Source organism: Novosphingobium jiangmenense (assembly GCF_015694345.1).
In the GTDB taxonomy this organism is placed as follows: domain Bacteria; phylum Pseudomonadota; class Alphaproteobacteria; order Sphingomonadales; family Sphingomonadaceae; genus Novosphingobium; species Novosphingobium jiangmenense.
Map to the genome: position 1 here is coordinate 1 of NZ_JADQDC010000020.1, position 45,080 is coordinate 45,080.

32 protein-coding genes, 4 pseudogenes and 1 other annotated feature are annotated in these 45,080 nt (G+C 59.7%); of the genes and pseudogenes, 17 read left to right on the forward strand and 19 right to left on the reverse strand.

Features of this window, described 5'->3' with window-relative positions:
- Positions 1-390: 390 nt before the first annotated feature.
- The 9 genes from I2488_RS18755 to rfbB all read right to left on the reverse strand — a co-directional run bounded on the left by I2488_RS18755 (position 391) and on the right by rfbB (position 10,138).
- Positions 391-2,208: a glycosyltransferase family 2 protein gene (locus I2488_RS18755; protein WP_196277320.1), complete on the reverse strand. Its 1,818-nt coding sequence runs from the start codon at positions 2,206-2,208 to the stop codon at positions 391-393.
- 123 nt (positions 2,209-2,331) lie between these two features.
- Positions 2,332-3,192 (reverse strand): glycosyltransferase, encoded by an 861-nt coding sequence (locus tag I2488_RS18760; protein ID WP_196277321.1) that lies wholly within the window; start codon positions 3,190-3,192, stop codon positions 2,332-2,334.
- A 141-nt stretch (positions 3,193-3,333) separates the two neighbouring features.
- Positions 3,334-4,827, reverse strand: coding sequence for an oligosaccharide flippase family protein (locus tag I2488_RS18765; RefSeq protein ID WP_196277322.1), 1,494 nt, complete (start codon positions 4,825-4,827; stop codon positions 3,334-3,336).
- Complete coding sequence (locus I2488_RS18770; RefSeq protein WP_196277323.1) at positions 4,824-5,921, reverse strand: DegT/DnrJ/EryC1/StrS family aminotransferase; 1,098 nt, start codon at positions 5,919-5,921, stop codon at positions 4,824-4,826. Before I2488_RS18770 ends, I2488_RS18765 begins: the two co-directional genes overlap by 4 nt.
- Positions 5,921-6,346, reverse strand: a complete 426-nt coding sequence (locus tag I2488_RS18775) for a sugar 3,4-ketoisomerase (protein WP_196277324.1) — start codon at positions 6,344-6,346, stop codon at positions 5,921-5,923. Before I2488_RS18775 ends, I2488_RS18770 begins: the two co-directional genes overlap by 1 nt.
- Positions 6,346-6,900 (reverse strand): GNAT family N-acetyltransferase, encoded by a 555-nt coding sequence (locus I2488_RS18780; RefSeq protein ID WP_196277325.1) that lies wholly within the window; start codon positions 6,898-6,900, stop codon positions 6,346-6,348. Before I2488_RS18780 ends, I2488_RS18775 begins: the two co-directional genes overlap by 1 nt.
- 378 nt (positions 6,901-7,278) lie before the next feature.
- Complete coding sequence (gene rfbA, locus I2488_RS18785) at positions 7,279-8,145, reverse strand: glucose-1-phosphate thymidylyltransferase RfbA (RefSeq protein ID WP_196277326.1); 867 nt, start codon at positions 8,143-8,145, stop codon at positions 7,279-7,281.
- Positions 8,142-9,068 carry a dTDP-4-dehydrorhamnose reductase gene (rfbD, locus tag I2488_RS18790; protein WP_196277327.1) on the reverse strand — a complete coding sequence of 309 codons (927 nt, stop codon included), beginning with the start codon at positions 9,066-9,068 and terminating at the stop codon, positions 8,142-8,144. The genes rfbA and rfbD overlap by 4 nt, the downstream gene beginning before the upstream one ends.
- Positions 9,065-10,138: a dTDP-glucose 4,6-dehydratase gene (gene rfbB, locus I2488_RS18795; RefSeq protein WP_196277328.1), complete on the reverse strand. Its 1,074-nt coding sequence runs from the start codon at positions 10,136-10,138 to the stop codon at positions 9,065-9,067. Before rfbB ends, rfbD begins: the two co-directional genes overlap by 4 nt.
- A 2,087-nt stretch (positions 10,139-12,225) precedes the next feature.
- On the opposite strand from rfbB, the gene I2488_RS19830 reads away from it, so the two are divergent.
- Positions 12,226-13,164 (forward strand): ATP-binding protein, encoded by a 939-nt coding sequence (locus tag I2488_RS19830; RefSeq protein WP_196277329.1) that lies wholly within the window; start codon positions 12,226-12,228, stop codon positions 13,162-13,164.
- 12 nt (positions 13,165-13,176) lie between these two features.
- Here I2488_RS19830 and I2488_RS18805 read toward each other — a convergent pair whose 3' ends face one another.
- Entirely contained in the window at positions 13,177-13,884 is a 708-nt protein-coding gene (locus tag I2488_RS18805) for a response regulator transcription factor (RefSeq protein ID WP_196277330.1), read from the reverse strand.
- Between the two features lie 485 nt (positions 13,885-14,369).
- Here I2488_RS18805 and I2488_RS18810 point away from each other — a divergent pair.
- Positions 14,370-15,549: pseudogene (locus I2488_RS18810) on the forward strand (IS3 family transposase).
- Positions 14,591-14,717: a sequence feature (AL1L pseudoknot), on the forward strand. (Overlaps the previous pseudogene by 127 nt.)
- 1,033 nt (positions 15,550-16,582) lie before the next feature.
- Here the strand turns inward: I2488_RS18810 and I2488_RS18815 are convergent.
- From I2488_RS18815 to I2488_RS19910, 4 genes are all read right to left on the reverse strand, one after another.
- A complete protein-coding gene (locus tag I2488_RS18815; protein ID WP_196277331.1) occupies positions 16,583-18,526 on the reverse strand; it encodes an acyltransferase family protein in 1,944 nt (647 codons plus the stop codon).
- Positions 18,527-19,637: 1,111 nt separating this feature from the next.
- Entirely contained in the window at positions 19,638-20,144 is a 507-nt protein-coding gene (locus tag I2488_RS18820; protein ID WP_343071118.1) for a Ros/MucR family transcriptional regulator, read from the reverse strand.
- A gap of 721 nt (positions 20,145-20,865) precedes the next feature.
- A protein-coding gene (locus I2488_RS18825) for an IS5 family transposase (protein WP_196277332.1) occupies positions 20,866-21,623 on the reverse strand; the annotation gives its coding sequence in 2 pieces (ribosomal slippage) (positions 20,866-21,290 and positions 21,290-21,623; 759 coding nt in all).
- A 60-nt stretch (positions 21,624-21,683) separates the two neighbouring features.
- Complete coding sequence (locus I2488_RS19910) at positions 21,684-22,061, reverse strand: LuxR C-terminal-related transcriptional regulator (RefSeq protein WP_196277333.1); 378 nt, start codon at positions 22,059-22,061, stop codon at positions 21,684-21,686.
- 345 nt (positions 22,062-22,406) lie between these two features.
- Here I2488_RS19910 and I2488_RS18835 point away from each other — a divergent pair, with 345 nt between their 5' ends.
- From I2488_RS18835 to I2488_RS18845, 3 genes are all read left to right on the forward strand, one after another.
- Positions 22,407-22,616, forward strand: coding sequence for a hypothetical protein (locus I2488_RS18835; protein ID WP_196277334.1), 210 nt, complete (start codon positions 22,407-22,409; stop codon positions 22,614-22,616).
- A gap of 394 nt (positions 22,617-23,010) precedes the next feature.
- Positions 23,011-23,568 carry a dTDP-4-dehydrorhamnose 3,5-epimerase gene (gene rfbC / locus I2488_RS18840; RefSeq protein WP_196277335.1) on the forward strand — a complete coding sequence of 186 codons (558 nt, stop codon included), beginning with the start codon at positions 23,011-23,013 and terminating at the stop codon, positions 23,566-23,568.
- Positions 23,569-23,688: 120 nt separating this feature from the next.
- A complete protein-coding gene (locus I2488_RS18845) occupies positions 23,689-24,990 on the forward strand; it encodes an IS701 family transposase (protein WP_196277336.1) in 1,302 nt (433 codons plus the stop codon).
- 186 nt (positions 24,991-25,176) lie between these two features.
- Here the strand turns inward: I2488_RS18845 and I2488_RS18850 are convergent, their stop codons facing one another.
- Positions 25,177-25,884, reverse strand: a complete 708-nt coding sequence (locus I2488_RS18850) for a transposase (RefSeq protein ID WP_196277337.1) — start codon at positions 25,882-25,884, stop codon at positions 25,177-25,179.
- 867 nt (positions 25,885-26,751) lie between these two features.
- On the opposite strand from I2488_RS18850, the pseudogene I2488_RS18855 reads away from it, so the two are divergent.
- Both I2488_RS18855 and I2488_RS18860 read left to right on the forward strand, forming a co-directional pair.
- Positions 26,752-27,361 (forward strand): annotated as a pseudogene (locus I2488_RS18855) (IS3 family transposase); the annotation flags it as partial.
- A gap of 140 nt (positions 27,362-27,501) precedes the next feature.
- Entirely contained in the window at positions 27,502-28,146 is a 645-nt protein-coding gene (locus tag I2488_RS18860; protein WP_196277338.1) for an HAD hydrolase-like protein, read from the forward strand.
- Here I2488_RS18860 and I2488_RS18865 read toward each other — a convergent pair.
- Positions 28,136-28,846 carry a M23 family metallopeptidase gene (locus I2488_RS18865; protein ID WP_196277339.1) on the reverse strand — a complete coding sequence of 237 codons (711 nt, stop codon included), beginning with the start codon at positions 28,844-28,846 and terminating at the stop codon, positions 28,136-28,138. The two genes, I2488_RS18860 and I2488_RS18865, sit on opposite strands and share 11 nt — an antisense overlap.
- A gap of 493 nt (positions 28,847-29,339) precedes the next feature.
- On the opposite strand from I2488_RS18865, the pseudogene I2488_RS19680 reads away from it, so the two are divergent.
- Positions 29,340-29,786 (forward strand): annotated as a pseudogene (locus I2488_RS19680) (phospholipid carrier-dependent glycosyltransferase); the annotation flags it as partial.
- A gap of 758 nt (positions 29,787-30,544) precedes the next feature.
- Here I2488_RS19680 and rfbG read toward each other — a convergent pair.
- Positions 30,545-31,762 carry a CDP-glucose 4,6-dehydratase gene (gene rfbG / locus I2488_RS18870; protein WP_196277340.1) on the reverse strand — a complete coding sequence of 406 codons (1,218 nt, stop codon included), beginning with the start codon at positions 31,760-31,762 and terminating at the stop codon, positions 30,545-30,547.
- Entirely contained in the window at positions 31,747-32,517 is a 771-nt protein-coding gene (gene rfbF / locus I2488_RS18875) for a glucose-1-phosphate cytidylyltransferase (protein WP_214652466.1), read from the reverse strand. Before rfbF ends, rfbG begins: the two co-directional genes overlap by 16 nt.
- A 510-nt stretch (positions 32,518-33,027) precedes the next feature.
- Between rfbF and I2488_RS18880 the strand changes: the two genes are divergently transcribed.
- The 9 genes from I2488_RS18880 (at position 33,028) to I2488_RS18920 (ending at position 43,616) form a co-directional block, all read left to right on the forward strand.
- Positions 33,028-33,837 carry an aldolase/citrate lyase family protein gene (locus tag I2488_RS18880; protein WP_343071119.1) on the forward strand — a complete coding sequence of 270 codons (810 nt, stop codon included), beginning with the start codon at positions 33,028-33,030 and terminating at the stop codon, positions 33,835-33,837.
- A 244-nt stretch (positions 33,838-34,081) separates the two neighbouring features.
- Entirely contained in the window at positions 34,082-35,938 is a 1,857-nt protein-coding gene (locus tag I2488_RS18885; protein ID WP_246465769.1) for an SLBB domain-containing protein, read from the forward strand.
- Positions 35,935-37,065, forward strand: coding sequence for a capsule biosynthesis protein (locus I2488_RS18890; RefSeq protein ID WP_196277342.1), 1,131 nt, complete (start codon positions 35,935-35,937; stop codon positions 37,063-37,065). The genes I2488_RS18885 and I2488_RS18890 overlap by 4 nt, the downstream gene beginning before the upstream one ends.
- Positions 37,066-37,082: 17 nt before the next feature.
- Positions 37,083-38,063 (forward strand): glycosyltransferase family 2 protein, encoded by a 981-nt coding sequence (locus tag I2488_RS18895; RefSeq protein ID WP_196277343.1) that lies wholly within the window; start codon positions 37,083-37,085, stop codon positions 38,061-38,063.
- Positions 38,056-39,402: a hypothetical protein gene (locus I2488_RS18900; RefSeq protein ID WP_196277344.1), complete on the forward strand. Its 1,347-nt coding sequence runs from the start codon at positions 38,056-38,058 to the stop codon at positions 39,400-39,402. Before I2488_RS18895 ends, I2488_RS18900 begins: the two co-directional genes overlap by 8 nt.
- Positions 39,399-40,442: an NAD-dependent epimerase/dehydratase family protein gene (locus I2488_RS18905; RefSeq protein WP_196277345.1), complete on the forward strand. Its 1,044-nt coding sequence runs from the start codon at positions 39,399-39,401 to the stop codon at positions 40,440-40,442. Before I2488_RS18900 ends, I2488_RS18905 begins: the two co-directional genes overlap by 4 nt.
- The gene (locus I2488_RS18910; protein ID WP_246465765.1) at positions 40,439-42,253 is read left to right on the forward strand and encodes a thiamine pyrophosphate-binding protein; all 1,815 of its coding nucleotides are present in this window, start codon (positions 40,439-40,441) and stop codon (positions 42,251-42,253) included. The genes I2488_RS18905 and I2488_RS18910 overlap by 4 nt, the downstream gene beginning before the upstream one ends.
- A gap of 4 nt (positions 42,254-42,257) precedes the next feature.
- Entirely contained in the window at positions 42,258-42,686 is a 429-nt protein-coding gene (locus tag I2488_RS18915) for a GtrA family protein (protein ID WP_196277346.1), read from the forward strand.
- 66 nt (positions 42,687-42,752) lie between these two features.
- Entirely contained in the window at positions 42,753-43,616 is an 864-nt protein-coding gene (locus I2488_RS18920; protein ID WP_246465766.1) for a class I SAM-dependent methyltransferase, read from the forward strand.
- Between the two features lie 801 nt (positions 43,617-44,417).
- Here the strand turns inward: I2488_RS18920 and I2488_RS18925 are convergent.
- A pseudogene (locus I2488_RS18925) lies at positions 44,418-44,957 on the reverse strand (IS5 family transposase); the annotation flags it as partial.
- Positions 44,958-45,080: the final 123 nt, after the last annotated feature.

Sequence of the window (45,080 nt, forward strand, 5' to 3'; positions counted from 1 at the left end):
ATAAGCAATGGCCCGCTTCGCTACGCCCTACGGGCTCCGCTACGCAGCCCATTGCTTCAACTGCGCCGATGCGCAAAACAACCGCCCGGCCCTAATCCCAGCTGGCGGAAAGCTGGGGGTCACGTCACATGCCACCAACCAAGCGGTCACGCCGCCGAATACCCCATCTCTTCCGTGAACCTTGTTCGCTTCATCTGTCCGTCCTTTTGATGGGCCGGATTCTAACCAAGCTTGGAGGAGAATCAGGGGGGCACGTCAGCGCGACCGCCGGGGCTTTGATCAGAGCCGGATGAATGTTCGTGGCAGGTCAACCGTCCCCGACGTCCTCTTCCCGGTGTGGATACATCTGGTCGAAGCAGCTTGGAACGCCCAGAGAATACCGGCGCCGCTTCAGATCGAGCGTATCGAAACGAACTCGCTCTGACGATCGAGGTTCGGGGAGTGATAAGGGTCCCTCGCGAGATAGGACGGCCACCGTGCAGCGAAAAAGTCAGCTTCGATATCAAACTCGGCACGCTTTGCAGCGCTCACCATATAGCCTCGTGAGCGGCTTTCATGATGGTACAATTCGGCGTGGGGCGTCCAAACATTATCATAACCGGCCTCACGCACGCGCAAGCACAAGTCTACATCGTTCAGCGAAATCTTCAGGTGTCGTTCGTCGAACCCGCCCACCTGCTCAAACACTGACTTGCGGACAGCAAGGCAGGCGGCAGTCACTGCGCTCAGGTTTTGGGTAACCTGAAGTCGATCCCTGAAACCGCGTTCCGTCCGGGATGCGCCCCGATAAGGGTGACAGGCAACTCCTCCCACTCCCACAAATACGCCAGCGTGCTGAACCGTGTCATCGTCGTAGTACAGCTTCGCACCGACACAACCCACATGATCTTGCATCGCGTAGGAGACCAGAATCTCAAGCCAGTCCGGACCAATCACCTCCGTGTCGTTGTTGAGAAACACAAGGACGTCCGATGCGCAGCTTTTCACAGCAAGATTGTTCATCGCGGAAAAGTTAAAGGGTTGATCATACTGCAATAACGTTCCTCCGCGCTCGACAAGCTTTCCGTAAATCTCGGACAAGCCCGGGTGGTCGGAGCCGTTATCAACGACGACAACATGATAGCTGGGATAATCTGTCTTGTCATGGATGGATTCAAGGCATCTGTCCAGAACGTCCGGCATGTTTCTGTTGGGGATGATGATGCTGACGCGCGGTGGCGGAACGGGAAGGTTGTACCTTATCCTGAAAAGGCCCAGGCCCATCTCTGGCGTCACGATCGCGGATCTACCCGTTCTGGCGAGGTGACCGCTCAACGCTCTCATCGCATCCGTCGTACGCTCCGCAACGTCTCTTCCATGCAATGCAGAGCGTCTGACATTCCGATGATAAAGAACATTTGGCACGTGGTGAATCTCGTGATGCCCCAACTTCTCGCTGATGCGCAAGTAGAGGTCATAACTCTCAACTTTCTCAAAACCTGGCTGCCAACCACCAACAAGAAGTACGTCTTCACGCTTCAGGGCAACACAATCTCCAAGGTAATTGCATGATCGCAGAAGATCGGGAGACCAATCTGGCTTGAAATTGGGGTTTTCTCTCCTGAGGGTAATTGCGTTGATCTCATCTTCATCGGCATAGATCATTCGCAATTCCGACCGGCCAACAATCGCAAACGCAAGTTCTAGAAGCGCGGTGGGCTCCAGCAAGTCTCCCCCGGGCAAAACCATGATCCAATCCCCACTTGCCTGCTGGAGTGCCAGATTCATGGATTCCGACCAAGGGCGGGCGAAAGGAGCCGATACTCGCTGCACTCTCAAGTCGGATGTCGCAAGCCGATCCAACTCCTCCAGATAGAAATCTTCGATGTCTGAGCAAACGCAAATGAGTTCCCAGTTCGGCCAGACCTGATCCAAAACGGTTGCAACTGCGAGCAATGCATCCCTCGCGTTGCTACGGTCAATCGCGTGAATGATGGTGAATTTGGGTCCTGGTTGCGAAGCGTAATCCAGAATGTCCAGCATGCGCCGGGCATCCTTGCCCGGTTGCTCGAATCTTCTAATCCATCGTTGATAGCCGGGGTCTACGTGGAACAGTCTCAATGCTCCGCGATAGACGCCGCCAGGCCCCTGGGATGAAAGCGTGCTGATGGCGCGCCTGACCACTTCCCGCAGCCCACCACGGCGTTGTATCTCCTTGATGAAATTCATGTCCGTTGTCCTATTCACACCCAAGCCGTTGCCGCAGCGCTACGTGGGTCAACGCGGGTCAGGTGCGGATTGAGTTCGAGCTCACTCCAAGGTTCGGCCTGACGATTAATCGCACATGCAATGTCAAATCCTCCTGGTCCGGGCCCGTCTCAAAAGAAGCCGTCCGTAAAGTTCGGCGTTTCCTGGGCTGACCGTGCGCAGCAAGCGGCGCATCGACCTGTCACTGCCGGCCCGAACAAACTCCTGAAACGAATTCATCCGAGGATGCTTGGCGAACATGGCTTCAAGCCCATCCAGCATCACTGGCATATTGTTATGAAGATTATCACCGTGTAGCCTGTATTCAAAAAGCTCTTGGCCAACAAAATGAATCTTGTATCGACGCGAAAGCCTTAGGAGAAGATCCCAATCTTCAAACTTCAGATTCTCGTCAAATCCACCAAGAGAATGGAGCGCGGCAGCCTTGTATAATAATCCCATTGCCGGTATCCAGTTGGATACAAGAAGTTCGCGATAATTATTTTTACTGATTGGCCTGGGGTAGATGTCGGAGAACTTTCCAATCCTGCGTCCATTCTGATCAATTACCAGTCCATCACAATATGTTGCCGCGAAAGCTTCATCCAGTCCTCCAAAACCCCGTAAGCAATGACTTGTTTTCTCCGGGAGATACATGTCATCGCTTGCCAGGAACTGGATGAATTCACCTGAGGACAGCTGTAGGCCACGGTTGAGGGTTGCGCAGACCCCGGCGTTGTCCTGCGTCTCGAAAATGATCCGATGGTGCGAAGGAGTGGCGGAAAGCTTTCGCTCGATGGCGGTTCGTGTCCCGTCGGACGACCCATCGTCGATTATCACGATCTCCATATTCGGATGGCTTTGCGCGATCACGCTGCCAATAGCATCGGCCACATAGGTTTCGTGATTGTAGGCCGGGATGATGGTAGTGACTAACGGAGGCGGCAAAGCTGATAGTCTCGACATCTTCGGTGGCCTCGGCTTTTACCCACCCAAAAAGGGTGAGCGTGTTGGAAAATGCACGGTTGGCCGCTCCTGCATGTTCGGTTTGCGGCGATGCGAAACGCTGGCGTTGGGCTACGAAACGCGTGGATCTCTCCTGACGCCTTATCCTTCTCGCCTGTCGACACTTCCGCCTGCCTCTTCAGGGGATGCACTCAAGAGCTTGGTTCTCAAGCGCTTGAGTGCAATCAGACCAAGCGAACCTGCAGATACAATGGATGCGACCAGCCCGTAGACAGGATTTACCCAGGACAAACAAAGAGTGCTTGCTGCTGCGACTGTCAGGATTATCGCAAGCGCAACCACGTAGCGCGACCAAGGGCGTTGAACGTGCCTTGCTGCGAGATACCTGATGAGCGGCAGGTACAGCATATAAAGCATCAGATAGGCTATGCCGGGCGCTGCAATGCCTGTAACCGGAAGAAGCAGAAAAGTTCCGACAACATAGATGCCCATTGCTGTAACTTCTGCGAAAAGGAATTTTCGGGCTTCGCCCGCCGACAGCAATACGTATCCGAGCGGCCAACTCACCAGTTTAAGCAGATCACCAAGGAGCTGCCAGCGCAGGATTACGACCGCTGTGCCAAAGCTCTTCGCATACAGAACTTCAATGAGCCATGGTGCGATCCCAAGCATTCCAATCAGGATCGGACCACATAGCAGCAGGGCCACTTCGGTCTGTTGCGAGACAATGTCCGATGCACTTTTCTGATCGCTTATTGCTCCCGTCAGGCGTGGAAAATAATCTGTCGCCATGGCGGTCAGCACAAAGCTGAGATAAGTTGCACCTATTGCCCAGGCTGCCTGGAATGTACCGGCGGAATCAACGCCCAGGTCGTTGATAATCAGACTTCTGACGACCAAGGGCCCCGCCGTGGCCGCCAGACTGGCGCCGACTACCTGAACGCCACTCAAAATCATTCCAAGACCGACGCGGTCGTTGCGGGATCTCGACTCTGGTTTCGGTAGTGACTGCATCGCGCGCCCTGCGAGGAACCTGGCAACGACTAACGAGAACAGCGGAGCTGTTAAAATTGCCGCGAGCAACGCCGCCGATGGGGCCTGTAAAGCTGCAATTGCCACTGTAACCGTGCTCAACAGACCGGCGAGCACCTGAACTCGCGCAAGCGCTGCGATTTCCCGCAGTCCCGCTAGTATTGCAGTTGGTGCTGCCGCTGCAACCGAAAGTGCAATTGCTGGAGCGAGCCACGCAATCTGTGCAGCGCTTACGCGCTCCCCCGCAAACACGTTGGCAATCCAGCGACTTGCAACCCAGACTGCCGCAGCGCTTGTCATCGCCAAGAAGGTGGTCATGACCAGAAGCCAGCGGCGCAAAAGCCAAACGTCTCCGGGCCTCTCCTGTGCTGCACACCTCGCGATTTCCCGTGTGCCGGCTGTATCAAGACCGAGGCTGGCAACTGTCGTGCACGATTGAACCAGGCTTTGAAAAAGGCCGAACAGCCCGACGCCGGACGGTCCTAACGTAACGGCGAGTATCTTGGCTTTTGCAATGCCGGAAACGATGTTGACAAGCGAAGCCAGGCCAGTGGTCGATGTCGAACGCAGGATGGTCCGGTAGTTGTTACGCGTTGCTGTCATTTGAATCGATTAACCGCATCTATGACCTGCGAGACTTGCTGTTCAGACAGGTGGGGCCCGATTGGTAGGCTCAGCAGTTGGTCAGCCTGGCCGGCGGCAATGGGAAATCGGTTCGGGGACATCCCAAGTCTTGCATAGGCTGGTTGCATGTGGGGCGGAGTGGGATAATGAACGAGTGTCTCGACTTCACAATGGCGAAGATGAGCCTGGAGCGCGTCGCGCCGTTCCGAGCGCACTACAAAAAGGTGCCACGCCGGATCGACTCCATTTGCTACGGCCGGCACCGTGACGATCTGAGAGTCAAGCTCTTGGAGGTAACGGCTTGCAATGGCGCGGCGCCGCTGGACCCACTCATCGAGGTACCTGAGCTTCACTTGCAGAATGGCCGCCTGTATCGGATCGAGCCGGGAGTTCACACCAGGGATTTCGTGGCGATACTTTACGGTACTCCCATAATTCGACAGTTTGCGCACTTCGTCGGCAAGGTCCCGCACGTCCGTTGTGATAGCGCCGCCGTCGCCCATCGCTCCAAGATTTTTCCCAGGATAGAAACTCCAGCAGACGATGTCGCCATGTGCTCCTATTGGCCGACCCTTGTATAAAGCCCCATGTGCCTGGGCGGCATCCTCAATCAAGGGAAGACCAAGCTCGTCAGCGCACGCCCGGAGACCATCAAGGTCAGCCGGCTGCCCGTAAAGATGCACGACGATTATCGCTCGGGTCCGCTTGGTCACAGCTCTTCGCACTGCACAGGCATCGATATTATACGTTGTCGGGTCGGGCTCGACGGGAACCGGCTGAGCACCAATTATGGAGACGGCTAGCCAAGTCGCGATGAAGGTGTTTGAGGGGACGATTACCTCGTCGCCGGAACCGATGCCAAGGCACCTGAGCGCAAGCGTAATCGCATCCAGGCCATTGCCAAGGCCTACACAGTGGTTCGCGTGACAATAGGCGGCAAAGTCGTTCTCGAAAGCTTCAACTTCGTTACCGTTTATATAGCGTCCGGAATCCAATACGCGCAATGCTGCTGCATCGATCGCCGGCTTCAACTCTCGGTAGGCCGCCTTTAGATCGAGAAAAGGGACCGTCATCAAAGCTTCTCCCGAACTGCATTCTGAAAAGTTGAATAATCTCTGTAGTAATCTTGTTCATCGTATGGCTTAGAGGCAAGTACCATGCAGACAGCTCCCTGACTGAAGCAGTCCATTTCACGCCAGATCAAACGGTTTACATAGAGACCTTGTCGCGGATTACGCAACCAATACGTTGCGGTCGTCGAACCATCATCGACTTTTACCCGAAAGCTTCCAGATAATGCGAAAATGACCTGTTCGAGGTCCTTATGTGCGTGCCCTCCGCGCTCTGCATCGACCGGCACGTTATAAAGGTAGTATACTCGCCGGATGTGAAATGGCGTGTGCCGATCGCCTTCGATAAAGGTCAAATCTCCCCTGGGGTCCGAGATGACGGGTAGGTCGACCAACCGAACGACAGCAGGGTCGAGTTGTCGAGGCATCAGCCAGCCTCCAGTTTGAGAACTTCGCGCAGCCGTGGTGCTGACGCCCGGTAGTCGCTTGCTGAGTACTCGAAATAGTAATTCTCCTTGTCGGCACCGGTCTCCTTCATGCCAAACCTTCGGTAAAAGCGGATCGCAGTTTGGTTACCCCGCCGGACGTTCAAGACGCACAGATCCCTTCCGAGCGTCTCAAATGCAAAGCCGAAGCTCAAAATCGCACTTTCGAGAGCCGCCAACCGCGGTCTGTCTTGGTGCAGTATCCAACTCCCCCATATCAGCTGGGTGCGTTCCAACTCATACAGTCTCACCAGCCCGCATGGTTTTCGGCTACCAACCTCCTCGATCAGGAAATAAAATTCTTCCGACCGGGCTTCCCGCTCCTTGTATGCTTCGATCCAAGCCCGCTGATCGTCGACCCCACCTGAGACCGGGCTGATGAACCGATTGAGTGCAGGGTCCGTGCGAAGCAGATAGACGAAAGGAGCATCTTCGGGATTAACCAAACGCAAGGAAACAATGTGCCCATCTATGCGAAACATCGTTGTAGCATCCATATGAATGTGCTCAGCTAGAGGTTTGAATCAAAAGGTTTATGGCTTGGACATTAGGCCAGAACTAATGATTCTCGTCGACACATTAGACCTGTTCGACTCTGTGTTGAACTGATTTTCAGATCAATGGGCGGAGTCCGTCATTCATTCGATCGTTAGAGGCTGTCCGTGACAGGCCGACCGTCAACGGGTGCGTCTGCAAAAGGAATGCCGCCGGATACTAACCGTGGGACACCGACGCTGACCTCTGGCGGCATCAGGGCTTCGCAGTGCTTGAACGATGTCCCGCAGGACGATCTATACAGGCTCTAGGGGGGGCGAAGGACCTTGACTACCGTTCGCAATAGGAAGGCGCCTGCCGCATGGAACACGGTGGCTGTTTCAGGTTTCCAGCAGGCGTGAAAGATACGCGGAATACGGACTCTTGCCGTGCTTCGCGACAGCAACTTCGACGCCCCGCTCGTCGATGAAACCCTGGCGATAGGCGATCTCTTCTGGGCATGCGATCTTCATGCCCTGCCGCTGCTCGATAGTTGCGACAAAATCCGTAGCCTCTCGCAGGCTGTCTGGCGTACCGGTATCCAGCCATGCAAAACCCCGCCCCATCACCTCGACATTCAATTTGCCTCGCTTCAGGTACTCACGGTTCACATCTGTTATCTCCAGCTCTCCCCTTGGCGAGGGCTTGAGATTGGCCGCTATGTCGACGACCTGGGAGTCATAGAAGTATAACCCTGTAACTGCCCAGGATGAGCGAGGGATGTGTGGTTTTTCCTCGATGGACACTGCCCGCTGCGAGTCGTCGAATTCGACCACACCATAACGCTGAGGATCGTTCACGTGATACGCAAAGACGGTTGCACCTTCCTCCCGGGCGGTGGCGGCTTTCATCAGTTCCGGCAGACCATGTCCAAAGAAGATGTTGTCGCCCAGCACCAGGCAGCTCGGGCGACCCGACACGAAATCGGCGCCGATCGTATACGCCTGAGCAAGTCCACCAGGATTGGGTTGCGTGGCGAAGGATATCTCCATTCCCCATTGGCTTCCGTCGCCAAGAAGGTGTCGAAATGCCGTGGCATCCTGCGGCGTGGTGATGACCAGAACCTCCTTTATCCCTGCGAGCATTAAGGTGCACAGAGGGTAATAGATCATCGGCTTGTCATACACCGGCATCAGTTGCTTCGAGGCCGCCATCGTCATGGGAAACAGGCGCGTGCCACTGCCGCCAGCAAGGATAATACCCCTCATCGTCTAGTTACCTCAGCTGAAACAGATAGAGAACGGGACTCGGCAAGGATTCTCGCGAGGACCCCTGGTAGCGAATGTCGCCAGCCCGGGAGCGCATGATTATGGACGCTCGCCAGGCGTGAGCAGTCCAACCTGGAATTCGCCGGGCGAGAAGCCCGGGTTGGGTAGTCGGCCGTCGCTATTTCGATAACCTCTGCATGGGGGCCACCTTGAGAGCGGGATAGATCGAAGATGCCCTTGGCAAAATCGGCCCAGCTTGCTTCTTGCATTCCTGCGGCGTGGAAAACTCCTCGTAGGGCAGGATCTCGTGAGCGAACCATGTTTGATCCGACTGCGATCACAGCTGCGGCAAGGTCATGTGCCGAAGTAGGGTTGCCGACCTGGTCACCGACAACGGATACAGCTTCGCTACGCTGCGCAAGGCGTAACATGGTCTTGACAAAATTGGTTCCAAACGGGCTGTAAACCCAGGCCGTCCGCAAAATTGCGTGATCTGAGCATGCGTTTGCCACTGCACGTTCGCCCAGCAACTTCGAATAGCCGTAAACACTCCTAGGGGCTGGCTCGTCATGTTCTCTCCAAGGACACCCGTTCTCTCCCGAGAAAACATAGTCGGTGGAAAGATGGATCAATGGTATGCGCAACTCGTCCGCACAGATGGCGATCTGCTCCGCTCCGCCCACATTGGCCGCCAAGGCACGTTTCTCATCCGTCTCAGCCTGGTCTACAGCTGTGTAGGCAGCTGCCGATACGACCAGATCGGGCGCCGCTGCGGACATCAGACGGCGAACCGTCGAGACGTCGCTGGTCGCTAGGTCGAATTGGGGGCGGGCAAGAACAATCGCTTTATGACCCTGGGCCTTGGAGCACTCCATAATGGCACGAGTGACCTGGCCGTTCCTCCCGGTAACAAGAATCTTCATGTTTCGAACCTGGATGCGACCAAGTCCTCGCGCAGGCCGAGCCTGTCTCCGGCATAGCGGCTCGACAATGGCTTCCACCACCAGTCGTTCTCCAGATACCAAGCAACCGTCTTGGCTAACCCCGTCTCGAAGGTTTCCATCGCGCGCCAGCCCAACTCGTTCTCCAGCCGCGAAGCATCGATGGCATAGCGGGCATCGTGGCCCGGCCGGTCCTGAACGAACTCAATCAGCGTCTCGCGGGGGCGAGAGCTTGGCTGCAGCTTGTCGAGAATCTCGCAGATCGAGCGCACCACGTCGATGTTGCGCCGCTCGTTTCTGCCGCCCACATTGTACGTCTCACCAGGCTGTCCCTTAGTCGCAATGAGATCAAGAGCGCGGACGTGATCCTCGACGTAGAGCCAATCCCGGATGTTTTCCCCGGTCCCATATACAGGCAGCGAACGCATCGAAATGGCGCTGAGAATTGTTAAAGGAATCAGCTTCTCGGGGAAATGGTACGGACCATAGTTGTTGGAGCAGTTTGTCGTGATGATCGGCATTCCGTAGGTCCGGTGCCAAGCCTTGGCCAGATGGTCCGATGCGGCCTTCGAAGCGGAATACGGGGACGATGGATCGTATGGGGTGGTCTCGGTAAACAGTCCAGAAGGTCCCAGCGAGCCATAGACTTCGTCGGTCGAAACATGAATGAACCTGAACGCGGCCCGCTCGGTATCGCCGAGCTTTTCCCAATAGGCCCTTGCAGCGTCGAGTAGCGTGAACGTTCCGACAACGTTCGTCTGTATGAAGGCCGATGCGCCCGTTATCGAACGATCGACGTGGCTTTCGGCTGCCAGGTGCATTATCCGATCTGGAGCGAATGTCTCGATCGCCTTGCCCATCGCTTCCGCATCGCAGATGTCGGCATGCAAAAACTGATAGAGAGGGTTCGATCTAACCGACAACAACGACTGTGTGTTGCCGGCATAAGTCAGCTTGTCGATGTTGAGGACCTGATATCCCATTTCCCCTATCAGGTACCTAACGAGAGCTGAACCAATGAACCCCGCTCCGCCGGTAACTATTACGCGCACAATACTAATTCCTCTACGATACGCGGCGAGACAGCCCGCAGTTAAAGAACGCGGAGCCAGCGGTGTACGGCACACTCCCGGCTTCGTCTCTCAAAGGACTGTCCATGGTAAGCTACTCTGGCGGAGGATTCATGATACTTGTGGGTGGTTGGCTTACTCCTTGGGGTAGAAGGGGCTGACCAGATAGCGACCAAATGTCACGACAGGCTAGGCGATCGGCCACTATGCTTGACGTGTCATCATGTCATACGTCACCGGCGCCAGAGCGTTTCCAACAGCCCCAGAATCGCGAGGGGTTCCGCCGGTATTGCGTCTCTGATTGATCCTTTTCGCTGGATAGAAGGCCAGCATGATGAGATCTGCCTCTGTCCAAGAATTTTGCACGACGGGGTCGTTTCCGCGACTGAGGGTAGCATGAGTTCCCGGACTCCAGCCGCTCGTTTGGGGTTGGCACAGCGGTTCGCTGGCGGCTGTCGGCTGGTGAGTTTGGCAGTGCGGTTGGGGTAAGCCGGGTGGTGATAGGCGCTCTTCAAAAGCCGATACTCATGGGGAGCATCTCTCGGTACTGCTGGCGGGCAACGGGGACATGGCTCTGGCAGAAATCCAGTCGAGCCTGCCTGGGCAAGGCGTTCACATCGGGCTCGACATACTTTAATGGTCTTTTGATGGCCGGGTGGCACCCGCAAAAGAAGACCGGGCCCGATCAAGCAAGACCGTCCGGACATTCTGTGCCCAGGCCGGTCTTGTTACCCCAGTTTGATCTGGAACCCGAGCGGCTCGTATCATCGACGAGACCTGGACCGCCAACAACACGGTCCGCAATCGTGGGCGGGCGCGAAGGGCGAGCCTCCAAGAATGGGCTGCCCCGCGGCTCTCGCGAGGCGAACACACTTGTCGCTGATTGAGCAAGACTGGCAAGGTTGCCCCAATGAGGCTCGGCGGCTCCATCAATGGCGACCGGTTGCAGGCCCGAGGGGCGCAGGTCCTTTTCTCAGAGCTACGGCCAAGTGAGGTGGTTACCATTGGAGATCTGTGGAGACATAAGCGCGTATCGTGATCGGATGGAGGCAACCGGCGCTCACCCTGCGGTTCTCTCGGAGCTAAACGCCAATCCTCATTCCGATCGACAAGGCTGTATCGCGGGTCAAGGCCAAGCTCCGCAAGTCGGGTGAGCGAAGCGTCTTCGGGCTTTATGACCACCTCGGAATACTGGATGATTTCGTCAAACCCGCGAATGCGCCAACTACTCCCGCTCGTCGGATCTGCATCAGCATGATCGAGGAACGCTCGAGGCAATGGTTCCCTGACACAGACCCTAAAACCTGTCATGCTGGCCAGATTATGCGGCTCAAGACAGGGTATCGATTAAGCTTTCTCTGTCATCTAACCAGACGGCGTGAGAACGCGTCCGGCCAACCGGGTAACAATCGATTGCAAGCGGTGTGATATCAAGCCCATTCCACAAAATGCGCAGGTAGTTGGCTTATACGATCTGAAGCCTTTCCATCGACTTTCAAGATTGCGGAATACAAAGCCATGCTACGACTGCGATGGCAATCCAAAGCAAAAGCGATAACCCACTGATCACTGAAACCGCGCACAGTGGTGACAGGCGAGCCTCCCGGCGACGCAATGCTTCATCCTGCGCGATCTCTTCGGGGGACATCTCAACGCTGACTGATCTTCTCAGTCGACTCATAAAGTTGCTCATTTGCGCACCCCGAACAGATGCGAGGAAGCTTGGGCCCCCTCAAGTGGTCAGCTATCCCTGATACCTCACTCCGCAGGGGCAGGGCACTAGTCCGCTTGGATAAAAAGTCTTAAGCTGTACTATGTTTTCTGCCGAATCGATTAGCCATGTCGCACAACTAACCGGAGATGAGCTTTGGTCGGCGGTGGACAGTGTTATCGCACGGCAGATTTCAGTCCGGGTACACCCGCTGGCAGGGCCATGAGGGGTACAATGTGAAGGCCGCACTTTCAAAGCAGATGCCTCAACCTCTCCATGGGTCGCGAATGTACAGGGTAGATTTCCTGGGGGTGACCTCTCTGGTCCGGAGTAGACTCAGTTTTAGGAGTAAGGTTTGGTGAGAGCTGTTGAAGATGAGCTTTGCTGTGTATACACCGCCTTTGCGCCCGAGGCGTTTTCTATCGGAGGAAATGGAATTTTTGTTGGTACTGATCTTGCTGCTTGTCCCAAAGGTTTGGTTTCGAAAAGACTGCCTCAAATTGCTTCGGCCGTGAACGGAATGTGCCGGTGCGAGCATAAGGCTGGTAATCCTCGGCCGGGGAGGGGCACTAAGTATTCTCTCGATGTCGAGAGGTTAGAACGAATTTCTGTTGTGGAAAGGCTGGCAAGTTCAATCACACACGAGATAAATCAGCCCCTCGGGGCCGCCACGACATTCATAAATGCCGCCATGCGCTGGCTTTCGCATCCAACTCCAAATCTCGGTGAAGCTCGTTCAGCGCTCAATCGCGCTGCCGAGCAAGTCAGTCGGATTACATGCGTTGTCAATCCCGTTCAGGCGCTGACCCAAGTTTCTCCGTCAGGGAAATCCAGATGTGATGTGGTCAAAACCATTCGCAGCCTTCTGCCGTTATTGCAGGGCCAACTTTCAGAGCACGAAATTGAGATCAGTCTCTTCGATTCCACCCGACCTGATACTTCGGAAGTGGCTCTCCATTGCACCGAGGTCAGTCAGATATTGCTTAACCTCATCACCAACAGCATCGATGCTGTCTCACAGAACATCGGCCAGCGTTTGATCTTGATCCGGCTATCCCGCTGTGCGAACACGATGCTTCGTATTGAGGTCGAAGACAATGGCCCCGGTATAGTTCTCGCTGATATACCGGCGGTCTTCGAGCCGTTCTATTCCACGAAATCCAGTGGAACCGGACTTGGTTTGCCAATTACCTCGGCCATCGTAGAGCGCTGCAAAGGTTCCATCGAACTTGAGAGCGAACAAGGGAAGGGTACGTTGATCACCGTCTTGTTGCCACTTCTTGAGGCGGGATGCTGAGAAAACTCCATCTCATCGTTCCCCCATTGCGATTTCGAGCCCCTCAGCGCCAATCAACGTCCTTGTCGATGGCGTGAAGCGATCTGAAAGCGAATCCACTACGCGGGCATCGGCCAGGTGTCCGAATGTTAGAATCATTTGGCTTATGCTCGACACTCCTAGCTTGATCATCAAATTGCGGCGATGCACCTTGACGGTTGCCTCTGACAATTCGAGTAGGTGGGCGATCTGCTTCCCGAGATAGCCCTGGCATAACAAGCTGAAGACATCGAATTCGCGCGAGGAAAGGTTCTTGACCAGAAGGATGGACGCCTTTTGCGCTTCGGAAACTCTGCGTTGCTCCCGGCTAAGATCGAGTGCTCGACTGATACCATCGAGCAAGTCCTGTTCCCGAAACGGTTTTGTCAGAAACTCTACCGCCTTTGCCTTCATCGCCTGCACTGCCATGGCGATGTCACCATGACCGGTAATGAAAATCAAAGGGACATCGATCCCGTTCTCATTTAGACGTTTCTGGACTTCCAGACCGCTTGGTCCTGGAAGCCGTACATCGAGGACAACGCAGCCCTCAATTCCAGGCGTAATGCGCTCTAGGAGCTCTTCCCCTGAACTCAATGTCTCGACGCTGTACCCCACGGAACGGAGAATCGAGTCAATCGACGCACGGGTGGGTTCATCGTCATCGACAACGTAGACCTTTTCACCGCTGCGTATGCTCATAGGGCCCGAGCTCCTCCTTCAATTGATCAAAACAGGCAAGTGGGTTCGGCGAAATGGAGGGCGCCTAGCATTAATATTGTCCGATACCTAATAAAAGTTACCTTTTAGGTTAGATGCAATCAGCAGAGGACCGCGATTTTGTCGAGATTCAGACAGGACATGGTTTCCTTGACAGCCATCTGGGCGAAATGCGGATAGCATTCTACTCATTAGGACTAATTCATTGCATAGTCCTGATCAGTGACGCAATCAAGTCGGTTTTTTAGGAGTGTGTGAAGCAGACGCGCGGGACAGTTGATTCTGTCGATGGCTCGTGCTGACTGTCCAAGTAGCGCCACACAAACCTTGAGGCCCCGGAAGCTTTGCGTTGTTTGAGCCGGTAGCATCCGCGCCCCCGGTGGCACTGCCAGCGAAAGGTGAGCGACGGGCCCGGACTGAAGCGTCCCGGGTTTTCCGGAGGCTCCTATCTGTGAGAAGGAGCTACAATGAGCGCTACAAGGAACGAGTTTTCGCCTGAGTTTCGCGACCGCGCGGTACGGATGGTTGATGAGCATCGAGCGGACTACCCGTCGGAGTGGGCGGCGCTGACCTCGATCGCCAGGAAGGTTGGCTGCACGCAGGCGGCCAATGACCGGGAACGCCTCAAGTTGCTGGAGCAGGAAGTCAAGGAGCTGCGGCGGGCCAACGAGATCCTGCGCAAGGCGTCCGCGTATTTTGCGATGGCGGAGCGAGCCAGAGAGCTTGGGCGCCACGGCAGATGATAATTGCGTTCATAGACGCCCATCGCGAGGACCTGGGTATCGAGCCGATCTGCCGTGAACTGGCGATCGCCCCATCCTCCTATCACGAGCATGCTGCCCGCCTTGCTGATCCTGGCAAGCGTCCTGACCGTGCTCGGCGGGATGACGAGATGCGGGCACAGATCAAGCGCGTCCATGAAGCCAGCTTTGGGCTCTACGGCACGCGCAAGGTCTGGCACCAGTTGCGGCGCGAAGGTGTGGTGATCGCCAAGTGCACGGTGGAACGGCTGATGGCAGCCATGGGCTTGGCAGGTGTGCGGCGGGGCAAGAAGACCATCACCACGCTCAGCGATCCGAAGGCGCCATGCCCGCTGGACAAGGTCAACCGCGAGTTCCGCGTCAGCCGACCCAATGCTCTGTGGGTGGTCGACTTCACTTACGTCCACACCTGGGCGGGGTTTGTCTACGTGGCCTTCATGATCGATGCCTATGCCCGGCGTATCGTGGGCTGGAAGGTCAGCACGTCGGCTACCGCCGGCTTCGTGCTCGACGCTCTGGAACAGGCGATCCATGCCGCAGGCCCGGTCCCGATGACCGGCTGATCCAACATAGCGACAGGGGCGTTCAATACCCGGCCATGAACTACACCCAGCGCCTCGCCGAAGCCAATCTCGTGCCGTCCGTCGGCAGCGTTGGCGACAGCTACGACAACGCCTTGGCCGAAACGATCAATGGTCTCTACAAGGCCGAGGTCATCTGGCCGCAGCGATCATGGCCGAGCGCGTCGGCTGTGGAAATGGCAACCCTGCGCTGGGTCGATTGGTTTAACCACCATCGCCTATTCGGACCCATCGGGCACATCCCGCCTGCCGAGGCCGAAGCCAACTACTATGCAGCCAACGAGACCCTCGATATGGTGGCATGACCCAATTGAAACTGCCTCCGGGGAACCCGGGGCGCTTCAGACTCCACCACCTGCAAGTTGTCGGCGCAACTCACGAAATTGGTTGGATCCGTCATTTACAGAGGATGTCAGGAGCTATAGCCATCTTCTTGCTTGTGTGCCTGCGCCTGTGCTTGGGGCCGGTACCTTGCTCCCGCGCGGCGCAGTCTCTTTCGACTCGCCGACGTTGCCAGCACTGCTCGCAGGAGGAGCCGCAGAGTGCATGCCGGCGTGATATATTCGATCGCCCTCGCGGCGGTGCAGCGGATCGATGTCTCGTTCGATGTCGCGCGTGCGATCAATGGCACGGACGCGGCCGGACGGCCGACTGCGCTCACGTGAGCTGAGTGCGCCTTTGATTGCCAAGCTGCACGCCTGGCCCACCTCCCGGCTCGCCGCGCTGTTGCGCAACCGCGGTCTCCCCAAGGCGACCAACTGCATGCTGCGCCGCTAGAATGCCTTCACCCGTCTCCTCGACGACCGCCAGGTCTGACAGACCAAAAACGTGACAGAACGAGTTCCGCGCTGCACGCCGCCCCAGCGAGAGACCTGGCGGCTTTGCGGATCCGATGGTGGCGGCATCCGAGCAGATCATTCACACTCTGGATCAGACCGCACGCCGCTACGAAGTGGATCCGCATGCCCGGCCAGCAGGTGCCTTCGGCCCGTCTCGGCGAAATCTGGCCCGCCAACTCGACGAACTGTTGCATTGGACTTGGCAGCCAATCAGGGCGCGCGATCACCACCTGATCCGAACTGGACCTCGGGCTTCACCGAATGGCTCCCCGTCATTGTACTGTTGGTTCTGACCGGCAGGCTGGTTGAGATCTTCCAGCCTGCCGGATGCGTCAATGAATTCAGATCGTATGGGTAAACACCAGAATCAACAGAAATCAGTCCCGTTAAAAGCCGCCTTCCGAACTGAGGCTTCCTTTCGCCGCCCTCGCAAGCATCGCTGCACCAAAAACATGGATGATACGTCAACGGAACTCAAAAATCGCGCCCCCCGCGTACGTCATCGAGCCAACTGAGACATCCTCCGAAACCAATTGTAACGGATACCAAGTTGCACACTTCCCTCACGCGTGAAGTGCCCGCTGTCTCTGAAGAGATATACTCCCCTATCCTGCGTCTGACAAACACCGTTGTGGCACAGGTCTGCGTAAAGCCAATAGACCGGTACAAACTGTTCCGCATCCCGCAATAGGCGCTCAGGTCCGGTGTTCTCAACGCGACGGAAATCGCACGGGCGACCACCCTTGCCGAAGAACGCGCTTCTTTCCAAGCATCTCCCGTTGTCTCGATTACTGACTGGGGTAGGGGACACGATCACTACTCTGGCACCCGTCGATCGAATCCGGTCAATTGTGCGAAGCAGTTCCTTCCTCACCTTCTGAATATCGCCAGCCTTCCACGTACTGCCATCACGGAAGAGAAGTGGCGAACTCGTAACACCGACGAACGGCGACGACAAGATGACAGTTTTTACCTCAGGGTTGTTCTTCAGCCAGTTCATCACGTTATCGTTAAAGGCTATACACTTTGCCCCCCAATTTCCGCTCAGCCCACCCTCAACTTGTGACATGCCAAGAATCGGTGAGCAGGCCGAGATTGTGTGCTGTTGCATCTTCAAGCGTGGTGCACTCGCAAGGATGCCTGGAGCCAGGTGCATGGCATAGCTGTCACCCCACAAGAGAACCTCCGGGTTCTCGGCAGTCCGGCAATTTGCACTCAGCGTGAAACTGCCTTCACAACTCCCCGACAATCCATAGTTTGGCGCAAATCGCTGCTCAATCTTTGCAAACTCGACTTGGTTTGCGCCTCGCATCGTCGTACCACGGGAAGCGAGGCCCGCTACGCCGATGAAGACCAGAACGGAAATCGCAAGGCCGGCAGCGAGAAAGACGTTCTCCGAAGATTCCGTGAAGCCGCGCCTTCTTTGGCGAAATGGTGTTTCGACGAATTTCCAGGATAGGTGGGCCATGAACAAGGCGCAAAGCACGAGGAAAGCCATGCTGGCGGGACTTGGTTCGGAGATGCTTCGCAACCTCGCAAACGCAAACAAGGGTTGATGCCAGAGATAGGCGCTGTAACTAATGAGTCCGATATAAACGAGCGGCCGCGACCCGAGCAGCATTGCTGCGTAGGTTCCTCGGGTCGCAAAACAAATGATCAGAGCGGCGCCGAGCACAGGTGCTAAAGTATATGCGCTGGGGAACGGGGTCGTATCGCTGTAAAGGAATACGCTGCCGACGATCAACGAGAGACCCAGAATGCTGGCTGGGTTGTAATACCGGCTGTTGCCCCTGATCGGGATAAGAGCGCAAAGCGATCCTGTGAGCAACTCCCAAGCCCGGCCAGGAGCAAGGTAGAAATTGGCGCTTGGCATGCGGCGCCACCCCCACTCGCTGATGCCGAAGCTCACAATTAGCAGAACAACGACGATCGCTATTAAGTTTTTTCTCCCGTATCTCCACAAGCATATAAGGACTAACGGAAAGAAAAGGTAGAATTGCTCTTCGACGGCGAGACTCCAAGTATGCAACAGCGGTTTGAGGTCAGCGTCAGGTGAAAAATAGCCTTCCTCGGACCAGAACAGTATATTCGAAGAAAAAATCGCGACGGCAACGATACTCTTGCTGAAGGAGATTAGCTCAGACGGCAGCATCCATGACCATGCGAATGGCAGGCAGCAGATAATAACGCAAAAGAGGGCCGGAATTATCCGACGGGCTCGCCGGTCGTAGAAATTTAATAAGGAAAACCGTCTATGGCTGAGATCTTCGGCAATGACCTGCGTTATAAGATATCCGCTAATCACAAAGAAGACATCGACGCCAACAAATCCGCCGCTGAAAACCTTTAAACCCGCATGGAAGAGGATCACCGGCATAACGGCTATTGCCCGAAGGCCGTCGATCTCTCGCCGGTAAATCATCAAAATCACTCCCGCCTTCATTGTCCGCGATCTTCAGGCCATCCAAGGCCTGCAGCGCCCTACATCCTTGGTGGGTTTGGTGGGTGCAAGGACAGAATCCAAACCTGTGGCGGCTCTCTTGCATAGATTCTGTGCGGCGGGAAGAGTGTTGCTGCTCCTCTTGATTGTGTGCGCTCCTTCACCGCGAGCAGCTCGCATGAATGACGACGGTAGGGTGCGGAAGACAACGCCAAATCCGGGTGAGCTGTGCAGCTTGAACTCGCTTATCGCCGGGAAGGTGCCGCGAACTTCGGACTCGACCGCGGATAGCAAAGGAACGCGGCGCAGCACCTCCGTGGCGACCGGCGAGGTATCATTCAGTTCGTGAATTTGGCGCCTCGCATACGACCGGCAGATCGCGAGGCTGGGTTGCTGGCTGCACTGGGCGAGCGCGGAATAGCCCAATGACGGTTTACCAGTAGGATGCCCGAAGAGCTTCAAACGCTTGCTACGGCGCGCTCGCGCTTGGCATCGGGAGCATAGAAGTGGGCAGTCATGGGCGGACCATCGCCGTCCCATGGTCGATCGCCGCCGGCATGGTCCGGATACTTGTCAGTCTTGGTCCGGCTCCGTCCGTGGTAGAGGACAGGAGGAGTATCTCGAAAGTGAACAATCGCTCGGATCGTCGCAACTGTTCGAGGAGATCATTGTGCAATGGGACTAGGCACCACGCAGACCGGCCAGCCTAACCAGGCATGGCTGTTCGGCCGGTTTGGATTCCGTGACGGGCGTAGACCTGAGCTGGGGGGCTAAGCGGCACGGGGATGGGCTGCTTGGCGACCAGAACCTGCGCGATCAGCGTATGGGCGTGAGTGCATGCGAGCAAGCAAAGAGGCGATCGAACCGTCGGGTGCTTGACACGTCCGGGTCTCGTTGGGCAACGATCCACACGATCCAAACGTCCACGTTTGCTTGAAGTACTCCTGAACCACGCAAGGCAACTGGCAAGCTCATCAGTCAAGAGGACCCCGGGACGCGCAGTGAGTAAACTGGGATGCGCTTAATGTGTTTGGCGTAGTCTCAAACGATCGGAGAGTGAGCACGACGAGCGGGAAGGAAAGACTTTTTCCTATGTGCTCGCGCACTCACTCGGTTATCCGCGACGATCACGCTTTTGCGAGCGCTTATCCGGCTTGCTCAAGTTGCTCTTACGAACACCCAGGCCGCCCGCCACGGCGCTGGAGCGACGCTGTTCGAGCAATGCGGGCGCTGCCATCGGATAATCCGCCGGCAAGTTCCACCGCGACCGATACTGCTCGGGTGTCATGCCATATTGAGCCATGAGGTACCGCTTAAGCATTCGTAATCGCTTTCCATCTTCCAGGCAGATGATGAACTCATGGCTGACTGACTCTGATATGGGAACAGCAGGTGTGCGCGAAAGTGGCGGAACATCACTACCCTCAGGGTTATCCCGGGAAGATTTCCCGGACTCCGCGTACAAAGTTGGCCCACCTTCCAGTTCGGTCAAGGTCTCGTGAACCCGCCTGATAAACTGCGGGACATCGGATGCAGCGACCGGATTGTGAGAGAGGTGAGCCGAGACAATCTCGGTCAGACTTCCGAGAATCGGACTGGCGGAACCATCCGGCTGGAACACAGTTATCTCCTTACACTGTTTGATCCGCGGCTCGAGTGCGGACCCATGGTTATGTCACAGTGGGTGTATCAACTACTCTTTTAGATTAGTCAAGTGAGTATCAGGCTTAGCAAAAAGGCATTAGGGAGTAGGCAGGCTTACCTCAAGGACGCTGTGCTTCCAGTTGTCGCCGGAGGGTCGGGTCCGCGTCGGAACAGACGAATTGCGGAGTTGTCAGAAGTGCCAACGCTCGAAGGAAAAAGCGTTGCTTGCGGGCTAGCAGAGTCATGTGGCCTCGATTTCGGGCTGGAGTTGGTGCGAGGGGAAAGCTGCTGAAGCGGCCGCAGTATCTCCGGACATGACTTCAGATGTTCGCAAGAGCGAGGAGCATGACCGACTATGTGACCTGGAACTTTATGCCTGTTCAGGCTATCGGAGGCGCTTGGCGCCGGAGAGAGGTGCCGCGTCGTTGAGTAAACTGATCTGCCTCGCATGAGCGCGTCGGCTGTCGCGTGACTTTAAGCAGTAGCTCCCAACATCCTTTCTCACTGGCGTCAGCATGCCGAGTGCGTGCATTGACGGTGACCTGCGCCTGCTGCACGTGGTGCCGAGCAGAAAACGCAGCCTTCTGCATGGCGAGGTGCGCGAATCTCAGTAGATGCTTGGCAACAAGACGATGGAGATCGAAATCCCGTGCGAGGCGGTGTCCCGCGCGTCCGGCCCTAGGCTCAGGACTCACTGATTACAGCCAGAAGAGCACGGTGGCGGCGAGTGCGAGGGCGGAGAAGAAGACGGTTGGACAGCGGTCGTATCGCGTTGCCACGCGTCGCCAGTCTTTGAGACGGCCGAACATGATCTCGATGCGGTTGCGCCGCTTGTATCGGCGCTTGTCGTACTTGACGGGGATGGAGCGGGATTTCCGGCCCGGAATGCAGGGCTTGATGCCCTTTTGCTCAAGCGCGTCCCTAAACCACTCGGCATCATAGCCCCGATCGGCAAGCATCCACTGTGCCTTGGGCAGGTCGTCGAGCAGGGCCGCTGCGCCGGTGTAATCGCTGATTTGGCCGGCCGTGATGAAGAAGCTCAGGGGGCGGCCGTTGGCATCGGTTATCGCGTGAAGCTTGGTGTTCATGCCACCCTTGGTCCGTCCGATCAGACGCCCGAGATCCCCTTTTTTACCCCAAGGCTGGAAGCCGTGCGGTGAGCCTTGAGATAGGTCGCGTCGATCATGAGTGTCTGAGGTTCGGCCCTCTGGGCGGACAGGCCTTCCATCATCCGACCAAACACGCCCATCGCGCCCCACCGTTTCCAGCGGTTATACAATGTCTTGTGTGGCCCATACTCCCTTGGCGCATCCCGCCAGCGCAAGCCGTTCCGGTTGACGAAGATGATCCCACTCAGAACCCGCCGGTCGTCAACCCGCGGCTTGCCGTGGCTCTTGGGAAAATAAGGCGAAAGGCGAGCCATCTGCTCTTCCGTCAGCCAGTACAGGTCGCTCATGCTCAGTCTCCTCGCGGAGCCTGAATCACATCCCCCTCAGCCAATCAATGGGTCCTGAGCCTAGCCGTTAATTTGGGGAGGAACAACCAACTTGACTCCAATGCTGTAAGCAATCCTGACGGCATCAGCTGAGTTTCGTGCCCCGAGCTTTGCGATTGCATGAGCTCGATGAATATCTGCAGTTCTTCTTGAAAGACCCAGCCAGTCCGCAATCTCGGCACTTGTCAAACCGAATGCAACCCCACTCAGAACCTGGCTCTGTCGGTCGGACAGGAACGGCCCAGTCCCGGAAAACCTTTTTGCATGCTCGGAAGCAAGTTGACGCTCGCTTTCCAAATCAGTGCCAGTGATGCCTTCCGCGATGGTAAGCGGACTGGATTTGGCAGGAGTACACGCGCCTGCCATCTGGTACTTTTTTCCAAAACGAGAGTCATTCATACTCAGCCTCGCTTAGACACTTCAAGCGGTTCATGGTTGGGGGGGAAGCCTTCCAACCACTGCTGGCTCCAAACAGCATTACCCTGCGTTGTAACCGGTGCGATTTCAGGAACATAGGCTGCCCGAAGTCCGATCCGGGTGCCGTGCTCTCGAGAGCAAAGCGGCAACCTGCGCCGAGGCGAGGGTGTGCGGCGTGTCCAAGCCGAAAACCATATCTGCCCCCGCATTCAGGAGGACTGCGGTCTTTGCTGCGCTGCGGGACGAACAAAGTGCCAGGAAGAGCTTTGATGGTAACAACTGCCGCCAACGTCGTACGATTGCGGACATCCGGGAAGTGTCGTCACCATGCAACAGCAGGACTTCGAAACCACTTCCAGCCTGTGCAAAACACCTGAAATCCAAACCATCGTATGCGAACACTTCACCTGTCGGAAAAAGATCGGCAATCCAGTCAAGCCGACGCGTAAAGTTTCGATCCCTCAGCCCGACGATCCGAACTGCGACATCATTCTCGGCCAAAGTTGCTCCATCATCAGGTGGTGGCCGCTGCTCTGATGGCGTTCTGCTTCGTCTGCTACTCATTGGCGTCAGTACTCGTCCTTGGTTTCAGTCAGCCTTTCAATCGGCATAAGCGGCATTGCCTCTGCCCTTATCCTGTGGACCGCTGCAGTGAATCACTGACGAGGCGTTATGCCAGTGCCGCGCAGGATTAAAAGGGGGTAATGAGCACTTATTGCAATCTATGCTTCAGCGGGAGGGTGCCGGAGCTTGTGAAGCCACTGTAGGGGCCCGGCGGTTTGGCGCAGGTCGCCGGGAATCCCGGGGTGAACTCTGACCTCGACAACGGCGTACAGGTCAGAATCTGTGTGCCACCTGCTTCAGTTTAAGGCTTGCTCTCCTGTCTGCACTGACATAGCTCACTGCTGACTGCCACTTTCTCGGTGATCCAATGCGAATCAATGACTTTTTCATTTCCGGAGTGCTTGAGTTCGTTCCGGTCCGTATCGAGGATGAGCGGGGGCATTTCTCTGAGATTTTCCGCAGAGAGGTGTTTTCCGAGCGGATCGGGCCAGTCGATTTCGTACAGGAGAACGAATCTCTCAGCGTCCGGCAGGGTACTATCAGGGGAATCCACTTTCAGACCGCACCGTTTGCACAAGGAAAACTTGTGCGCTGCGTTGCGGGCGCCATCTTTGACGTGGCTGTTGATTTAAGGATCAATTCACCAACCTTCGGTCAGCACGTTTGTCTAGAGTTGAGCTCGCGCAGTGGCAACCAACTCTGGATACCGGCCGGCTTTGGCCATGCGTTCTGTACGTTGACTCCGAACTCACTGGTCTCTTACAAGGTGACAGAGCGCTACAGCCAAGCACATGACGCAGGTGTGATCTGGGACGACGACGATATCGCAATATCTTGGCCAAGCGTAGCAGATCCAGATACTCTCTCCCCAAAGGACAGAAATCAGCCCAGGCTATCTGCACTGGATGAACGTCAGCTTTTCTGAACTGGGCGCTGCTGATTGTTTTGCTTGCAACGATTAGCACTACTTTGGCAGAAGTGCATTTTTGAGATTCACAAGAGTCGCTTATCGTGATTCAAGATCGTCAGCGTGTGGAGGCTGGCGATGGTGGAAGCATGGCGGGATGAGCTGACGGAGTGGCTCGCGCCCTTTGTGGGGATGTTGGGCGATCGGCGCAGGGCGCGGATGTGTCCGGCATATGTCGAGGGGTTGATCGGCCCTGGTGACCGCAAAAGCGTGCAGCCGATGGCGATGCGTTCGCCGGGGATTGGCTACGATCAGCTGCACCATTTTATCTGGGGTGCCCTGTGGGACAGCGCGCCATTGGAGGAGGAACTCTGTCGGCAGGCCGATGCACTTGTAGGTGGCAGCGCTGCCTGGCTGATCATCGATGACACGGCTTTGCCCAAGAAGGGGCGTGCGTCGGTCGGCGTGGCGCCGCAATATGCCTCGGCGCTGGGCAAGAACGCAAACTGCCAGACCCTCGTGTCGGTGACGCTGGCATCGAACGAAGTGCCGGTCATGATCGGGTTGCGCCTGTTCCTGCCTGAGAGCTGGACCAGCAATGCGGCGCGGATGGACCGTGCCAAGGTTCCTGCAGAGGTGCGCGCCTATCGCACCAAGCCCGATATCGCCCTTGCCGAGATCGACCGCGTGCGCAGCGCTGGTGTGCGCTTCGGCGGCATATTGGCCGACGCTGGCTATGGCCTGTCCGGCCCGTTCCGGCAGGCACTGACCGAGCGCGGTCTGACCTGGGCAGTGGGCATACCTTACAAGCAGAAGGTCTATCCGGCCGATGTTGCCATGATCTTCCCGGTTGCTGGCCGCGGACGGCCACGCAAGAATTATGTGCCTGACGTTGCTTCGCGTCCCGCCCAAGAAGTGCTCGAGAGCGCCAAGTGGCAGACCGTGAGCTGGCGGCGCGGCACCAAGGGCAAGCTGTCGGCGCGCTTTGCTGCCATGCGCGTGCGGGTGGCAGACGGCCCGCCGCAGCGGATCGGTGATCTCGGCCAGCAGCATCTTCCCGGCGAAGAGGTATGGCTGGTCGGCGAGCACCGCTCCACCGGCGAACGCAAATACTACCTCAGCAATCTGCCCGTCGACACACCGCTCAGGAAGCTGGCCGGCGCCATCAAGGCCCGCTGGGTCTGCGAGCAAGCCCATCAACAGCTGAAGGAAGAGCTCGGCCTCGATCACTTCGAGGGACGATCGTGGCAGGGACTTCACCGACACACCCTCATGAGCATGATCGCGTTCGCCTTCCTGCAAGCCCGTCGCCTCAGGGCAGCGGGTCGGAAAAAAAAGAAGCTCGAGCCCGCCGCCGCAGCCGACCTTGCCTGCCATCAGGCAGGCAATCCTGACCCAACTCAGCCAGCCTCCGCCGCCAACATGCCCGCACTGCCGTAAACGATGGCGACGAATGATCCGCAGAAATCTGCCAAAGTAGTGTTAGGTATGATTGACTTAGAACTCATTCGTACGAGTTACCGCAGCTGTCCCAGGTCCGGTATCGTGACCGCAAAGCGATGGGCGCGACGGATGTCGCAGCGAAGCATTTGCATTTTCACTTGGCTGCCAAAGAGCTTTTGAAAGTTACCTCGGATCGCAGGTTCGACAGCAGTTGCGCAAACCTACGAGGCTTCCTTTCGCAGTATCCAACCACTGTCCAAGCTGCGCCGCTGATTTGGAGCGAATCATGGGTTGGAATTCTCCGATCACCTGGCGAGCTGCGACCAAATCGGGCACGTGGTCTTCGATTACGGCTACAAGAATTGCCTCTGACCTTGTAAGCCCGTCTCGATCCGATGTTATCAGGCGGGCAAGGACTCGTGCCGATGGCGTGCGGGCGAGCCCGCTTTGGTTACCCTTCTCGGCCAGGCGCCGCCGCTGGGCCCATTGAGATGCGACACTGCTTTGTCCGTTAAACCCTCGCTGCGTATTTCCCGCCAGAGTGCCAGCGCATTGCGAGCACCAATCCCATCTTTCGTCCAACCAAGGCAGCAAAGGGTCGAGAAAGCTCGGCCAGGTGCGGAACACATTGAGGCGCTGGCAGCGCAGCACATCTCGAACCAGCTTTCGGCTATGCCAAGTTTGCCGGACAATCTGGCGGATGGACGTCCCGGCCTTCGCCAGGCGTTGAATGGCCTCGTTAGTTTCTTGCCGGCTCAGATAGTCTTCATATTGAAGTTTCTCGGCGCAAGTCAGAAGCTTGGGGTCGATGACATTGCATCCGAGAGCATGCCGGATCTGGCGCATGGATTTGCCGACCGCATCGAGGAATGCTCGGCTCGAGTTCTCCATCAGATGGCACCCATCTGCGACTTGCTCGGCATTTGGAAGAACTTTGGCAATAGACTCGCCGTACCACCGCCGCGGTCGCGTGCGACAACCGCAATCGATGGGTGTGCTGCAAGCCAAGTGCATGAGGTCTCAAGGGTGCGATCCGGTAGCAGGGTGACCGGCTTGCGCCGTTCCAGATCGAAGACAATCGTTCCGTAAGTCTGGCCTCGTCGTAAGGCGAAGCCGTCAATTCCGATCACAGTGAGCTCGCCGGATTGCTGGGAGACACGCCTGCGTACGACCCGCAACAATGTATCCTTGCTCACAGGTATCATCAGTCGCCTGGAAAAGGCGGCTCCAGGCCTTCCGCCCAGCGCCAGCCCAAGTTGATGAACAATTGTCTCAAGTCGCGCAGTTCGCCGTGCGTAACGCGCCAACACATCTCCATCGAACGGTTTGCAGAATATGCGTCGCGAGCACACGACGCTGTCGCACCAGAACCGGCGCGCCTCGATCACAAGCGAGACGCGCCTGCCGCCAATGGGAAGGTCGGAGGGACGACGCAAATACAGGCATTGTACGCGCCGACAGGGTCGCGCACAGTCCGGGCAAAACCTCATCGCATCGTGCGCGCAGCAATATCTGGAGATGCTCTCCGACGGTATGAACCGATACGACCGCAGAACCCTCCGGTGCAAGGTCCGCGCGCTGAAGTCGACCATGCATGGCTGATCCCTTCGATTGAGGGACCAAACTCTATCATACCACCAGCAAAAGTGAGTCAGAGCCAAATCTCAGTGGAAATTGCGGACTCTCCCGCGCCACTTCTCGGTGGCAATCAACACTCTCCCAGATCAGATACGGACTCACCCTCAACCCTGTGCAGGAGGGGGCAGGGCGCAGATCGGCTACAAGCGCAGGCCGGGCTGCCATGGTGGCAAGCCGTTTCTGGCGACCGACAATACTCTGGACCGCCAGTTCGACGTGGCTGCACCCGACCGGCCTTGGGTGACAGACATCACCTACATTCGCACCCTGGAAGGCTTTGGCTTACCTGGCCGTGGTGATCGATCACTACTCCCGCCGCGTGGTGGGATGGTCGGTGCAGAGTCGGCAGACCACCGACGTGGTGCTGCAAGCGCTGCACATGGCGGTATGGCGGCGAAAACCGAAGCACCGGGCGCTGATCCATTCGGACCAAAGCTCGCAGTTCACCAGCATGGACTGGGCTGCGTTCATCCGGGCCCATAATCTTGAGCACACGATGAGCCGGCGCGGCAATTGCCATGACAACGCGGTTGCCGAGAGCTTCTTCTCGTCACTCAAGCGCGAGCGCATCCGGCGCCGGACCTACAAAACACGCGCGAAAGCACGGCAGGATGTGTTCGATTACGTCGCGATGCCCTACACACCGGTGCACAGGCAGGTCAGGAACGGGATGCTGTCACCCGTCGAGTTCGAACGGCAGCAGATTTTGAAAGCGGAAGGCGTCCAGTAATCTAGGGGCTACTCAACGCCGCACAAACCAGGCCTGACAGAAGCGCGCTCTCGATCACTCTCACGCGGATTAAAATCATCTTGCACTACGGGCGGCAACCACAGAAGATGTTCTCCCTTCATGAGTGGTGATGAACCATAGTGCAAAAGCCCCTGCTGGTGTTCGATCTCGATGGGACGCTGGTCGACAGCAATGCCGCATGTGTCGGAATCCTGCGCGAAATGTTGCAGGCGCGAAATAGCGCCCACACCATCGACGACCAAGGCGCGCGGGCCTGGATGAGCCGCGGCGGGCGAGACATGGTGCGGGCGCTGCTTGGCGATGCCTGCCGCGATCCCGATGAGGACCTCAAGGAATTCCGTGCGCGCTATGCGGCCTACACCACACCGCACGAGACCGTGTTTCCCGGTGTCGCAAGCGGGCTGCAGCGGCTGGCAGACGCAGGTTTTGCCATGGCGATCTGTTCGAACAAGCCGCAGGCGCTGTGCGAAAAGGTCCTCCACGATACCGGCCTTGCCAGGCACTTCAGCGCCGTGGTCGGCGGCCGGCCCGACCTACCGCCCAAACCTGCGCCAGATCTCCTCGAACAGGTGCTTTCGGCGCACCGACTGGTGCGCGGCGAAGGCGTGTTCATCGGCGACAGTGAAATCGATCATGCCGTGGCCGCAGACGCCGGCATGCCGTTCCACTTCCTCACTTGGGGCTATGCCGAAGCGGGCTGGTCACCCGTTGGGGGCACCGTCCACCACAGCTTCGAGTCCCTCGTTGGCGCACTCAGCGGATAGCCGGCGTGGGCAGCACGTCCGCCCCGCCATCGGAGGTCCACGAAAGCCTGGGGGCAACTTCGGGAGGTTCGGGATCGATGCGAGGCCACGACAGATCGGGTGCGTTGCCGGCGGAAACCGGCATGACCGCGCGCACGGGATCGATCGCCACGCCGCCGCGGCGCACTTCGTAATGGAGATGCGGCCCTGTCGAGCGCCCGGTCGAGCCGATTTCGCCGATCCTATCCCCGGTCCCGACTGGTTCGCCCGGGGTGACGAAAGCGCGCTTGAGATGCCCGTAGCGCGAGGTGACGCCGCTGCCGTGATCGATCACGACGAGGTTGCCGTAGCCCCCGGACCAGCCCGCGAACACGACGCGCCCGGCCCTGAACGCCCTTACCGCCGCGCCGGCGCGCGCGGGAATGTCGACTCCGGCGTGGAACCGCACCGAGCCATCGATCGGATCGCACCGCCAGCCGAACCGCGACGAGAGCGGCAGCGCACCCGGCGGGAGCGAGCGATATACGTCCGCCGCCGAGATGGATGCGAGCGACTGGGGCGGCAGCGAAACCTCGCTCCGATCGGCGATAAGCGGACCATGCGGACGCGCGTCCTCGCCGGTGGGGAGCGCGGCATCCGTGCCGCCCTCTGCCGCGGGCACGCCCGGTACGGGCGCCATGGCGAGCAGCAGAACGGGAAGGAGGGCTGGGCCTTTGCGCATACTGCAGCATCTGGACCACCAGGCCGCTTCCCGCAAGGTGCCTGCTGCGAGCCGAACTTGGCAGGGCGGTGCCTGTTGTTAAGCGAAGCGAAAGGCGGACTGCAGTGCAGGACCGCCACGGGCGCAGGGAGAGACTATGGCAGATGACCTTGGCCGCTGTTGGCCACGCTCCCGCGCCGCGACAATGGCCATTGCTGGTATTGTCGGTCTGGCGCTTGTCCTGCGCGTTGCCGGTGCTGACTTCGGTCTCCCGGCGCTCAACGATCCGGACGAGCTGATATTCGAACTTGGCTCGCTGCGCATGCTGCGCAGCCTCTCGCTCAATCCCGCGTGGTTCGGCCATCCGGGAACAACCACGATGGAAGTGCTCGCGGCGGTCAATGTGGCCGTGCTCGGGCTGGGGCGGGCGCTCGGCTGGTTTGGCGACATCAAGGCATTCGCAAACGCGGTCTATGCCAATCCGGCGTGGATCATCCTCCCGGGACGGATCGCCATGGCAGCCTTCGGCACTGCGGCCGTGTGGCAGACCTTCCGCCTCGCGGAAGAGCTCGGCGAAGGCCGCGACGAGGCGGCGCTGACGCGCCATGCCGCGCTCGCCGCCGCCGCGCTCGTCACCATCGAGCCCGCCAGCGTGATCTGGTCGCAAGTCATCCGCACCGACATCATGGCGACCTTCTTCATGCTGCTCAGCATGCGCGCAGCGCTGCGCGCGATGAGGCAGGGCACGCTGCGCGACCATGTGATCGCGGGGCTCTGGCTGGGCGTGGCGGTTGCCACCAAATGGCCAACCGGGATCGCCGGCGTGGCGCTGATCGGAGCGGCGGCGGTGCGCCTTGCGGGAGGCCGCAGCCGGCTGCTGCCCTTGGCCGCGCACCTTGCGGCGTGCGCCGTCGCGACCGTCGTCGGCCTGCTTGCGGTTTCACCCTTTATCGTGCTCGATTTCAGCACCGTGGTGCACAACCTGCACGGCGAGGCGCAGAGCCATCACCTCGGCGCGACCGGGGGGAGCCTGCTCTACAACCTCGGCTGGTATGCGAAAGGGCCGATCCTTTCGGGCCTTGGCGTGATCGGCAGCGCGCTGGCACTGGGCGGCGTATGGTGGCTGCTGCGCCGCCGCGCGGGCGCGATCGTGCTGCCCGTGCTTGCGGCCTTCATGGCGACGATCTGCAGCCAGACGCTGGTGTGGGAGCGCTGGGTCCTGCCGCTCGTCCCGCTGCTCGCCATCGCCATGGGGCTGGGCTGGGCTCTGCTCGTGGCGATGGCCCGCCAGAGGCCGACCGCAGTGCACTTCGCCGCACACCTCGTGCTGCTGGCGGCGCTGCTCGAGCCTGCACTGCTGATGGCCAGCCGCAAGATCGAACGCGCGACCGATGCGCGGCAGCAGGCGACCGGCTGGGCCATGAAGCACATCCCGCCGGGAAGCACGGTGCTCGTCGAACACTTCGGCTTCGACATCTTGCCGCAGCCCTGGAACCTGCTCTTCCCGTTCGGCGCGGTAGGCTGCGTCGATGTGCACGACTACCTTGGCGGCAAGATACAGTACGATACGGTCGATGCCGGGCGCGGCGGACGCTCGAACATCGATTACGGCACGCTGGCGCCGGAAAAGCGCGGCACCTGCCGGGCGGACTACGCCATCCTCACGCAGTACGATCGCTATGCGGCCGAGCGCGAGACCTTCCCGCAGGAATACGCCGCCTATCGGGACTTGCTGGCGCGCGGGCGGATCGTCGCGACTTTCCCCGCCATACCCGGCAAGGTCGGCGGCTGGACCACGCATGTCGTGGCGCTGGACCAGCCGCCGCCAGATAAGGCCCCAGGGGATAAGGCAAGCGCTGCGCAGCGCTCCCGGTAATCCGCCAGCTGCGCCATGGTGACCGCGCGCGCATCCGCGCCCGCACACACCGCCTTGTGCCACTCGACGATCATGCCGAGCGCATCGTGCAGCGTGAGTGCGGTGCGCCAGCCGAGATCGGTGCGGGCCTTGGCGCAATCGAGCCGTAGCAGCCGCGCCTCGTGCACGGCCTCGCCGCCCGAAACGTCCTGCCAGCCGGTGCCGGGCGCCGCGCCCGACCAGGCCGCGACCAGCCGGTCCGCGATCCACGATACGGGGCGGGCATCGCTTTCGGACGGGCCGAAGTTCCAGCCGCTATCAACGCCGGCAACGCCGCCCGCCAGCCGCTCTGCCACCAGCAGATAGCCGCTGAGTGCTTCGAGCACATGCTGCCACGGCCGCACCGATTGCGGCGCGCGGATCTGCGGCAGACTGCCGCCCAGCAAGGCGCGGACGATATCGGGAACGAGCCGGTCTTCCGCCCAATCCCCCCCGCCGATCACATTGCCGGCGCGCACCGTGGCGAGCCGCGGCCCCGGCGCCTTGCCGAAATAGCTGCGGCGATAGGCGGCGGCGACCAGTTCGGCCGCGCCCTTGCTGCTCGAATAGGGATCGTAGCCGCCCATCGGATCGTCTTCGCGGTAGGGCCAGACCCATTCGCGGTTCTCGTAGCACTTGTCGCTGGTGACGCAGACGATCGCCTCGAGGCCGCTCACCCGGCGGCAGGCATCGAGCACGTGGACGGTGCCCTGCACATTGGTGGCATAGGTCTCGACCGGCTCGATATAGGAGCGGCGCACCAGCGGCTGGGCGGCGAGATGCAGCACCACCGAAGGCGCGGCCGCGGACATCGCCGCCTCGACCGCGGCGAGATCACGGATGTCGCCCTCGACATGCTCGACCAGATCGCCGATCCCGGCCTGGTTGAACAGGCTGACCGGTTCGGCCGGTAGCGCAAAGCCGGTAACCCTGGCGCCCATCGCGTGGAGCCAGAGCGCCAGCCAGCTGCCCTTGAAGCCCGTATGCCCGGTCAGGAAGACGCGGCGGCCGCGCCAGAAGGCCTCGCTCACCAGACTTTCCACGGCGCGCCCTCTTCCCACAGCTTTTCGAGATAGAGCTTGTCGCGCAGGGTATCCATCGCCTGCCAGAACCCGTCGTGGTGATAGGCGACGAGATCACCCGAAGCAGCAAGCTGCTCCAGCGGTTCGCGCTCCCACGTCGTTGCGGCTCCCTCGATCAGATCGATTACGGAAGGATCGGCGACGAAGAAGCCGCCGTTGATCAGATTGCCGTCACCGGCCGGCTTCTCCTGAAAGCTGCGCACCATTTCGCCTTCGATGTCGAGCGCGCCGAAGCGGCCCGGCGGAGCAACGGCGGTGATCGTCGCGCGCTTGCCGTGCGCCTTGTGGAAGGCGAGCTGCGCCGTGATGTCGACCGTGGCGACGCCGTCACCATAAGTGAAGCAGAAGGGCTCACCCTCCTTGAGATAGGAGCGCACCGCCTTGAGGCGGCCACCCGTCATCGTGTCGGCGCCGGTTTCGACCAGCGTGATCCGCCACGGCTCGCTCCAGTTCTGATGCACTTCCATGCTGTTCCTGGTCAGATCGAGCGTCACGTCCGCCATGTGGAGGAAGTAGTTCGCGAAGTACTCCTTGATGATGTAGCCTTTGTAACCAAGGCAGATCACGAAATCATTCACCTCGTGGGCCGAATAGATCTTCATGATGTGCCACAGGATCGGCATCCCGCCGACCTCGACCATCGGCTTCGGGCGGACGGACGTCTCTTCACCAAGCCGGGTTCCGAGGCCACCGGCCAGAATCACTGCAATCGTCAAGCAAGCCTCCGTCGCATCCCGCTAAGGAGAGGAAAGATCGCGCTGACGGCAAGACCGCTACGCTGGGGGATCAGTGGCATACCCAGCCAGGCGTCGACTCCGCATGATTGTGAGCAGGCGCAGGCAACAGTGGCCTCTTCGACTAGACACTCAAGAGGACACGATTCCATTCTGCTTGATGGAAGCGGGCGGCCACTGGCGATTGGCCGCAATCGGCACAAGGGCGACAGCATGTTCCAAAAATGCGCTGAAACTTGCAGCCGGCTGTTCCGTGCCGGCACAGGCACTTCCTTTTGTGTCTTGCCAGTGTTGGACGAGTGATCCATCAATCAAGTCCTGTGCTTACGCTATGACTAAGGTCTCTTACATACCCTTGGCGAATCATGGTCCCCTGTGCGCATCATTGAACCATAAGTCTTGACCTTTGCGCCTGTGCTATGGCAAGCGGCCATCTGTCAATGATGTGTTTGTAGCGATGGTCCTTGTAACCGTTGCATTCTGGAGGTCTTTGTGAACATTGCTGAACGCCACATGCTTGACCTGTTGAAGCATGGTCGCGATTATTGCGGTTTTGTTGCTGTTAAGGCAGAGTTTGAGGCCGAAGGCACGCGTGCGGACGAACTTCTTCGGCTGCTGGAGGTTGCACACCGGGCCGATCTGAAGGTTGCGATCAAGATCGGCGGCTGCGAAGCGGTGTCGGATTTGCTGCAATGCCGCAATTATGGAGCCAATTACATTATCGCCCCGATGGTGGAAACGCCCTACGCCTTGTCCAAGTTCGTCGTTGCCAAGAACAAGGTTTACGGCAAGAACGAGCAGGAAACCGAATTCCTGGTCAACCTCGAGACGCAGGCGACGCTCGAGAATCTTGCCGGGATGGTGCCGGTTGCCAAGCAGGGCGGGATTGACGGGATCGTGTTCGGCCGCGTCGATTTCACCCTTTCGCGCGGGATGCCACGTGGTGCGATCAACGATCCCGCGATCACCACTGCGGTCCTCGAAGTCGCAGCCGCTTGTGCAGAGCATGATCTCGATCTCGTCGTCGGCGGCTCGGTCGCGGCCGAAGCTGCGGCGGCGCTCGCGCGTTTCCGCGCGGTGCGGCTCGACCGGTTCGAGACCCGCAAGGTCGTGTTCGATGGCGCTGCCGCCGAAAGCGAGTCGCTTTCGCTGGGTATTGCCACCGCGGTCGAGTTCGAGCTGACGTGGCTGCGCAACAAGCACGAATACTACAGTCAGATCGCCGGAGAAGATCTCACCCGGATCAAGATGATGGAAGAGCGGCAGGCCTCGCGCGTGCAGCTGGCGGCCGTCGGGCGCTGACTTCGGCGGGCTACGGGCAGCGCTCTTCGGGCCTGCCCGGACATACTCCATGTCGGCAGCTTTGGCGCCGCATGCTAGGGAGTTTTGTGTGGCGGGCCATTTGGGCCCATGCTGTGATGGCCTGATGAATCCCTGATCAGGCGAACCCGTGCACAGCTGATAGATGGGCAATCCGTTGAAAATCTCCAAGCTTGGATCTTGCGCTACACTGGCTTTGCTTGCGCTGTGCTGCGATCTGGTGGCGATGCCGGGCGTGGCGCAGGTCGTCGATCCCGGACAGGTCGCCTCGACCTATAGCGGTCAGGTTTCGACCGGCATGTCGCAGTCCAGCGCCGCCCAGAACGCCACGAACCGCGGCCTGCAGCCCGCGCCCAGCGTGCAGAGCAGCGCCATTCCGGACTATCGTCCGACGCAGCTCACGCTGCCCGCCGATGGCGAGGCTGCTGCCGAGCCGCGCCCCGTGGCCACGGATGAACCACTAGCGCGCCTGCGCCGCCAGCCTGCCGGTCCGCCCGGGGAATTCGAGGCGTTCGTTTCCGAACTCGTGGGCAAGCCGGTCCGCCGGTTCGGGTCCGATCTGCTCACCCCCAGCGCGCGGGATTTCATCGCGCCCCCGGTCGTTTCGGTGCCGCCCGATTACCGCATCAATCCGGGTGATGAGATCCGGCTCGGGCTGACCGGCAACGTGCAGGCCACCAACCTCAGGCTCAAGGTCGATACCGAGGGGCGGATCTTCGTCCCCGAAGTCGGCGCGATCCAGGTTGCGGGCGTGCCCTACCGCGATCTCCAGACCGTGATCGGCCGAGCGGTCTCGCGCCAGTACAAGGATTTCACCGCAACGGTCGGGGTCACCCGGCTCAACGGCATTACCGTCTACGTGACGGGCTTTGCTGCCGTGCCCGGCTCCTACACTGTCAGCAGCCTGTCGACGGTGGTGAACGCGGTGCTTGCCGCGGGCGGTCCGGCGGCCGGGGGCAGCTTCCGCTCGATCCAGGTCCGGCGCGGCGGCAAGCTCATCTCCGATTTCGATTTTTACGATTTCCTGCTCAAGGGCGACAAATCCGCCGATGCCGTGCTGCAGAACGGCGACGTGATCTTCATCGCGCCTGCCGGCGCGCAGATCGCGGCGATCGGCAGCGTGAACAACGAGGCTATCTACGAAGCTCGCGCCGGTGATACGCTCAAGGACGTGCTGGTCTATGGCGGCGGGGTCAACACCGTTGCCGACATTCGTCGCCTCCATGTGCTCGATCCGATGAGCGATCAGGGCTGGCAAGAACTGACACCGGAGGTTGCTGCGGCAACGCCGGCGCGGCGCGGGCTTGTGCTGCGCGTCCTTTCTGCCGTTGGCATCGCCCAGCCGCAGCAGCGACTGCCCGCGCTCGTCACCATCGGCGGCGAGGTGCAGAACCCCGGCCGCTACTTCGTGCAGCCGGGCACCACGCTTGATGAAGTGATCGCGAAGGCAGGCGGGCTTACGCCACAGGCCTACCCCTTCGGCGCGGTGTTCGTGCGCGACAGCCTGCGCCGCCAGCAGGCCTACAATTTCGCCAAGGCGGTCGACGAACTGAAAGTCTCGCTCACAGCGCAGCCGCTAGTGCGCTACGAAAATCAGGACAAGGACCACAGCGCCCGCCTTTCGGCCGTCGATGCGCTGGTAAAGCAACTCAATGGCCGCCGGATCGAAGGGCGTCTCGTCCTGCCGGTCGCGCCGAATGACCAGAGCCTGCCGGGAAGCTTCGTCGTCGAGAACAACGACAATCTCGTGATCCCCACCCGCTCGCTTGCGGTCGGGGTCTACGGCATGGTCAACAGCTCGGCCGATTTTCGCTACAATCCCGGCACCAAGGTGGGTGATTACGTGAAGCTTGCCGGGGGGGTCAACCGGCTGGCCGACCGCAGGCACGTCTTCATCGTGCGCGCGAACGGCACGTTGCTGAGCGGACGGGGCACGCTTTCGGCCGCGGCGCTGCCGGGCGATCTCGTGTTCGTGCCGATCGATTCCCAACGCGGCGCGTTCTGGGCGCGCTTCAAGGATCTGCTCAACTTCGGTTTCCAGGGCGCGCTCGCGAGTGCGTCGATCGTGGCGATCACCAAGTGACGGCTTGGCAGCGCATCGGCCGGCTGCGCGAACGCCGGATCCGGGTCTATGTGTACTGCGTGCTGGGCGCGGTTCTGGCCGTGCTCTGCCTCTTCCCGCGACCGTTCATGGCCCGCGCGAAAGTTGTGCCAGGGGATAACAACGCGGCCTCGCTGTTCAGCATGTCGGGTGCAGGAACGCAGCTGCAGAACCTTGCCTCGCTGTTCGGCGATCGCAGCGCGACCGAAGTGACGCTTCAGCTGGCCAAGAGCGATGCTGTCGGCCGCGACGTGGTCGCCCGCCTCAAGCTCGCCGGCCCGGGGCGTCCTTATGCCGACGAGCGCGCGGCGCTGGTTGCGCTGGAAAAGCGGGTCGACATTCATTCGCTGCTCGGCGGCATCATCGAGTTCGAGACGCGGGCCTATGATCAGGACTGGGCGCTTGATCTGACCAAGGCCTATGTCGCCGCGATGAGCGACCGCATGGGCGCCTATGTGCGCATGCAGGTCTCGCGCAAGCGCCGCATCGTCGAGGACCGGCTCAACAGTTCACAGGAAAGACTGGTGCAGGCGCAGACCCAGCTCGAGGCCTTCCGAAAGGCCAACCGCATTGCCGATCCCACCGCCCAGCTCGGTGAGCAGTTGACGGTGCGGGCAGGGCTCGAGGGCCAGCTTCAGGCCAAGCAGGTCGAGCTTTCCACGCTGCGCGACATTGCCGGGCCGGACAACCCGCGTCTTGCCGTCGTGGCGGGGCAGGTTGCCTCGCTTCAGGCGCAGATCGCCCGCGCGGCCACCGCGAAAGATGGGCAGGCCAGCCCTAACGTCGGTGCGATTTCGGAAACGGCGCTCGCCTACGCCCGGCTCTATCGCAACTTTGCTTTCGCGCAGGGCGTTTCCGACGTCTATCAGCGCGCCGCCGAAGAGATTGCGGTGCAGGAAATCGTCTCGCAGGACCGCGCCCAGCTTTCGGTTATCGACGTGCCCCATGTCGATCCCGACCGTTACTTCAACACCACCGCGGTGGCGCTTCTTGCGCTGCTCGCGGGGCTGATCGTGTTCGTCGAATTCTATGCGCCGGCGACGGGACTGTTCGATCCTGGCGCTGGACCACGCGAGACTGGCCCCACGCCAAGTGCGCCGGCCGATTGACGCAGGCGGGCCACAGCATGAACGATATAGAAGTCTCGGTCGTGATCCCCTGCCTTAACGAGGAAGAGAATGTACCGGGCATCTACGAGGAAGTCCGCGCCGAGCTCGTGAAGCACGCGCGTTCGTGGGAAATCCTCTTCATCGACAATGGCTCGAGCGACCGCACCCGCGAGCTGGTCCGCAAGATCTGCGATGCGGACAGCAATGTGCGGGCGATCTTCAACACGCGAAATTTCGGCCAGATGCGTTCGCCCACGCACGCGATCTATCAGGCCGAAGGCGCTGCCGTGATCGGCATGTGCGCCGATTTCCAGGACCCGCCCGCGCTGCTCGGCGAATTCATCCGCCAATGGCGTGAAGGCCGCATGATCGTGCTGGGCGTGCGGCGCAGCGAGGAAGCAGCCGGGGCCGTGCTCACTGCAGCCCGCAAGGCCGGCTACGGCTTCCTTGCGCGTAATGCGGACTATGCCGTGATCCCCGGCGCCACCGGTTTCGGCCTCTACGACCGACGCGTGGTCGAAACGCTCGCCCGCTGGCACGAGCCCGAACCGTTCTTCCGCGGCATGCTGGTGGAAAGCGGCTATTCGATCGGCCTCGTTCCTTACGACCGGCCGGAGCGGCGCGGCGGGCAGACCAAGAACGACGTCTTCGCGCTGCTCGATTTCGCGGTCTCGGGTCTTGCCGGCTCGTCCAAGGCGCTGCTGCGCCGACCCATCGTGTGGTCGCTCGGTTTTATGGCGCTCGGCTTCGCGCTGGCGATCTGCGGCGCGGCGGCAGCCTTTGCCGGCTGGGCCGCATGGCCGTGGGTCATCCTTGCCAGCCAGTTCGGCCTGTTCGGCTTCGGCTTCCTGTTCACCGGGCTCCTGGGCGAACAGGTGCGCATCATCGCCGAACGGACGCGGCGCGTCCCGCTGGTGATCGAGCAGGAGCGACTGAACTTTCCGCCGAGCCGCACCAGGCCGGTGCGCCAGCCGTTCGTCGTAGCCGAAGATGACTGAGGCAGCCGAACCGGATCGGCTCGATACCCTGCGGCTGGCCCTCCGCGCCACGCTGCACGAACTTGCGCTGCTGCTGCTCGTGCTCGCCTCGTTCGTCTCGGTCGTTCACTGCTTCTTCGAGACCGGATACCTGCCCCAGCCCTTCATATGGGATCCGCAGGATACCTTCATGGATTGGTTCAACACCGCCTACTGGGCCAATCACCGGGGCGCCTATTCGGTCTGGCGCTCGATCTATCCGCCCCTCTCGTTCGTGCTGCTGAGGCTGTTCAGCATCTCGTCGTGCTACGTCACCTCCTCGTTCGCGGCGCGGGATTGCGACTGGCTGTCGATCGTCACGATCCTCGCGTCCTATGTCGCGGCCATCGCCGTCTCCTACCTGGCCCTGCGCCGCAACGACCCGCGCACGGCGGTCATGCGCACGCTCGCCCTCGCGTTCGGCTATCGCTCGCTCTACGCGCTGGAACGCGGGCAACTGCTCATCATGTGCTACATCGCGATGGTCGTGGCGTTCGGCTTCTTCGCCACCTCGCGGCCGGTCCGCGCCATCGCCGCCGCGCTGATGATCAACTTCAAGCCCTACATGCTGGTGACGACCTTCGCCTGGGCGATCCGCCGCGATTGGCGGCAGCTCGAACTCGCCGCGATTGCCACCGTGCTCCTCTATCTGGCGACATGGGCCTTCGTCGGCGGCGGCAGCGTGGCCGAACTGCTTGCCAACACGGCCAACTGGATCACTTTCACGAGCGGCGATGTCGTTGGCGAGATCTACTATTCGACGAGCTTCAACGGCCTGTTCGGCGTGATTGACAGCGGCCGGTTCCCGGTACTGCGCTACTTCCGCTCCGACACCTACGAGACCTTCCGCTTCGTCCTGTCCACGGCGATGGCGGTGGCGCAGTTGACCGGCGTCGCGGCTCTGCTCCTCGCCTGGCTCCAGCCCAAGGCCGTCTCGATCACGCGGCTGGCCGCCATCGCGCTGCTGATCTCGCTGACGATCCGCTCGCCTGGCGGCTATACCGAGATGTTCCTCGTGTTCCTAGTGTTCATGGAGCCGTGGCGCGGCTTTGCCCGCATTGGCTCGATCACGATCATCTATCTCAACGCGCTCAACGTCGATTGGCAGATTTCGACGCTGCCGGTGATCCACGCGACGGCATGGCTCAGCGGCAAGGCGGTGACGGCGCAGTTCGGCATTGCCGTCGGCCAGTTCACGCACCCCATCGGCTTGCTCGCCGTGCTGATGCTGCTCTCGCTCGATACGATCCGTGAAGCGACGCTAACCTATCGCACACAGCGGCCCCAGCTTTCGTTCGGCGCGGCGCAGGCGGCGGCATGAGCCTGCATCCGATCCTCGCTGAAGACCTCGGCTGCGTGGTTGAGAGCCTTGCGGCGGACTGGCCCGCGCTACGCGGTGCGCGCCTGTTCATCACTGGTGGCACGGGCCTGATCGGGCGCTGGATGCTGGAAGCACTGCGACTGGCCGATGTGGCGCATGGGCTGGGCCTTGAGGTCGCGGTGCTGACCCGCGATCCCGCCGCCTTTGCCGCCAAGGCCCCCACGCTCGCCGCGTGGCCTGCGCTGCGGCTGGTGGCCGGCGATGTCCTCTCCCTGCAGCCCGATGGCGCGCGCTACACGCATGTGATCCACGGCGCGACCGATGCCAGTGCCGATCTCAACGAGAGCGATCCGCTGCGCATGTTCGATACGATCGTGGCCGGCACGCGCAATACGCTCGATTTCGCGCTGGCCGCGGGGGCTGGGCGCGTGCTATTCATGTCCTCCGGCGCGGTCTACGGCGGGCAGCCGTGGGACCTGACCCATGTCGACGAGGACTATCGTGGCAGTCCCGACCTCTCGACCCACCGCTCCAGCTACGGCGAAGGCAAGCGCGCGGCGGAAATGCTGTGCGCGATCTATCGCCGCCAGTTCGGGCTCGACATCGTGACGACGCGCATCTTCGCGCTGCTCGGCCCGATGCTGGCGCTCGATATCCACTTCGCGGCAGGCAATTTCATCCGCGATGCCATGGTCGGGCGCACCATCACGGTGAACAGCGACGGGCTGGCGGTGCGCTCCTATCTCTACACGGCTGACCTCGCGGCGTGGATGTGGGCCGTGCTACTGCGGGCCCCAGCCGGCGCGACGTACAATCTGGGCTCGGAAGAGGCCGTTTCGATTGGCGAACTGGCCGAGCGCGCAGCGACCCTGCTTGGCAGCGGCCGGTTCGAGATTCTCGGCAAGCCGGATCATGGCTGGAACCCGGGGCGCTATGTGCCCTCGACCGCAAGGATCCGCAGCGAACTGGGCGTGGTTTTCACCGTTGATCTGGACGAGGCAATTCGCCGCACCGCAGCGTGGAATGGATGGACGCGATGACCAAGGTGAAACTTTCTGACTGGGTGGCGCAGCAACTGGTTGCGCATGGGGTTGGCGACGTGTTCATGCTCACCGGTGGCGGGGCCATGCACCTCAACCATTCGATCGGCACGCACGAGGCGATCCGCACCACGTTCTGCCACCACGAGCAGGCCCTCGCGATCGCGGCAGAGGCCTATGGTCGGCTGACCGGGCGGCTGCCGGTCGTCAACGTCACTTCCGGGCCGGGCGGCACCAACGCCATCACAGGCATCTACGGCGCCTTCGTGGATTCGGTCGGCGTCCTCGTGCTTTCGGGACAGGTCAAGAACGAGACTACGGTGCGCCACACCGGGCTGCCGCTGCGTCAGTATGGCGATCAGGAACTCGATATCGCCCCGATCGTGCAGACGATCACCAAGTATGCCGAGATGGTCACCGATCCGCAGACCATCCGCTATCACCTTGAAAAGGCGATCTACCTCGCGCGTTCGGGCCGCCCTGGGCCAACGTGGCTCGACATTCCGCTCGATGTGCAGGCCGCGCGGATCGATCCCGATACGCTCGATCCCGGCTTCGATCCCGCCGAACTCGACGAGCCGTGGACGAGGATCGACCTTGCCGCCGCAGCCGAGGCGATCATCGCGAAGCTGAAGACGTCCAAGCGACCCGTCGTCTTTGCCGGCGGCGGTGTCCGGCTCAGCGGCGCGCATGCGGCCTTCATCGAACTCGTTCAAAAGCTCGGCGTGCCGGTCGTCACCGGGTGGAACGCGCACGACGTGATCTGGGATGATCACCCGCTTTATTGCGGCCGCCCCGGCACGGTCGGCGACCGGGGTGGCAACATGGTCAACCAGAGCGCCGATTTCCTCCTCGTGCTCGGCAGTCGGCTCAATATCCGGCAGGTCAGTTACAACTGGGACAGCTTCGCGCGCGAGGCCTACAAGATCTGGGTCGATATCGATCCGCTCGAACTGCAGAAGCCTAACGTCAAGCCGGACATGCCGGTTGTGGCCGATCTCAAGGATCTCATCCCTGCGCTTATCGCCGCCGCGCCCGAAGGCCCGACCGAAGAGCAGCGCGAATGGCTGGAATGGGCGGTTGAGCGGCGGCGCAGGTTCCCGGTCGTCCTGCCCGAATACAACCAGAATGCCGTCTGTCATCCCTATGTCGCGCTTGATGCGATGTTCCAGGTGCTCGACGGGGAGGATGTGGTCGTCTGCGGCAATGGCAGCGCCTGCGTCGTCGGCTTCCAGACCGCGCAGATCAAGCAGGGCCTGCGGCTGTGGACCAATTCGGGCTGCGCCACGATGGGCTATGATCTGCCGGCCGCGATCGGCGCCTGCGTCGGGCTCGGCAATCCGCGCCGGGTGATCTGCGTGGCCGGCGATGGCAGCATCATGATGAACCTGCAGGAGCTGCAGACGATCGTCGGCTATGGCATGCCGGTGAAGATCATCCTGCTCAACAACAACGGCTACGTCTCGATCTTCCAGACCCACCGCAACTACTTCAACGGCGTCGAAGTGGGTGGCGGACCCAAGAGCAACGTGACGTTCCCGGATTTCTCCAAGCTGGCGGCGGCCTTCGGCTACGGCTACTGGCGGATCGACGGGCACGAGAACCTTGGCTTGTTGCGCGACGCGATCGAAGCGCCCGGCGCCACGATCTGCGAAGTCATGATTGACGAGAATGCCTCGTTCGCGCCTAAGCTAGGGGCCAAGGTCCATCCGGACGGGCGGATGACCTCCCCGCCGCTCGAAGATCTCTCGCCGTTCCTTCCGCGCGAAGTGCTGCGCGAGAACATGCGCATCACGTTGCTGGACGAATGACCGCGTGACTTTGATCGACCGCGTCCTCGAAAGTCTGCGCCGGGGCGAGCGCCCGGTGCGCTATCTCCTTGCCGGCGCGGCCAACACCGCGTTCGGGCTGTCGTTCTTCCCGGCGCTCCTGTGGATCTGGCCGTGGTTTGCGCGCAACTACATGGCGGCGCTCGTCCTGTCGCAGCTGGTCTGTGTCGTGTTCGCCTTCAGCACCTACAAGATCGGGGTGTTCCGCACGCGCAAGAACATCCTGCGCGAGTTCGCCTATTTCTCTTCCTATTCCTACATCGTCTTCGGGGCCAACTTGATTGCCTTGCCACTGCTGGTCCAGGGTCTGGGCCTCCATCCCATACCTGCCCAGTTCGGCTTTGCGATGGTCACGATGATTGGCAGCTACTTCTGGCACCAGGCCGTAACGTTTCGTTCTGATACAGGGACTTGATGATCGATGGCAGCCTTACTTGAACGGGCCTGCCCGTGCTGCGGAAGCACGCAGGCGAGCCCTGAAATGCGTAGCAAGCCCGCCGGCGAGGATGTCGGGCTCGATGGCCTAGTGCCGTTCTGGGAAGGGCTGCGCAAGGAGCGCATGTTCTTCACCTACGCCCGGTGCTCGGGCTGCGGCCTGCTCTATTGCCCGCGCTATTTCACCGGCGAACAGCTCGGCAAACTCTACGCCAATCTCGCGCCCAACATGGATATCGTGCCTTCCTCCGCCATCGAGGCAACGCAGCGCGGATACTGGTCTGCGGTGGCCCGCAGCGTTGCGCCAGGCGATTACCTCGAGATCGGTCCGGATGTCGGGCACATCGTCACCTCTGCGGCCGCTTCGGGCAAGTTCGGCCACGCCTGGCTGTTCGAGCCGAACCGGGCTGTGCACGATGTGCTGGCGCGCTCGGCCGGTGCGCTGCCGCACACGATCAGCGCGGCGATGGATGATTTCGGCGGGGTTCCCGATGGCACGATCAGCCTTGCCGTAATGATCCATGTGCTCGATCACATCATCGAGCCGCTGGCGATCCTGCGCCAGATCCGCGCCAAGCTGAAGCCGGGCGGGCGGATTCTGATTGTGACGCACAACGAGAAGTCGCTGCTGCGCGCGGTGATGGGGCGCACCTTCCCGCCCTTCTGCCTCCAGCATCCCGAGCTCTACAATCCCGAGACGATGACGAAGGTGCTGGAAACCGCCGGCTATGCCCGCGTCGAGGTCCAGCGCAGCGTCAATCACTTCCCGATCAGCTTCCTCGCGCAGCAGGCCGGGCAGACAATTGGGCTGGACGTCTCCCGTCTCCCCCTGCCAGACATGGCAGTGGGCCTCAAACTGGGCAACATGCTAACGATGGCCCAGCTGTCGAGTGCCGCCACTGCGAAGTGATCCGCAATTTCCTCGATTACACCTTTGCTGAAGGCCGCCTTAGCAAGTACAGAGGGTTGCTGATGCAGCACTGGTGTTAGGCGGTTTATGAGTAGCCCCTAGCTTTCCGATGAAGCCTCGCACAGGCTCTTTGCTTCGAGTGCCGTGTGCGTTTCTGGGCTTTCCTATCTCCGTTGAGCGCTGATCAAAAGATGCGCTGATCTCCACGGTCCAATCACCGATCGTAAGCGCCGTTGGACGGGACTGCTTGCAGATAATACATGACGATCATCACCGCAGACGACAGACCATCGAAAATGCGTTCTGCAGGATCAACTGCGTCTGACGAGGCCCCCAGCTTTCCAGCGTAGACTAAACGAAGACGTACTCGAACACAGCATTAGCTGATGGTAAAGTTGACGCTTACGACGGCCACGTATCCTCTTTTTGCAATTGTCAGTCTAATGTAAGATATATAGAGAAGGCTAACAGACAGATCTATTCATCAAAATTTCCGAATGTCTTAAAGATTTTCAAAAATAAACTGTCAATCCTACGCTATTGAAAATTAATGGAAAAATATTCTCTTCAACCTATACTTCATTTGCTTTGGCGTCACGTTATGGCAAAATTGGGCGCGTCAGGTAACCTCTGAACCCGCCGATATCACGCGACCGACCAACTGTATTGTGTTACTCTTCAGATCATCCCGGTTTGGATAGTTCGGATTGTCTGTTAGCACAGCGACACGGTTTCACGACGGCTCAAGTGCGACCCTTCTAACCAGCAATCCATTATCGGCTCTAAGAGTCGGGTTCGAAACTAAGTCGTTGAGAGACAATGCCTTGCGGCACACCGAACAAAGGCTTGGACCGTGGCTACGAAGAGCCAAGCCGTGGCGGATGCGATGGTTTGCTCGAAGTCCTTGGCAAGTCGGCGATTTCGGTTGAGCCAGGCAATTCTCCTTTCGACCACCCACCGGCGGGGCAGGACTTCGAAGCCCATGACCTTGTCGGAGCGCTTGATGATTGCGATCATCCACCTGCCCAAAGGCTTCAGGGCATCTTTTAGCTTCTGGCCAGCATATCCACCATCAGCGAATATGTGCCTCAGCCAGAGAAACCGCTTTATGACGCCACCCAAGGCAATTGGAGCTCCCTCGCGATCCTGAATGTCGGCGGTATGGACAACGGCGAGAACCAGATTGCCTTCGGTGTCGGTGAGGATGTGGCGCTTGCGCCCTTTGATCTTCTTCCCGGCATCGTAGCCCCGAGGGCCGCCACTTGCCGTGGTTTTGACGCTCTGGCTGTCGATTACACCGGCGCTGGGCGTGGCCTTGCGACCCTGCGCTTCGCGGACCTGACGTGACCCCCTGATTTTCCTCCACGAGCGATTAGAGTCTGGCCTTGAAGGAAGGACAGACGATGAAGCGTGCAAGGTTTTCGGAAGAGCAGATCATTGGCGTGCTGAAGGAGGCAGAGGCGG

Coding starts and splice junctions, on each gene's coding strand:
- I2488_RS18755 (WP_196277320.1), bottom strand. CDS start 2,208: ATGAATTTCATCAAGGAGATACAACGCCGTGGTGGGCTGCGGGAAGTG.
- I2488_RS18760 (WP_196277321.1), bottom strand. CDS start 3,192: ATGTCGAGACTATCAGCTTTGCCGCCTCCGTTAGTCACTACCATCATC.
- I2488_RS18765 (WP_196277322.1), bottom strand. CDS start 4,827: ATGACAGCAACGCGTAACAACTACCGGACCATCCTGCGTTCGACATCG.
- I2488_RS18770 (WP_196277323.1), bottom strand. CDS start 5,921: ATGACGGTCCCTTTTCTCGATCTAAAGGCGGCCTACCGAGAGTTGAAG.
- I2488_RS18775 (WP_196277324.1), bottom strand. CDS start 6,346: ATGCCTCGACAACTCGACCCTGCTGTCGTTCGGTTGGTCGACCTACCC.
- I2488_RS18780 (WP_196277325.1), bottom strand. CDS start 6,900: ATGGATGCTACAACGATGTTTCGCATAGATGGGCACATTGTTTCCTTG.
- rfbA (WP_196277326.1), bottom strand. CDS start 8,145: ATGAGGGGTATTATCCTTGCTGGCGGCAGTGGCACGCGCCTGTTTCCC.
- rfbD (WP_196277327.1), bottom strand. CDS start 9,068: ATGAAGATTCTTGTTACCGGGAGGAACGGCCAGGTCACTCGTGCCATT.
- I2488_RS18805 (WP_196277330.1), bottom strand. CDS start 13,884: ATGAGCATACGCAGCGGTGAAAAGGTCTACGTTGTCGATGACGATGAA.
- I2488_RS18815 (WP_196277331.1), bottom strand. CDS start 18,526: ATGAAGGCGGGAGTGATTTTGATGATTTACCGGCGAGAGATCGACGGC.
- I2488_RS19910 (WP_196277333.1), bottom strand. CDS start 22,061: ATGAATGACTCTCGTTTTGGAAAAAAGTACCAGATGGCAGGCGCGTGT.
- I2488_RS18835 (WP_196277334.1), top strand. CDS start 22,407: ATGCAACAGCAGGACTTCGAAACCACTTCCAGCCTGTGCAAAACACCT.
- rfbC (WP_196277335.1), top strand. CDS start 23,011: ATGCGAATCAATGACTTTTTCATTTCCGGAGTGCTTGAGTTCGTTCCG.
- I2488_RS18845 (WP_196277336.1), top strand. CDS start 23,689: ATGGTGGAAGCATGGCGGGATGAGCTGACGGAGTGGCTCGCGCCCTTT.
- I2488_RS18850 (WP_196277337.1), bottom strand. CDS start 25,884: ATGGAGAACTCGAGCCGAGCATTCCTCGATGCGGTCGGCAAATCCATG.
- I2488_RS18865 (WP_196277339.1), bottom strand. CDS start 28,846: ATGCGCAAAGGCCCAGCCCTCCTTCCCGTTCTGCTGCTCGCCATGGCG.
- I2488_RS18885 (WP_246465769.1), top strand. CDS start 34,082: ATGCCGGGCGTGGCGCAGGTCGTCGATCCCGGACAGGTCGCCTCGACC.
- I2488_RS18895 (WP_196277343.1), top strand. CDS start 37,083: ATGAACGATATAGAAGTCTCGGTCGTGATCCCCTGCCTTAACGAGGAA.
- I2488_RS18900 (WP_196277344.1), top strand. CDS start 38,056: ATGACTGAGGCAGCCGAACCGGATCGGCTCGATACCCTGCGGCTGGCC.
- I2488_RS18905 (WP_196277345.1), top strand. CDS start 39,399: ATGAGCCTGCATCCGATCCTCGCTGAAGACCTCGGCTGCGTGGTTGAG.
- I2488_RS18910 (WP_246465765.1), top strand. CDS start 40,439: ATGACCAAGGTGAAACTTTCTGACTGGGTGGCGCAGCAACTGGTTGCG.
- I2488_RS18920 (WP_246465766.1), top strand. CDS start 42,753: ATGCGTAGCAAGCCCGCCGGCGAGGATGTCGGGCTCGATGGCCTAGTG.